Source organism: Kineosporia sp. NBRC 101677 (assembly GCF_030269265.1).
GTDB classification, from domain to species: domain Bacteria; phylum Actinomycetota; class Actinomycetes; order Actinomycetales; family Kineosporiaceae; genus Kineosporia; species Kineosporia rhizophila.
Genome location: NZ_BSTA01000004.1, coordinates 560635 through 618305 on the forward strand (window position 1 = coordinate 560635; position 57671 = coordinate 618305).

Annotated in this window: 45 protein-coding genes (2 of these 45 only partly in view); 34 read left to right on the forward strand and 11 right to left on the reverse strand. The window is 71.3% G+C overall.

Translation table 11 applies throughout. The features are described from left to right. The 3 genes in view from QSK18_RS15290 to QSK18_RS15300 are tightly spaced (at most 34 nt apart) and all read right to left on the reverse strand, a layout consistent with a single transcriptional unit that may run on beyond the window. Positions 1–785: the 5' portion of a transporter substrate-binding domain-containing protein gene (locus QSK18_RS15290; RefSeq protein WP_285619765.1), read on the reverse strand. Its footprint begins 211 nt before the window's first position; 785 of the gene's 996 nt are visible here — the first part of the coding sequence; its start codon is at positions 783–785; its stop codon lies off the left edge, out of view. A gap of 34 nt (positions 786–819) precedes the next feature. Next, positions 820–1578: an amino acid ABC transporter ATP-binding protein gene (locus QSK18_RS15295; RefSeq protein ID WP_285619767.1), complete on the reverse strand. Its 759-nt coding sequence runs from the start codon at positions 1576–1578 to the stop codon at positions 820–822. Continuing rightward, a complete protein-coding gene (locus QSK18_RS15300; protein ID WP_502894197.1) occupies positions 1575–2516 on the reverse strand; it encodes an amino acid ABC transporter permease in 942 nt (313 codons plus the stop codon). Before QSK18_RS15300 ends, QSK18_RS15295 begins: the two co-directional genes overlap by 4 nt. 332 nt (positions 2517–2848) lie before the next feature. On the opposite strand from QSK18_RS15300, the gene QSK18_RS15305 reads away from it, so the two are divergent. Next, positions 2849–3589, forward strand: coding sequence for a GNAT family N-acetyltransferase (locus tag QSK18_RS15305; protein ID WP_285619771.1), 741 nt, complete (start codon positions 2849–2851; stop codon positions 3587–3589). Between the two features lie 69 nt (positions 3590–3658). On the opposite strand, the gene glgX is transcribed toward QSK18_RS15305, so the two are convergent. Next, entirely contained in the window at positions 3659–5803 is a 2145-nt protein-coding gene (glgX, locus tag QSK18_RS15310) for a glycogen debranching protein GlgX (RefSeq protein ID WP_285619773.1), read from the reverse strand. Positions 5804–5923: 120 nt separating this feature from the next. On the opposite strand from glgX, the gene QSK18_RS15315 reads away from it, so the two are divergent. From QSK18_RS15315 to QSK18_RS15355, 9 genes are all read left to right on the forward strand, one after another. Then, entirely contained in the window at positions 5924–6379 is a 456-nt protein-coding gene (locus QSK18_RS15315) for a T3SS (YopN, CesT) and YbjN peptide-binding chaperone 1 (RefSeq protein ID WP_232811679.1), read from the forward strand. A gap of 135 nt (positions 6380–6514) precedes the next feature. After that, on the forward strand, positions 6515–7294 hold the full coding sequence (locus QSK18_RS15320) for an enoyl-CoA hydratase/isomerase family protein (protein ID WP_285619776.1): 780 nt from the start codon (positions 6515–6517) through the stop codon (positions 7292–7294). A gap of 605 nt (positions 7295–7899) precedes the next feature. Next, positions 7900–9303 carry a methyltransferase domain-containing protein gene (locus tag QSK18_RS15325; RefSeq protein ID WP_285619778.1) on the forward strand — a complete coding sequence of 468 codons (1404 nt, stop codon included), beginning with the start codon at positions 7900–7902 and terminating at the stop codon, positions 9301–9303. Between the two features lie 71 nt (positions 9304–9374). Beyond that, on the forward strand, positions 9375–10574 hold the full coding sequence (locus QSK18_RS15330; protein ID WP_285619780.1) for a hypothetical protein: 1200 nt from the start codon (positions 9375–9377) through the stop codon (positions 10572–10574). Positions 10575–10771: 197 nt separating this feature from the next. Then, positions 10772–11551: an electron transfer flavoprotein subunit beta/FixA family protein gene (locus tag QSK18_RS15335; protein ID WP_232811675.1), complete on the forward strand. Its 780-nt coding sequence runs from the start codon at positions 10772–10774 to the stop codon at positions 11549–11551. Between the two features lie 29 nt (positions 11552–11580). Beyond that, positions 11581–12555 (forward strand): electron transfer flavoprotein subunit alpha/FixB family protein, encoded by a 975-nt coding sequence (locus tag QSK18_RS15340; protein ID WP_285619785.1) that lies wholly within the window; start codon positions 11581–11583, stop codon positions 12553–12555. A 77-nt stretch (positions 12556–12632) separates the two neighbouring features. Continuing rightward, entirely contained in the window at positions 12633–13904 is a 1272-nt protein-coding gene (locus QSK18_RS15345) for a cysteine desulfurase family protein (RefSeq protein ID WP_232811673.1), read from the forward strand. Then, on the forward strand, positions 13901–15004 hold the full coding sequence (gene mnmA / locus QSK18_RS15350) for a tRNA 2-thiouridine(34) synthase MnmA (protein WP_285619788.1): 1104 nt from the start codon (positions 13901–13903) through the stop codon (positions 15002–15004). Before QSK18_RS15345 ends, mnmA begins: the two co-directional genes overlap by 4 nt. 26 nt (positions 15005–15030) lie before the next feature. Then, a complete protein-coding gene (locus QSK18_RS15355) occupies positions 15031–16176 on the forward strand; it encodes a sensor histidine kinase (RefSeq protein ID WP_232811671.1) in 1146 nt (381 codons plus the stop codon). A gap of 21 nt (positions 16177–16197) precedes the next feature. Here QSK18_RS15355 and QSK18_RS15360 read toward each other — a convergent pair whose 3' ends face one another. Next, complete coding sequence (locus QSK18_RS15360) at positions 16198–17004, reverse strand: VOC family protein (RefSeq protein WP_232811670.1); 807 nt, start codon at positions 17002–17004, stop codon at positions 16198–16200. A 325-nt stretch (positions 17005–17329) separates the two neighbouring features. On the opposite strand from QSK18_RS15360, the gene QSK18_RS15365 reads away from it, so the two are divergent. The 7 genes from QSK18_RS15365 to nhaA all read left to right on the forward strand — a co-directional run bounded on the left by QSK18_RS15365 (position 17330) and on the right by nhaA (position 25963). Beyond that, positions 17330–17944, forward strand: a complete 615-nt coding sequence (locus tag QSK18_RS15365; protein ID WP_285619790.1) for a hypothetical protein — start codon at positions 17330–17332, stop codon at positions 17942–17944. Positions 17945–18188: 244 nt separating this feature from the next. Then, complete coding sequence (locus tag QSK18_RS15370; RefSeq protein ID WP_502894198.1) at positions 18189–19133, forward strand: uroporphyrinogen decarboxylase/cobalamine-independent methonine synthase family protein; 945 nt, start codon at positions 18189–18191, stop codon at positions 19131–19133. Positions 19134–19148: 15 nt separating this feature from the next. Further along, complete coding sequence (locus QSK18_RS15375; RefSeq protein ID WP_285619794.1) at positions 19149–19802, forward strand: class I SAM-dependent methyltransferase; 654 nt, start codon at positions 19149–19151, stop codon at positions 19800–19802. 74 nt (positions 19803–19876) lie between these two features. Next, positions 19877–22012 carry an NAD-dependent DNA ligase LigA gene (gene ligA / locus QSK18_RS15380; RefSeq protein WP_269810313.1) on the forward strand — a complete coding sequence of 712 codons (2136 nt, stop codon included), beginning with the start codon at positions 19877–19879 and terminating at the stop codon, positions 22010–22012. 44 nt (positions 22013–22056) lie between these two features. Beyond that, on the forward strand, positions 22057–22710 hold the full coding sequence (locus tag QSK18_RS15385; RefSeq protein WP_285619796.1) for a hypothetical protein: 654 nt from the start codon (positions 22057–22059) through the stop codon (positions 22708–22710). A 138-nt stretch (positions 22711–22848) separates the two neighbouring features. Further along, on the forward strand, positions 22849–24495 hold the full coding sequence (locus QSK18_RS15390; RefSeq protein ID WP_285619799.1) for an FAD-binding dehydrogenase: 1647 nt from the start codon (positions 22849–22851) through the stop codon (positions 24493–24495). 64 nt (positions 24496–24559) lie between these two features. After that, positions 24560–25963 carry a Na+/H+ antiporter NhaA gene (nhaA, locus tag QSK18_RS15395; RefSeq protein WP_285619800.1) on the forward strand — a complete coding sequence of 468 codons (1404 nt, stop codon included), beginning with the start codon at positions 24560–24562 and terminating at the stop codon, positions 25961–25963. 79 nt (positions 25964–26042) lie between these two features. On the opposite strand, the gene QSK18_RS15400 is transcribed toward nhaA, so the two are convergent. Beyond that, complete coding sequence (locus QSK18_RS15400; protein WP_232811662.1) at positions 26043–26714, reverse strand: DsbA family protein; 672 nt, start codon at positions 26712–26714, stop codon at positions 26043–26045. A gap of 167 nt (positions 26715–26881) precedes the next feature. Between QSK18_RS15400 and gatC the strand changes: the two genes are divergently transcribed. Genes gatC through QSK18_RS15420 form a run of 4 tightly spaced genes read left to right on the forward strand, consistent with a single transcriptional unit; the run spans position 26882 to position 32563 of the window. Next, positions 26882–27178, forward strand: coding sequence for an Asp-tRNA(Asn)/Glu-tRNA(Gln) amidotransferase subunit GatC (gatC, locus tag QSK18_RS15405; RefSeq protein WP_232811661.1), 297 nt, complete (start codon positions 26882–26884; stop codon positions 27176–27178). After that, a complete protein-coding gene (gene gatA, locus QSK18_RS15410; protein WP_232811660.1) occupies positions 27178–28695 on the forward strand; it encodes an Asp-tRNA(Asn)/Glu-tRNA(Gln) amidotransferase subunit GatA in 1518 nt (505 codons plus the stop codon). Before gatC ends, gatA begins: the two co-directional genes overlap by 1 nt. After that, a complete protein-coding gene (gene gatB / locus QSK18_RS15415; RefSeq protein ID WP_232811659.1) occupies positions 28692–30239 on the forward strand; it encodes an Asp-tRNA(Asn)/Glu-tRNA(Gln) amidotransferase subunit GatB in 1548 nt (515 codons plus the stop codon). Before gatA ends, gatB begins: the two co-directional genes overlap by 4 nt. Before the next feature lie 26 nt (positions 30240–30265). Beyond that, on the forward strand, positions 30266–32563 hold the full coding sequence (locus QSK18_RS15420; protein ID WP_232811658.1) for a putative bifunctional diguanylate cyclase/phosphodiesterase: 2298 nt from the start codon (positions 30266–30268) through the stop codon (positions 32561–32563). A gap of 3 nt (positions 32564–32566) precedes the next feature. On the opposite strand, the gene QSK18_RS15425 is transcribed toward QSK18_RS15420, so the two are convergent. Then, complete coding sequence (locus tag QSK18_RS15425; protein WP_232811657.1) at positions 32567–33661, reverse strand: PQQ-dependent sugar dehydrogenase; 1095 nt, start codon at positions 33659–33661, stop codon at positions 32567–32569. A gap of 41 nt (positions 33662–33702) precedes the next feature. Continuing rightward, positions 33703–34395, reverse strand: coding sequence for a sirohydrochlorin chelatase (locus QSK18_RS15430; protein ID WP_232811656.1), 693 nt, complete (start codon positions 34393–34395; stop codon positions 33703–33705). Positions 34396–34505: 110 nt separating this feature from the next. On the opposite strand from QSK18_RS15430, the gene QSK18_RS15435 reads away from it, so the two are divergent. The 8 genes from QSK18_RS15435 to ilvC all read left to right on the forward strand — a co-directional run bounded on the left by QSK18_RS15435 (position 34506) and on the right by ilvC (position 47569). After that, the gene (locus tag QSK18_RS15435; protein ID WP_232811655.1) at positions 34506–35174 is read left to right on the forward strand and encodes a SigE family RNA polymerase sigma factor; all 669 of its coding nucleotides are present in this window, start codon (positions 34506–34508) and stop codon (positions 35172–35174) included. Beyond that, positions 35171–36685: a hypothetical protein gene (locus QSK18_RS15440; protein WP_232811654.1), complete on the forward strand. Its 1515-nt coding sequence runs from the start codon at positions 35171–35173 to the stop codon at positions 36683–36685. The genes QSK18_RS15435 and QSK18_RS15440 overlap by 4 nt, the downstream gene beginning before the upstream one ends. Before the next feature lie 83 nt (positions 36686–36768). Beyond that, complete coding sequence (gene ilvD, locus QSK18_RS15445) at positions 36769–38448, forward strand: dihydroxy-acid dehydratase (RefSeq protein WP_269810309.1); 1680 nt, start codon at positions 36769–36771, stop codon at positions 38446–38448. A 92-nt stretch (positions 38449–38540) separates the two neighbouring features. Further along, positions 38541–41111: a putative bifunctional diguanylate cyclase/phosphodiesterase gene (locus QSK18_RS15450; protein WP_232811652.1), complete on the forward strand. Its 2571-nt coding sequence runs from the start codon at positions 38541–38543 to the stop codon at positions 41109–41111. Positions 41112–41143: 32 nt separating this feature from the next. Further along, positions 41144–43885: a putative bifunctional diguanylate cyclase/phosphodiesterase gene (locus tag QSK18_RS15455; protein WP_285619808.1), complete on the forward strand. Its 2742-nt coding sequence runs from the start codon at positions 41144–41146 to the stop codon at positions 43883–43885. Between the two features lie 338 nt (positions 43886–44223). Beyond that, a complete protein-coding gene (locus QSK18_RS15460) occupies positions 44224–45966 on the forward strand; it encodes an acetolactate synthase large subunit (protein WP_408624680.1) in 1743 nt (580 codons plus the stop codon). An 11-nt stretch (positions 45967–45977) separates the two neighbouring features. Continuing rightward, positions 45978–46493: an acetolactate synthase small subunit gene (gene ilvN / locus QSK18_RS15465; RefSeq protein ID WP_232815368.1), complete on the forward strand. Its 516-nt coding sequence runs from the start codon at positions 45978–45980 to the stop codon at positions 46491–46493. A gap of 23 nt (positions 46494–46516) precedes the next feature. After that, positions 46517–47569 carry a ketol-acid reductoisomerase gene (gene ilvC, locus QSK18_RS15470; RefSeq protein ID WP_352396562.1) on the forward strand — a complete coding sequence of 351 codons (1053 nt, stop codon included), beginning with the start codon at positions 46517–46519 and terminating at the stop codon, positions 47567–47569. A gap of 105 nt (positions 47570–47674) precedes the next feature. Here ilvC and QSK18_RS15475 read toward each other — a convergent pair whose 3' ends face one another. Next, positions 47675–48058, reverse strand: a complete 384-nt coding sequence (locus tag QSK18_RS15475; protein WP_232815366.1) for a VOC family protein — start codon at positions 48056–48058, stop codon at positions 47675–47677. Positions 48059–48560: 502 nt separating this feature from the next. On the opposite strand from QSK18_RS15475, the gene QSK18_RS15480 reads away from it, so the two are divergent. The 4 genes from QSK18_RS15480 to cimA all read left to right on the forward strand — a co-directional run bounded on the left by QSK18_RS15480 (position 48561) and on the right by cimA (position 54357). Further along, complete coding sequence (locus QSK18_RS15480; protein WP_232815365.1) at positions 48561–49622, forward strand: 3-isopropylmalate dehydrogenase; 1062 nt, start codon at positions 48561–48563, stop codon at positions 49620–49622. 416 nt (positions 49623–50038) lie between these two features. Continuing rightward, on the forward strand, positions 50039–51205 hold the full coding sequence (locus QSK18_RS15485) for a branched-chain amino acid aminotransferase (RefSeq protein ID WP_232815364.1): 1167 nt from the start codon (positions 50039–50041) through the stop codon (positions 51203–51205). A gap of 203 nt (positions 51206–51408) precedes the next feature. Continuing rightward, positions 51409–52470, forward strand: coding sequence for an NHL repeat-containing protein (locus tag QSK18_RS15490; RefSeq protein WP_285619816.1), 1062 nt, complete (start codon positions 51409–51411; stop codon positions 52468–52470). 282 nt (positions 52471–52752) lie between these two features. Further along, entirely contained in the window at positions 52753–54357 is a 1605-nt protein-coding gene (gene cimA, locus QSK18_RS15495) for a citramalate synthase (protein WP_232815362.1), read from the forward strand. 86 nt (positions 54358–54443) lie between these two features. Here cimA and QSK18_RS15500 read toward each other — a convergent pair whose 3' ends face one another. Further along, positions 54444–55295 (reverse strand): 3-methyladenine DNA glycosylase, encoded by an 852-nt coding sequence (locus QSK18_RS15500; RefSeq protein ID WP_269811380.1) that lies wholly within the window; start codon positions 55293–55295, stop codon positions 54444–54446. 49 nt (positions 55296–55344) lie between these two features. Between QSK18_RS15500 and QSK18_RS15505 the strand changes: the two genes are divergently transcribed. Next, entirely contained in the window at positions 55345–56139 is a 795-nt protein-coding gene (locus tag QSK18_RS15505; protein WP_285619821.1) for a fumarylacetoacetate hydrolase family protein, read from the forward strand. Positions 56140–56282: 143 nt separating this feature from the next. Here QSK18_RS15505 and QSK18_RS15510 read toward each other — a convergent pair whose 3' ends face one another. Then, on the reverse strand, positions 56283–57671 hold the 3' portion of the coding sequence (locus tag QSK18_RS15510) for a putative bifunctional diguanylate cyclase/phosphodiesterase (protein ID WP_285619822.1). The gene runs 1221 nt beyond the window's last position; 1389 of the gene's 2610 nt are visible here — the last part of the coding sequence; the start codon falls outside the window, past its right edge; it ends in the stop codon at positions 56283–56285.

Consider the following 57671-nt stretch of genomic DNA (forward strand, 5'->3'; position numbering starts at 1 on the left):
CCCGCGCCGCGGGTGGGCGAGCTGCCCGAGGCGCCCCGGGCGACCTCGTACTGGATCCCCGGGTTGGGGCCGAAGTAGGCGTCGATCTTGCCCGAGGTCAGGGCCAGCTTGATGCTGTTGTTGTCGGGGAAGTACTTGATCTCGAAGTCCTTGCCCTCGCCCTGCAGCTTCTTCTGCCACTCCAGCAGGATCTTCTCCTGGTTGGTGCCCCGGCCGACGCTGACCACCAGCCCCTCGAGGTTGCGGTAGTCGCCGTCGAAGTTCCAGGTGCTCTCCTTCTTCACCTGGAAGGCCAGGTCGTCCTTGCGGTACGCGGCGAAGTCGTACTTCTGCTTGCGTTCCTCGGTGTCGGTGATGTTGGAGAAACCGACGTCGTTGCGGCCGCTGTCGATCCCGACGAACAGGTTCTCCCAGGTCACGTTCGACACCTCGGCCTCCAGCCCGAGGGTGGCGGCGACCAGCCGGCCCAGGTCGGGCTCGGCCCCGGTGACCGTCTTCTGGTCGGTACCGACGAACGCCAGCGGCGGGAAACCGGCGGGCAGGGCGCCGACCCCGATCACCAGCTTGCCGCTGTCCCGGATCTCGGCCGGCAGCTTGGCCCGCAGGTCCTCCTGCACGTCGATGTCGATCGTGGTCTCGGTGTACGGGTCGCCGGCGGCCACCGCGATCTTCACCTGGTTGCTGCCGGTCGTGCCGGCCGGCGCGGAGGTCGCGTCGGCCTCGCCACCGCAGGCCGCCAGGGTGACGAGCAGGACGGTGGCCAGGGCGATGGTGGATCTGGACATGGTTCTCCTTGGGAACGTGCTGCGGGGGAGGTGGTTACAGGACCTTGGCGAGGAACTCGCGGGTGCGGGGGTGCTCGGGCCGGTCGATCACCTGACGGGCCGGGCCGTGCTCGACCAGCCGGCCCTCGTCGAGGAAGAAGACCAGGTCGGCGACCTCACGGGCGAAGGCGATCTCGTGCGTGACGATGATCAGGGTGGTGCCGGTGCCGGCCAGGTCGCGGATCACCGTGAGCACCTCGCCGACCAGTTCCGGGTCGAGCGCCGAGGTCGGCTCGTCGAACAGGATCAGCTCCGGCTCGAGGGCCAGGGCCCGGGCGATGGCCGCGCGCTGCTGCTGCCCGCCGGAGAGCTGACGCGGGTAGGCGTGCGCCTTCTCGGCGATCCCGACCCGCTCCAGCAGGGCCAGCCCCTTCTGCCGGATCTCGGCCGGTGGGTGGCGGCGGTGCGCCAGCGGCGCCTCGATCACGTTCTCGAGGATGGTCAGGTGCGGGAACAGGTTGAAGTTCTGGAACACGAAACCGATCCGGGAGCGCTGGGCCCGGATCGCCCGGTCGCTCAGTTCGTGCAGCCGGCCGCGGTGTTCGCGCACGCCGACCAGTTCGCCGAACAGCTTCACGTAGCCCAGGTCGAGCCGGTCGAGGTGGTTGATCGTGCGCAGCAGGGTGGACTTGCCGGCGCCGGACGGGCCGATCAGCGCCGCCACCTGCCCGGCCGGGATGCTCAGGCCGACCCCGTCGAGCACCTTGTGGGTGCCGAACGACTTGGTCGCCTCACGGATCTCCACTGCGGTCACGAGAACCTCCGGTTGACGACCAGATTCGTCACGCCCCGGCGCAGTTTCTGCCAGGGGGTGGGGGGAACGGTGCGCAGGGCGCCGCGGGCGTAGTAGCGCTCGACGTAGTACTGGACCACCGAGAGGATGCTGGTCAGGATCACGTACCAGACGGTGGCCACGAGCAGCAGTGGCACGATGTCCCCGGGGAAGGTGGAGCTCATGCTCTGCACCACGCCGAACAGGTCGAGCAGCGACACGTAGAACACCAGGGAACTGGCCTTGATCAGGCCGATCAGCTGGTTCACGTAGGCCGGCACGATGGTGCGCAGCGCCTGCGGGAGCACGATCCGGCGGAACTGCCGGGTGCGGCTCAGCCCCAGGGCGGTGGCCGCCTCGTGCTGGCCCTGGTCGACCGAGGCGATCCCGGCCCGCACCACCTCGGCCGCGTAGGCCGCCTCGTTCAGGCTCAGCCCGATCACCGCGATCACCGTGTAGCCGAGCAGGTCGGTGGTGGCGAACGAGGTGAACACCGGGCCGAACGGGATGCCCAGGCCGAGCTCGGGGTAGAGCGCGGAGAAGTTGAACAGGAAGATCAGCAGCACGATCAGGGGGATCGACCGGAACAGCCAGATGTAGGTCCAGCTGACCGCCTGCAGCAGCGGGTTGGGCGACAGGCGCATCAGGGCCAGGACGATGCCGCCGGCCAGCCCGAGCACCGCGCTGTAGGCCGTGACCTGCAGAGTCAGCAGCAGGCCGTCGAGGATGGAGGCCTGGGCGAACCAGTGGGCGAACCGGTCCCACTGAAAGAACGGGTTGGTGACCAGGCCGTTCACGACCTGGGCGGTCAGTACCGCGACCACCACGGTGGCGACCCAGCGCCAGGGGTGGCGCAGCTGGACCACCGGCTGGGTGACGAGCGGGTCAGGTTCGGGCGGAGCCACGACGGGCTGGGCCACGGAGGAATCGGCGCTCACGCAGAACGTCTCCTAGAGGGCAGGACCGACAGCCCTGCCCGGGTGGGCAGGGTCAGTGAGAAGAGGCGTGCCTGGTCAGATTCGACAGAGTGCGCTGCCGACCAGGACCAGGTCGACGTGCAGGCGCCTGCACAGGGGGACGCGGGCAGCAGGAAGCATCGCTCGTCCCTCCTCAGGATGACGATTCCGGTCGCCTTGAATGGCGTTGACAAGCAAGCTAAATCGCCCATTTTCTTTTGTCAACCAAATTGGTCATGATTACCGGTGTCCGACCGGCCCGGGTTCCCCTGGCGCCGGACGATCCAGGAGGTTCGATGACCACCGTTGAGCGCCCGTTCGACCCCGCCGACCAGCTGGGGCATCCGCTCGATCACGCCCCGTGGGCCTCGCTCACCGGGGCCCACGCCTACCTGGCCGAGGGCACGCAGCACGCGCTGCGCTACCCGCCCGACGTCTCTCCGTTCGTGGCGGTCGAGCCCTCGCCGGGGCCACAGGCCTGGCGTGACCTGGCCGAGCTGGCCGGGCCCGGTGCCACGGTCGCCCTCTCAGGGGATGCCGACCTGTTCGCCTCGGTGCCGGCCGACTGGGAGTTCGAGATGCGCGGAGAGGGGGTGCAACTGGTTGCTACCCCGGCTCTGCAGACGGCGCCCGACTCGGAGGCGGTGCGACTAGGAGAGGCTGACGTGCCGGAGATGCTCGACCTCGTCGCGCGTACCCAGCCCGGTCCTTTTCTGCCGCGCACCTACCTGCTCGGTACCTACCTCGGAATCCGTCGCGGGGGTGCACTGGTGGCGATGGCCGGCGAGCGACTGCACCCGCCGGGCTGGACCGAGATCAGCGCGGTGTGCACCGATCCGGCGTTCCGCCGGCAGGGGCTGGCCGGGCGATTGGTGAGTGCGGTCGCGCACGGTATCCGGGAACGTGGCGAAACCCCGTTGCTGCACGCGGCGGCCAGTAACGTCGGGGCGATCCGGCTTTACCAGGCAATGGGTTTCGAACTGCGGCGGCGTACGGAGTTCGCCGCTCTTCGGGTTCCCGGCCCGGCACCCGAGTGAGGGTTCGCGCTCCGAGGCCCACAAACGTCTTTAGTTTGTGGGTTGTTTGAGGACGATTGGCGCGGCGGCTCAGCGAGCCACGTACAGTCGCACGGAGTCGGGAGAGGGAGTGATCTCGGTCGCCGGGGGCAGGACGGGGGCACTGCCGGGCGCGGGCGGGCGCGGCTCGGCGCTGTCCCAGAGCAGTTGGTACGAACTGAGCGGGGGTACGTCCGGCAGGATCACGGTGGGCGGTTGCACTGCCCCCGCGATCACCATCAGCAGCGAGCCCGTGGTCTCTGCGGGGCTGATCGGTGCCGGGGGTTCGGCGAACAGCACCTGCAGCATCCGGCGCTGCCCGTCGCCCCAGTGCGCCATCGTCATCTCGGTGCCGTCCTCGGCGAACCAGGCCACGTCGCGCAGACCGCTCGGGCCGTGCTCGCCGGTGAAGAAGCGGGAGGGATGCACGGCGCCGAAGCGCTGCCGCAGCGAGATCAGGTGACGGGTGGTGGCGAGCAGGTCCTCCTGCCAGTTCTCCAGCTCCCAGTCCAGCCAGGAGACCGGGCCGTCCTGGGAGTAGGGGTTGTTGTTGCCGTTCTGGGTACGGCCGAACTCGTCGCCCGCCACCAGCATCGGCACGCCGGCCGAGAACAGCAGGGTGCCCAGGATGTTGCGGATGTTGCGGCGCCGGGCGGCCAGGATCACCGGGTCGTCGGTCGGGCCCTCGACGCCGTGGTTCCAGCTGCGGTTGTTGTCGGTGCCGTCGCGGTTGTCCTCGCCGTTGTCGTGGTTGTGCTTGACGTTGTAGGCGGTCAGGTCGGCCAGGGTCAGACCGTCGTGCGCGGTGACGAAGTTGACCGAGGCCAGCGGGCCGCGGGCGGCCGCGAAGGTGTCGGCCGAGCCGGCGATGCGGGTGCCGAGATCACGCAACCCGCCGGGTATCTCGCCGTTGGCCACCCGGGCGCCCGAGGTCAGCCAGAAGTCGCGCACGTCGTCGCGGTAGCGGTCGTTCCACTCGGCGAACGGGGGCGGGAACTGGCCGGTGCGCCAGCCGTCGGGACCCACGTCCCACGGCTCGGCGATCAGCTTGGCCCCGGCCAGCACCGGGTCGACCCGCATGGCCACCAGCATCGGGTGGTCGGCGTGGAACTCGTTGCGGCCCCGGGCGAGGGTGGGGGCCAGGTCGAAACGGAAGCCGTCCACGTCCATCTCCTGCACCCAGTAGCGCAGTGAGTCAAGCACCAGCTGCACCACCCGGGTCTGGGTGGCGTCGAGCGAGTTGCCACAGCCGGTGAAGTCGACGTCGCGGCCGTCACCGTCGAGCCGGTAGTAGGTGGCCGCGTCCAGCCCGCGCCAGGACAGCGTGGGGCCGGTGACGCCGGCCTCGCAGGTGTGGTTGTAGACGACGTCGAGCAGCACCTCGAGCCCGGCCTGGTGCAGGTCCTGCACCATCTGCCGGAACTCGGCGACCACCAGGGCCGGGTCGTCGGTGGCGGCGTACAGCGGGTTCGGGGCGAAGAAGCCCAGGGTGTTGTAGCCCCAGTAGTTGACCAGGCCGCGGGCTTCCAGGTGGGCCTCGGACTGGCTGGCGTGCACCGGCAGGAGTTCGAGGGCGGTGATGCCGAGCTTGTGCAGGTAGTCGATCGTGGCGGGGTGGGCGAGCCCGGCGTAGGTGCCGCGCAGGGCCTCGGGCACCCCTGGCAGGTTTTTCGTGAGGCCCCGTACGTGCGCCTCGTAGACCACTGTGCGCCCCCAGGGGATGCGCGGTTTGGTCGACGTGAGCTGCGTGGGTGCGGCGGTGACGAGGCCGTGCGCCGCGAAGGGGGCGGAGTCGCGATGGTCGGGGTTGCGATGGCTGCCGGTCAGGTCGGCGTTGACGTGGTGCCCGAAAAGCTCTGGACGCAGGCGCTCCGGGGGCACGATCGCCCGTGCGTACGGATCGAGCAGCAGCTTGGCGGGGTTGTGCCGGTGCCCGCGCCGCGGATCCCACTCGCCGTGCACCCGGAAGCCGTAGCGCTGCCCGGTGGGTACGTCCGGGACGAAGCCGTGCCAGATGCCGTAGGTGCAGTTCGGCAGATCGATCCGCCGTTCGCTCCAGCGGCCCTCGGTGTTGACGTCCGGATCCAGCAGGCACAACTGCACACGATCGGCGTGCGAGGCCATCACGGCCACGTCGATGCCGCCCTCGCGCGGATGCACACCGAGGGGATAGGGAAGAGACCTGCCGGAAGCCACCGGACCAGTCTGCCGGAACGGCGTGTGAGCGCACGGCTACGGCGCCCGCCGGTCTGCTCAGCAGCGCCGTCGAGCGGTGTCGCCGTCGCACGTACGGGTGAAAGGACTAGGGTCTGGGACATGACCGATCCCACGTCGCTGCCCTCCTTCCCGCCCCCGCCGGACGAGCACCCGCTGCGTGGCAAGGTGCTGGACGCCATGATCGACGAGGGGCACCAGCCCCGGATCGACGAGGACGGTGACGTCGCCGTCTCGATCCAGGAGCAGATGCTGTTCGTGCGCTGCCTGGACACCCAGCCGCCGATGATGCGGGTGTTCGGCCAGTGGCTGCTGGACGACTCCCTGGCCGGTGACGAGATCACCCGGCTGCGCGCGGCGAACGCCGTCACCAGTGCGCTGAACCTGGTCAAGGTCACGGTGAACGCCGACCGGCTGGCGGTCGCGGTCGACCTGATCGTGGCCGACGGGATGGACCTGGGCCCGCTGCTCACCGCCACGCTCGAGGCGGTGCTGGGCTCGGTGCGCACCTGGCACCAGACCGTCCAGCAGCTCCTCGAGCCCGGCGACGGCGCCTGAGACCAGCGCCTTTCGATCGCTGCCGGGATCCGGGCGAGGCGTCCTGCGGTGCTGCCTCGCCCGGGCCGGGCGGATAGAGTCGGTGTTTTCCGGGCATTCCGGGTCGGCCGGCGGTGGGTGAGGGGGAGTGGCGACGTGACGGAGTTCGTGCGCCTGGAGGTCGAGGAGTCGATCGCGACCATCCGCCTGGACCGGCCGAAGATGAACGCGCTGAACGGGCAGATGCTCGAGGGCATCCGCGTGGCGGCGGAGGAGGCGTCCCGGCGGGCCGATGTGGCCGCAGTCGTGGTGTACGGCGGGGAGAAGGTTTTCGCCGCAGGTGCCGACATCAAAGAGATGCAGCAGATGACCTACGCCGAGGCCCTGGTGCACGCGGGGCGTCTGCAGCACGCCTTCGACCAGGTCGCGGCGATCCCGAAGCCCACGGTCGCCGCGGTCACCGGCTACGCGCTCGGGGGCGGCTGTGAACTCGCCCTGGCCTGCGACTTCCGGGTGGCGGCGGAGGACGTGCAGCTCGGCATGCCCGAGGTGCTGCTGGGCCTGGTCCCGGGGGCGGGCGGAACTCAGCGCCTGCCCCGGCTGATCGGCCCCTCCCGGGCGAAGGACCTGATCTTCACCGGGCGTTTCGTGGACGCGGCCGAGGCCCTGGCCCTCGGGCTGGTGGACGAGGTGGTCCCGGCCGGGCAGGTGTACCAGGCCGCCCGCAGCCGGATGTCGAAGTACGTGGGCGCCGCGGGCCTTGCCCTGCGCGCCGCCAAAGAAGCCGTCGACCGGGGGCTGGAGACCGACCTGGCCACCGGTCAGAAGATCGAACAGGCGCTCTTCGCAGGCCTGTTCGCGACCGAGGACCGCACACTGGGCATCACCTCGTTCCTGGAGAACGGCCCGGGCAAGGCAGAATTCGAAGGACGTTGATGAGCAACGAGAAGGCGACCGGCAGCAGCTCCGACGGCGCGGGGGTGAACCGCCCCACCGGCTCGGAGGGTCCTGGTGCTGCCGGAACCCCTGGCGCCGGCAGCGCTGGTGGCACGGGTGGCACTGGTAGCAGGAACGGTGGATCGGCGGGCCGTCCGGGCAAGGCTCCGGTGCGTAAGGCGCAGGCCGGCCGGGGAGCTGCCCGGAAGGCGGCCGGTGAGGCCACCCCGCAGTCGTCGCCCCGCAAGCCCACGTCCAAGCGGGCGCCGGCCCGCAAGACCACCCCGCGTAAGTCGGCCAGTGCGTCGGTGACCCCGGCCGATGTTGCGGGTCTGAGCTCCTCGGCGGGGGCGGCTGCTGCTGGGAAGGTTCCGGATGCTGCTCCGGCGGGTGCTGCGGAACCTGCTCCGACCGGTGCTTCCAAGTCTGCTCCGACGGGTGCTTCTGAGTCTGCTCCTACGGGTGCTTCTGAGTCTGTCCCGCTCACGGCTTCCGGATCTGTTGCGGCAGAACCGGTGACCACACCCGCTGCGGCCGATGTCGCCGACCTGCTCGCCGAGACTCCTGCCGCTCCGGTCGCGCCTGCCCCTGAGGTGCCGGACCAGGTGCTGGCGCAGGTCGACGAGGTGCAGGCCCGGGAAGATGCGGCGACGAAAGAGGCTGCTGGCGAAGCTGATGCGGCGGGTGCAGGCCGACCGCAGGCCGGAAAGTTCGAGGCGGAAGAGCCCACAGCGCCGAATCCGACAGCGCCGAAGCCTGGTCGGCCCGTCGAGGTGAACGAGGTATCAGAAGAGTCCGCCTCTCCCACAACCGTTTCTGGGCCGGCCGACACGCCTTCTGCGGCCGGTGATGCTGAGCCGGCTCCCGCCGCCGAGGTGGTGGCGGAGGAGGAGCCGGCCAGCGACTCGGCGGCGCGCCCCAAGAGCGGCGCGGGCACTGAAGGAGCGGAAACGGCCGTCTCGGAGAGCGTGAGTGGTTCGGCTGCGCTGGGCGACAAGTCCACGGTGACTGGGTCGAGCGACGCCGGGAGTTCGGCCGGGACCAGCAACGCGGTCGGGGCGAGCGGCGCGGTGGGGGTCGGCGAGGCGCCCGCGACGAGCGGTGCGGCGAAGTCGGCCGGGGTTGCTGAGGTGACCGAAACGCCCGTGGTGACTGACACATCCACGGAGGCCACCGACGTCCCCAAAAAGAAGACACCCCCGGCGGTTTCCGCGGCGGCCACCCTCCCCGGAGCGAAAGGCTCGCAGGGGGCGGGGTACGCGAGGGACAGGTTCGCGATGATGGTGGGGGCGCGGGTGCTCCGTAAGGAGAAGCTGCCCTACGCCAACGCGCTGGAAATCGGTGCGGGGGCTACTTTCGGCTTCTCGTTGGGGCTTCTGCAGTCCGGTGTGGTGGGGCGGCTGTGGATCAGCGACCTCGCCACGTCGGCCCTGGTTGCTGCCCGGCGTCGTTCCGAGCAGTACGGGCTGCGGATCCAGGGGGACGAGCTGGCCGACCCGGAGCTGCTTCCCTTCCCCGACGGCAAGTTCGATCTGGTGGTGGCGCATGCGCTGCTACACCGGCGGATGGATCCGGCGAGCACGCTGACCGAGATGCTGCGGGTGCTGAAGCCCGGCGGGCGGTTCGTGATCACGGGGGAGTCGACTCGCGCGAAGGACTGGGCGTCGCCGGGGTTCGCCCGGGCGCAGGGGAGCGTCGGGCGTGTGGGCATGTCTCGGGCGGGGAAGGCGCGCACCCGGCTGCCGGAGCGGCTTCGTGCCCTGACCGGTGCGCCAGATGCCCCGGTGCCCGTACCTGACCAGCTGCAGGCGCTCGCCGCGGAGGCGGGGGCCCGCGAGGTGAAGGTGAAGCCCGAGGAGCTGCTGGCCACGGTTCTGCCCTACCCCGGCGCGGAGCCTGCTCCGGTGGTCGTGCGCTCCCGGCAGCGCCTGTCCATGGTCGACCGGAAGCTGTCGCAGGTGCTTCCTCCGTCGGCGTTCCCGACCGTGGGGATTACCGGTATTCGCTGACAAGCGGTACGTCCTGGGTCAAAGGCGCAGGGTGGCTCAACTGGGTGGGGTGGCCTGCCGACAGAACAGCCGTGAGCCAGCACCCTGCCGAGGAACCCAGGACGGACCAGCAGCCCGCCGAACTACCCAGGGAGCACGGACGCACCCTGGTGATGCCGGTGCGGCCAGGGGTGATCCCGCCCAGTGTGCTCCGGGCGGACGGCCCTCCGCCGGAGGTGTTGCGGCAGTGGAGTGATGCCTTGGCGGCGGCGGGGCTGTACGCGGAGGCGCTGGACGTCCACCCGACGCTGGAGCGGGTGGACATCGTGCGTCAGGCAGAACTGGCAGTGCTGGCCGGGATTCACCCGAAGGCGCTGGAACTGCTGCAGGAGCTGCGCGAGGCCAAGTCCGAGCGCGCACGTCGGACGGTGACCCCCCTGAAGAAGGAGGGCAGCCCCTGGCTGGAACTGCTCTCCCGGGTAGCCGAACTTCTGGCCGGCACGGGCGATCTGGCTGCAGTGCAGGAGGCTGCCCAGAGGGCGCAGCCTTCCGCGGGGCTGGACTGGATCGTCGCGCTGGCCGCGGTGTCGGTGGGGGATCTCCTGACCGCCGCGCCGCTGGCCCGTTCCGCCCGGGAGGGTGGCTGCCGGGACCTGCGCATGCTGACCATTGCCGCGGCCGACGACGCGCGTCAGGGGAACTACCGCCAGGCCCTGGATCTCACGGGGCAGGCACAGCGGATCGCCCTGCCGGACGAGGATCCGGCCGCGCTCACCGTGCATGTGCTGCAACGCTGCGGATTCGCAGCGGCAGCGCGCTCGCTGGCGATGGCCGGAGTGGGGGAGGCCACGCTGGCCCCGGCTTACCGGGCCGACTGGAAGGCTGCAGCGGCCGGCGCTGGTGGGGGTGGCATCGCCATGCTCGGGCAGCGGGTCAAAGCGCACGCCCGGCGCTCGGACCGCCGGATGGAGAAGCGGGCCCGTGAGGCCGAGGCCATGGCGACCTACGACCTGACCTGCCGGTGCTACGGCTCGGGGGGCTGGATCGGCGAAGGGCGGCACTTCTACCTGCAGCACCACCTGCACGAGTTGCTGCCCGCGCCGGTGGCCGGCCTGAACGCTCGGCTGATGATCTGCCGGGCCACCAGCCTGACCTTCCTGGACCTCCTCGCCCGGGCGATCACGCTGCCGGTGCCCTCCAGCCCGCCGAGCACGGTCGTGGCCCCGGACGGGAACGAGGAACGGCCCACTCCGGGCATGGGCGTGAGCCTCGGACTGGCCCTTCCGGCCTGAATAAAGACATGTCCTTGTGAGTTAATTCACGGGCCGGTGGTCAAAGAGCCCGTCGGTCGTGAGTAGCGTGTGCACCCAGCGGCCCAGGAGTGGCTCCGCCGAACCCGGATGAGAAACTGGAACCCTGGTAAGCGGATGGTCAGTAAGCCACCTTCTGGCAGATTCCCCGCAAGCACGCGAAGACTCGAGAGGCGCTCATGAACATCGTGGTCTGTGTGAAGTACGTACCGGACGCCCAGGCCGACCGGACCTTCTCGCCGGACGACAACACGACCGACCGCACCGGCGTCGACGGTCTGCTCTCCGAGCTCGACGAGTACCCGGTGGAGGAGGCCCTGAAGCTGGCCGAGGCCACCGACGGCAAGGTGATCGCGCTCACCGTCGGTCCCGACGACGCCAGTGACGCCGTGCGCAAGGCCCTGCAGATGGGCGCGCACGAGGGCGTGCACGTGCTGGACGACGCGATCCACGGCTCCGACGCCCTGGCCACGTCCAAGATCCTCGCCGCGGCCCTCGGCAAGCTCGAGTTCGACCTGGTCCTGACCGGCCTGGCCTCCACCGACGGCTCGATGGGCGTGGTCCCGGCGATGCTCGCCGAGCGGCTCGGCCTGCCCCAGGTCACGCTGGCCAGCGAGCTCACCGTGGCCGACGGCAAGGCCACGATCCGCCGCGACAACGACGCGAACACCGAGATCGTCGAGGCCTCGCTGCCCGCCGTGGTCAGCGTCACCGACCAGATCAACGACCCGCGTTTCCCGTCGTTCAAGGGGATCATGGCGGCCAAGAAGAAGCCGGTGCAGACCTGGTCGCTGGCCGACCTGGGGCTGTCCGCCGACGAGGTGGGCCTGTCCGCGGCCTGGACGTCGGTCGCCGACGTCACCGCGCGCCCGCCCCGCACCGCCGGCCAGGTCGTCACCGACGAGGGCGACGGCGGCACCAAGCTCGTCGAGTTCCTCGCCGGCGCCAAGCTGGTCTGACCCCCCTCGCCGCAGAAAGGAAACCGCAGATGTCGCAGGTACTCGTGCTCGTCGACCACGTCGACGGCGCCGTCCGCAAGACCACCACCGAACTGCTCACCATCGCCGCCCGCCTGGGCGAGCCCGCCGCCGTCTTCATCGGCCAGGGGTACGACAACGCCGCCGCCACGCTCGCCGAGTACGGCGCGCAGACCGTCTACCAGGTCGAGGGCGAGGGCATCGAGGACTACCTGGTCGCGCCCAAGGCCGAGGCCCTGGCTGCGGTCACGCATCAGGCAGTGCAGGTCTCAGGCAAGGTGGCCGCGGTGCTGCTGGCCAGCTCGGGCGAGAACAAGGAGATCGCCGGCCGGCTGGCCGTCAAGCTCGACTCCGGCCTGATCACCGACGCGGTCGACGTGCAGGCCGGTGAGGCCGGGCCGGTCACCACCCAGTCGGTGTTCGCGGCCGCCTTCGCGGTCACCGCCACCATCACCAAGGGTGTGCCGGTGATCACGGTCAAGCCGAACTCGGCCGAGCCGCAGACCGTCGCCGGGGTCACCCCCGCCGTGGTCAGCGTGCCCGTCACCGTCTCCGACGGGGCCAGGACCGCCCGGGTCGTCGAGCGCCGGACGAAGGAGAAGGGCGGCCGTCCCGAGCTCACCGAGGCCGCGATCGTGGTCTCCGGCGGGCGCGGCACCGACGGTGACTTCACCCCGGTCGAGAGCTTCGCCGACGCGCTCGGCGGGGCCGTCGGCGCCTCCCGGGCCGCGGTCGACGCGGGCTGGTACCCGCACAGCAGCCAGGTCGGCCAGACCGGCAAGCAGGTCTCGCCCACGCTCTACGTGGCCAGCGGGATCTCCGGCGCGATCCAGCACCGGGCCGGTATGCAGACCTCCAAGACGATCGTCGCGGTGAACAAGGACCCGGAGGCGCCGATCTTCGAGCTGGTCGACTTCGGCGTGGTCGGCGACCTGTTCAAGGTGCTGCCGCAGGCCACCGAAGAGGTGCTCAAGCGCAAGGGCTGAGACCCGGCGCACAGTGGCGGGGGTGGCTGCGGCCGCCCCCGCCTCAGGGTGTCCGCACCATGCCTACACTCGAACCCGTGACTTCCTACCTCGACCACGCGGCGACCACGCCGATGCTGCCCGAAGCGGTGGCCGCGATGGCCGAGGAGATGACCCACACCGGCAACGCCTCTTCCCTGCACTCCTCCGGCCGCCGCGCGCGTCGCGTGGTGGAGGAGGCGCGTGAGCAGCTCGGCGTCGCGCTCGGGGCCGGCCCCAGCGAGGTGGTCTTCACCGCCGGGGGCACCGAGTCCGACAATCTGGCGGTCAAGGGGCTGTACTGGGCCCGCCGGGCCGCCGACCCGCGGCGCCGCACCGTCGTGGCCTCCCCGATCGAGCACCACGCGGTGCTCGATCCGGTCGAGTGGCTGCACACCCACGAGCAGGCGGACGTGCGCTGGATGCCGGTCGACCGCGCCGGCCGCGTCGACCTGGACGGCCTGAAAGAGCTTTTGGACGATTGTCACGACTCGGTCGCGCTGGTCACCGTGATGTGGGCGAACAACGAGGTCGGCACGGTGCAGCCGATCGCCGAGATCGCGGAACTGGCCCACCGTCACGGCATTCCGGTGCACACCGACGCGATCCAGGCGGTGGGCCACCTGCCGGTCGACTTCACCGCCAGCGGGGTCGACTGCCTGAGCGTCAGCGGGCACAAGCTGGGCGGGCCGGTCTCCTCCGGCGCGCTGCTGGCCCGCCGGGGGCTGGACGTGGTGCCCGGTCTGCACGGCGGCGGGCAGGAGAGGGGCATTCGCTCCGGCACTCTCGACGTGGCTGCCCTGCGTGCCTTCGCCGTGGCCACCAGCCTGGCGGTGCAGGGACAGGAGGCCGAGGGGGAGCGGATCGCGGCGTTGCGCAACGATCTGGTCCGGGCCGTCTGGGAAGCCGTCCCGGATGCCGTCCTCAGTGGAGCCGTCCCGCGCGAACTGGCCGGTCTGGGACCGACGCTCGCACCCCCGTCCTCAGTTCCGGGTCTTTCGAGGCTGCCGGGCAACGCGCACTTCACGTTCCCCGGCTGCGAGGGCGACTCGCTGCTCTACCTGCTGGACGCCCGCGGGGTGGAATGTTCCACCGGTTCGGCCTGTCAGGCGGGAGTACCGCAGCCCAGTCACGTGTTGCTGGCCATGGGCGTACCCGAGACCACGGCCCGGGGCGCGCTCCGGTTCACCCTGGGGCACACCTCCACGGCGTCCGACGTCACCGCGCTGGCCCAGGCCATCGGCCCGGTGGTCGAGCGGGCCCGGGGCGCGGGGCTCAGTTCCGCGCCCGGAGTTTCCAAGCGTAAGCAGGCCGAAGAGGTAGGGCGATGAGAGTTCTGGCGGCGATGAGCGGTGGGGTCGACTCGGCCGTGGCCGCGGCCCGCGCGGTCGACGCCGGGCACGAGGTGGTCGGCGTGCACCTGGCGCTGGCCCGTAACCCCGAGACGCTGCGCGCCGGGGCCCGCGGCTGCTGCACCATCGAGGACTCGGGGGACGCCCGCCGGGTCGCCGACGTGCTCGGGATCCCGTTCTACATCTGGGATCTGGCCGAGCGGTTCCAGCAGGACGTGATCGAGGACTTCGTCACCGAGTACCGGGCCGGCCGAACGCCGAACCCGTGCGTGCGCTGCAACCAGAAGATCAAGTTCGCCGCGCTGCTCGACAAGGCCGTCGCCCTCGGGTTCGACGCGGTCAGCACCGGGCACTACGCCCAGCTCGTCGACGGCCCGGACGGGCGCGAGCTGCACCGCGCGGTCGACGCCGGCAAGGACCAGTCGTACGTGCTCGCCGTGCTGGAGCCCGATCAGCTGGCCCGCTCGATGTTCCCGCTGGGCGACACCCTGAAGGAAGACGTGCGCCGCGAGGCGGCCGAGCGTGGGCTGCGGGTGGCCAAGAAGCCCGACAGCCACGACATCTGCTTCATCTCCGACGGCGACACCCAGGGGTTCCTGGCCAAGCACCTCGGTGAGCAGCCGGGCCGGATCGTGGACAGCAACGGCGAAACGCTCGGCGAGCACTCCGGCGCCTACGGTTTCACCGTCGGCCAGCGCAAGGGCCTGGCCCTCGGGCGGCCCGCGGCCGACGGCCGGCCGCGTTACGTGCTCTCGATCGAGCCGGTGTCCAACACCGTGGTCGTGGGGTCGGTCGAAGAGCTGAAGGTCAGCACGATCACCGGCGCCGAGGCCACCTGGTGCGCCCCAGTGCCCGAGCCCGGGGCCGAGCTGATCGTGCAGGTGCGGGCTCACGGCCGGGCCGTGCCCGCCCGTCTGGTGAAGGCCGGAGGGCCGGAGGCCGGGCCGGTGCAGACGCTGCCCGCAACCGTCGACGTGGAGCTCATCGAGCCGATCGCGGGGGTGGCCACCGGGCAGACGCTGGTGCTGTACCGGGGCACTCAGGTGATCGGATCGTCCACCATCAGCGCCACCAGCTGAACCGACTGCTCCGAACCTTGACCCGGGTGCGCCGCTCGCGGGACGTGCTGCTGGCCGTGGTCCTGACCGTGGCCTCGCTGGTGCCCGGCAACGGCACGTTCGGGGTGGCGCTGGGCAACCAGGACCTGCGTGACCAGGACGCCGACCCGCTCTCGTTCTTCCTGATCCTGGCCCAGTGCCTGCCGCTCGCGCTGCGGCACCGCCGGCCCGGCCTGTGCCTGGCCCTGGTCGGTCCGGCGGTCGGCATCTACCAGTTGCTCGGCTATCAGCCCACGTCGGCCGGGCTCAGTCTGTACGTGGCGCTCTACAGTGCCGGTGCCCACCTGGCCCGACGCCGGGCCCTGGTGGCGGCTGCGGCCGTCGCGGGCTACGTGGTCGTCGCCGTGGCCATGCAGCACACCCCCTACGCCGAGCGCCCGGTCGACTCGCTCACCTTCTTCGTGGCCCTGTCACTGTTCTGGGTGGTCGGCGAGGGCCTGCGGGCGCGCGCCCGGGCCGAGGCCGAGCGCCGCGTCGCGCTGGAGAGAGAAGCGGTGGCGGCCGAACGGGCCCGGATCGCCCGCGAACTGCACGACGTGGTGACCCATCACGTCACGGCCATGGTGGTGCAGTCCGAGGCCCTGCCCTTCCTCCTGCCCGACCGGCCTGACGGCGTGCGCGACGGCCTGGCCACGATCAGCCGCACCGGCCGCTCGGCGATGACCGACCTGCGTGAACTGCTCGACGTCCTGCACGATCCGGGCACACCGCCGGGAGAGGAGGCCGACCGCACCCCGGCCCACGAACCCCTGGAAACCCTGATCGAGCGAGCCCGTTCCGCCGGCCAGACCATCGAGTTCACCCACCAGGGCGACACCGACCCCTTGCCGACCGGCCTGACCCTCGCCCTGCACCGCGTAGTTCAGGAAGCTCTGACCAACGCGCTGAAACACGCCCCCGGCTGCCCGATTTCCGTCACCCTCGCCCAGACCTCCGACGCCGTGCAGGTCGACATCGTCACTGCTGCTTCTTCGGCCAAGGCCGCCCCACGCCGTCCCTGGGCCCGATCCGGCAGGGGTATCAACGGGATGCGTGACCGGGTGACGGCCTTCGGGGGTGAGCTGACGGCTGGACCGGAACCGGACGGAAGCTTCGTGGTCCGAGCCCGGTTGCCACGCAAGCTGACTGTCTGAGCCTCCAACACCCGCCCTGACTCACTCAGCCGGTGGCTGCATGAGCCAGAACCGGCTGCCCTGGGTGTCGCGGATCGAGGCCATCCGGCCGAAGGGGCTCTCGAAGTCGCGCTGGGTGATCTGCCCGCCCGTGGACTCGACGAAGTCCAGCGCCGCGGTGATGTCGCGGATCTGAAAGTAGTTGAGCCAGTAGGGGGCGGATTCGGTGTCGCCCATCATCGGGCCCATGCCGCCCAGCGGCCATTCCTCGTCTGGGTGCGAGAAGGTCTGGTAGCTGTCGTCCGGTTCCATCTCCGGGGGGAGCGCTTCGTTGCGGAAGCCGAAAAGCTTGACGTAGAACTCCCGGGCTACGGTCGGATCCGGTGTGCGTAGGTCGTCCCAGACGAACGAGCCCGAGTCCTGGACGTGGGCCGCGCCGATCGAGTCCCCGGCCTGCCAGAGGCCGAAGGGGGCGCCGGTCGGGTCGCAGACCACGGCCCGGTGCCCGCGCGTGCCCGAGGCTCGGGGCGGCAGGAGAACCTGTCCATCGTTCGCCTGCACGGCCTCGACGGTGGCGTTCAGGTTGTCGGTGGCGAAGTAGGTCAGCCAGCCGGTCGGCCGTCCGGTCTCCTCGCTGGGGCTGCGCAGGATGTCCTCGTGGATCTCGGTGATCCCGGCCGCCTCCACCCCGTCCACCGTGGCCAGCACGAGCGAGTGGTCGGACGGGGAACGCTCGAACGACCACCCCAGCAGCGGTCCGTAGAAGGCCTTCGCCTCCTCCACGTCCTCCACCGTGAGCTCGGTCCAGCACGGTGTGCCCGCGCGCCAGCGTTCGGTACGAATTCCCACGTGCGCCTCCAGAATGCCTGGCGCCACTGCGGACGCCCCCGTGAAGCCCGCCGCGTTCCTGCCGGCGTCCGGCCGAAGCATGCGGATAGTAATCGCTGGCTCACGGTACTGCGGACCTCCGTAAGGCTCCAGGCTCGCGGGGGAGCCTGTCGTACGGTGGGAGCCGGATCGGAGGTATGCCATGGATGATCAGGACACCGACGATGAGCGTGTACGAGCCCGTCGGCGGGCCAAACGCTCCGGGGTGAGCCAGGTGGGGGAGACGCCGGCCTCCGAAGGACGCACGGTGTATCCGCGTGGCGCTGACCCCGGGCGTCAGGCCTTCGTGGAGCAACGCGAGCGGCGCCGGTTCGCCGAACGGCTGAGCGACACCGAGTTGGCTTCCCAATTGCCGGACGGCCGGGCGGAGCATCTGGTGAGGCGATTCCCTCCGCTCCAGGCTGCCGCCGGGTTGCAGCTGTACGCCGGGGATGGCCGGCAGGCGCTTCTGAGTGCGCTCTATCAAGCAGTCATGCAGCGCGCACCGGAACTCGTGCCTACCCCGCAAGATCTGGCGGAGGCGGCTGAGCTGGGCGAGGAGTCGGTGATCGATCTGCTGCTGGCCGAGGTCGACCGCGACATCAGGCTGCTGCTCGATGAACCGCCGGAACGACTTTGGGCCTTACTGGGGCTGGGGCTGGAAGGGGCGCCAGTAGCGGGGGTAAGGCAGATTCTCGACGCTTTGCTCACGATTGCCGACGACGGCCACGCACCCGGCACACGGGTCCGGATGCTCACTGGGCCAGTGGCCGGGCGCATTGCCACGGTCGTCAGCGTGGTGTGGGGTTCGTCCGGCCCACCGGTCGCCTATCGAACCAAGGACGAGGTGGCCGGCGGGGAGTTCGGTGCGGCTACGGGGGACCTGGCTGTGTTGGCCGGGCAGGAGTGCCTCGGGCGCTAAGAGCATTTCCAACAATGGACGGGTGCCGCGCCTCCGGGGGCAGCGGCGGCTCGGGTGCCGGTGGAGCTCGGTGACGCTGTGCTCGGGCGCACCGTAGGCTCGGGGCGTGTCGTCGTCCTCTTTCCTGCATCTGCCCGGTGACCTCCCCCTTGACGGGCCCGCCGCGCCGGAGAACGAGCTGAAGATCGGGCCGGCCGCGGCCACCGGAATCGGCTCCTGGCCCGGCACCGACGTCGTCGACACCATGCGCATCACCTTCGGCGAGCTCGGCGAACCGCCCGCGGTGCCCTATCTGCCGGAGCTGCCGGCCCGCGGGCCCGGGGCGGACATGATCGGCCGTGGGGCCGGGCTTCTCGTCGACCTGCCCGTCGACCTGCAGCCCTCCGGCTGGCGCCTGGTCGACCACCCCGGCCGCGACCACAACCGCATCCGGGCCTGGCTGCGTCAGGACCTGGACGTGCTCGCCGAGATCGCCGACGGCTACCAGGGGCCGCTCAAGCTGCAGGTCACCGGCCCGTGGACGCTGGCCGCGAGCCTCTGGCTGGCCCGTCTGGAGCGGGTGGTGGTCGATCCCGGCGCCTGCCGGGACCTGGTCGCCTCCCTGGCCGAGGGGGTCCGCCAGCACCTCGGAGAGGTGGCCCGGCTGGTGCCCGGCGCCCAGCTGATCCTGCAGGTCGACGAGCCGGGCGTGCAGGCGGTGCTGGCCGGCACCCTGCCCACCGCCAGCGGCTTCGGCCGGCTGCGGGCGATCGATGAGCCGATCGTCGTCGAAGGTCTGCAGACCGTGCTGGAAGCCGCGCGTTCCGCAGGGGCGGTGCGCACCGTCGTCCACAGTTGTGCGTCCAAGCCACCGGTCGACGTGCTCCTGCGCACCGGTGCCGATGCGCTGTCCCTGGACATCTCGCAGCTCGGAACGCAGCGCTGGGAGCAGATGGCCGAGGCCACCGAGAACGGCACCGCCCTGTGGGCCGGGGCCGTTCCGACCGCTGCCGACACCCGTCCCCAGGCGGTTGCCGACGCGATCTGGACGCCCTGGCGCAAGCTCGGCCTGGCTCCGAAGAGCGCAGCCGACGTGGTCGTCACCCCGACCTGTGGCCTCGCCGGGGCTTCGCCGGTGCAGGCCCGTGCTGCCCTGAAGATCGCCCGGGAGGCGGCGCGGATCCTGGCCGACCGGGCCTACGACGCATGAGGGGCAGGAACGGACATGAGTGAACCGGTCCGGTGGCAGGGCGAGGCCGATCGGCTGGCCGCGGCGGCCAATGCCGACGGCACCCCGACCCGTTGGTTCGAGGAGCTCTACCGGGCCGCCGCCGACGGCGAGGTGACCAGACCCTGGCCCCGTGAGGAGCCGCATCCGGCGCTGACCGGGTGGTTCGGGGAACATTCGGTGGACGGGTCGGCCCAGGCGGTCGTGGTCGGCTGCGGGATGGGGGCGGACGCCGAGTACCTGGCCGCGCTGGGCCTGGCCACCACGGGTTTCGACATCTCGGAGACGGCGCTGCGGCTGTGCCGGGAGCGCTACCCCGCCTCCGCCGTGACCTACCGTCAGGCCGATCTGCTGCAGCTCGCACCCGATCTGGTCGGCGCGTTCGACCTGGTGGTGGAGATCTACACCGTGCAGGCCATGTCCCGGTCGGTGCGTGAGCGCGCGGTCTCGGGGGTCTCGTCGCTGGTGGCGCCGGGCGGCACGTTGCTGGTGATCACGTTCGTGCTCGGTCACGGCGCTGACCCGCAAGAGGGACCGCCGTGGCCCCTCACCGAGGCTGAGCTGCGCTCGTTCGCGGGCGGGGATCTGCGGTTGTCGAACCTCACCGGCCACGGGCCGGAGCAGCTGGCCGAGTTCCACCGGCCGGCCTGAGCGTCCGCCGCGGCTCCTTCGTCGCGAAGAATGTCGGTGGGGCGCGGTTCAATGGGCTCGTGGCTGAAGCAGAGATGAGCGCGGCGGAGGGCCTGCCCGAGGGCGGCGTGGTCGAGGGCCAGGCCCCGGTGCCGGAAGAGGCGCGTCACCGCTGGGCCGATCTGGCCGAGCAGATCCGGGGTCACCGTTTCGCCTACTACGTGCGCGATGCGCCGACCGTCTCCGACGGCGAGTTCGACGCTCTGCTGAAGCGGCTCGAGGGGCTGGAGGCCGAGCATCCCGGCCTGCGCACGCCCGACTCGCCCACCCAGCAGGTGGGTGGCACCTGGTCCACCGACTTCGAGCCGGTCGACCACCTCGAGCGCATGCTCAGCCTCGACAACGCCTTCAGCTTCGACGAGCTGCGCGAATGGGCCGCCCGGGTCGAGCGCGACGCCGGCCCGGTCAAGTACCTGTGCGAGCTGAAGATCGACGGGCTGGCCGTGAACCTGCTCTACGAAGAGGGCCGGCTGGTGCGCGGGGCCACCCGCGGCGACGGCCGCACCGGAGAAGACGTCACCCTCAACGTGCGCACCATCCAGGGCGTCCCGCACGTGCTCACCGAGGTCGAGGGGGTGCCCTTCCCGCAGCGGGTCGAGGTGCGCGGTGAGGTGTTCTTCCCGATCGAGGCGTTCGCCGACCTGAACACCCGGCTGGTCGAGTCGGGCAAGGCGCCGTTCGCCAATCCGCGCAATGCCGCGGCCGGTTCGCTGCGCATGAAGGATCCGCGGGTCACCGCCACCCGTCCGCTGCACATGCTGGTGCACGGGCTGGGCGCCCGCACCGGGTTCGACATCACCTCGCAGTCGGGCAGTTACGAGCTGCTGAAGGCCTGGGGCCTGCCCACCTCGGGCACCTACCGGGTGGTGGGCAGCATCGACGAGGTGGTGCAGTTCGTCGAGCACTTCGGCGAGCACCGGCACGACCAGCTGCACGAGATCGACGGGGTGGTGGTGAAGGTCGACGAGGTGGCGCAGCAGCGCCGGCTCGGGGCCACCAGCCGGGCGCCGCGCTGGGCCATCGCCTTCAAGTACCCGCCGGAAGAGGTGAACACCAAGCTCCTCGACATCCGGGTCAACGTCGGGCGCACCGGCCGGGTCACCCCCTACGGCGTGATGGAACCGGTGCTGGTGGCCGGTTCCACCGTCGGGATGGCCACCCTGCACAACGCTTTCGAGGTGAAGCGCAAGGGTGTGCTCATCGGCGACACGGTGGTGCTGCGCAAGGCCGGCGACGTGATCCCCGAGATCGTCGGGCCGGTGGCGGAGGCGCGGGACGGCAGCGAGCGCGAGTTCGAGATGCCCACCCACTGCCCCGAGTGCGGCACCGAGCTGCGCTACGAGAAGGAGGGCGAGAAGGACATCCGCTGTCCCAACGCCCGCACCTGCCCGGCCCAGCTGCGCGAGCGGCTCTTCCACGTGGCCGGCCGCGGCGCCTTCGACATCGAGGCCCTGGGCTGGGAGGGCGCCATCGGCCTGCTCCAGGCCGGCGCGGTGAAGGACGAGGGCGACCTGTTCGACCTCACCCCCGAGGTCGTGCGCACGGTGCCGATCTACACCCGCAAGGACGGCGAGCTCTCGGCCAACGGCCAGAAGCTGCTCGACAACCTGAGCAAGGCCAGGAACCAGCCGCTGTGGCGGGTTCTCGTGGCCCTGTCCATCCGCCACGTCGGGCCCACCGCGGCCCGCGCCCTGGCCCAGTCGCTCGGCTCGATGGAGAAGATCCGCGACGCCACCCAGGAAGAACTGGCCGCCGTCGACGGCTGCGGCCCGGTCATCGCGGTCGCCGTCAAGGAGTGGTTCGACGTCGACTGGCACGCCGAGGTGGTGCGCCGCTGGGCCGAGGCCGGGGTACGCATGGCCGACGAGGTCGACGAGTCGGTGCCCCGCACCCTCGAGGGCGTCACCGTGGTCGTCACCGGCTCGCTCGAAGGCTTCAGCCGCGACGAGGCCAAGGAGGCCATCCTGACCCGCGGCGGCAAGGCCTCGGGCAGCGTCTCGAAGAAGACCAGCTTCGTGGTCGCCGGCGAGGCCGCGGGCAGCAAGTACGACAAGGCCATCCAGCTCGGCGTCCCCGTCCTCGACGAGGCCGGCTTCCGCCTCCTCCTCGACCAGGGCCCCGGCGCGGTGACCCCCGCAGCCGACGAGGAGGCCGCTGCAGAAGAGAAATAGCTGAAGCTCTGCAACGGGTCAGGGGAGAAGCACGTCCCTTGCCCGTGAGCATGTCGCCGCAGGTGGGTAGCCCGTCCGAAGCGCAGGTCCCGTGGCTCGTCCGGGTCGTCGCCGTGGTGTTCGTCCTGCCCTTCCGCCTGGCCTGGGAACTGCTGAAGGTGCTGGGGCGGGCGGTCGTGGCCTACGTGTTCCGTCCGCTGGGGTGGCTCCTGCACCGGCTGGTCGTGGTTCCGCTGGAGTACCTCTGGCGCAACCTCGTGGCCCGGCCCTTCGGCTACCTCTGGCGGCACCTGCTCCGGCCGGCCCTTGAGTTCCTCGGGTACTACCTGGTCGTGGTGCCCCTGCGCTTCGCCTGGCACCACGTGCTCCGCCCGCTCTGGCACTACCTGGTCGAGATCCCGCTCGTCTTCCTCTGGCGGCGCTGCCTGGTGCCGCTGGCCGAGCTGCTCTGGCGTCCGGTGCTCTGGGTGCTGACCCAGCTCTACCGCTACCTGCTGCGCCCGGGCTGGCTAGGCGCCGGATGGCTGCTCCACCAGGTCTACCGCTTCACGCTGCGGCCGATCGGCCTGGCCCTGGGCTGGGTCTGGCGGCACACGGTGGTCCCGGTCGGGCGCGCTGTGCAGGGCTGCTGGCGCTGGCTGCGGCAGGCGGTGCTCACCCCTGCCGCTGATCTGGTGCGGGCCATGTTCCGCGGCTGAACGAGGTGTACACCGGGTACCACGTGTACACCTCGTCGCCGGGCTGAGCGCCGGCCGCCATCGGGGATGCGGGGCCAAAGCGTCATCAGTGCGCCCAAAGGTCTTCTGCCGGTCCGCCGATCATGATGGGATTCGGCGATGGACGCTGACGTCATCGTGGTCGGGGCCGGTCTGTCCGGGCTGGTCGCCACCGCCGAGCTCGCGGATGCCGGAAAACGGGTGCTCCTGCTGGACCAGGAGGGTGAGCAGAACCTCGGTGGGCAGGCGTTCTGGTCGTTCGGCGGGCTGTTCCTGGTCGACTCGCCCGAGCAGCGCCGGATGCGGATCCGCGACTCGCACGAGCTGGCCTGGCAGGACTGGCAGGACACGGCCGGTTTCGACCGCGACGAGGACCTCTGGCCGCGGCGCTGGGCCGAGGCCTACGTCGACTTCGCGGCGGGCGAGAAGCGGTCCTGGCTCTCCGGGCTCGGGCTGAAGTGGTTCCCGCTGGTCGGCTGGGCCGAGCGGGGCGAGGGGCGGGTCGGCGGGATCGGGAACACCGTGCCCCGCTTCCACATCACCTGGGGCACCGGGCCCGGGGTGGTCGAGCCGTTCGAGCGCCGGGTCCGCGAAGCGGTGGCCAAGGGCCTGGTCACGCTGGCCTTCGGGCACCGGGTGGATGCCCTCGTCACCGAGGGCGCAGCCGTCACCGGGGTGCGGGGCTCGCTGCTGTCGCCCGATCAGCGCCCGCGCGGGGTGGGCGGTAACCGCCGCGAGGTAGGCGAGTTCAGCTACACGGCGCAGGCCGTGATCGTCACGTCCGGCGGTATCGGCGGCAACCACGAGCTGGTCCGCGCGGCCTGGCCGCAGAGCCTCGGCACCGCGCCCGAGCACCTGGTCACCGGGGTCCCGGCCTACGTCGACGGCCGCATGCTGCAGATCACCCAGAAGGCCGGCGGCACGGTGATCAACCCCGACCGGATGTGGCACTACACCGAGGGCCTGCACAACTGGGACGCGATCTGGCCCGACCACGGCATCCGCATCCTGCCCGGGCCGTCCTCGCTCTGGGTGGACGCCCGGGGCCGGCGGCTGCCCGCCCGTCTCTACCCCGGCGCCGACACCCTGGGCACGCTCCAGTACCTGCGCACCACCGGCCACGACCACAGCTGGTTCGTCCTCTCGCACAAGATCGTCGAGAAGGAGTTCACCCTCAGCGGGTCCGAGCAGAACCCCGACCTGACCGAGAAGTCGCTGCCGAAGCTGCTCGGCCGGGTCAGGCCCGGCCCGGCCCGGCCGGTGCGTGCCTTCCTCGACAACGGGGTCGACTTCGTCACCGGTGACGACCTGCCCGCGCTGGTCCAGGCGATGAACGCGACCACCGCCGAACCTCTGCTCGACCTGGCCACGCTCGAGGCGTCGGTGCTGGAACGGGACCGGCAGATCGTCGACCCCTCCTCGGTGGACGAGCAGATCCTGGCCATCCGTGACCTGCGCAGCTACCGGGGTTACCGCCTGCTGCGCACCGCCGGGGAGCAGCGCCTGCTCGACCCCCGCTCAGGCCCGCTGATCGCCGTGCGGCTGAACGTGCTCACCCGCAAGACCCTGGGCGGGCTGCAGACCGACCTGGACTCCCGGGTGCTCGGGGCGGACGGGGAACCGGTGCCCGGGCTCTACGCCGCGGGGGAGGTCGCCGGGTTCGGCGGGGGAGGGGTGCACGGCTACCGGGCGCTCGAGGGCACCTTCCTGGGCGGTTGCCTGTTCAGCGGGAGGACGGCCGGCCGGGCGGCCGCCCAGGCGGTGTGAGCCTGCTGACCTTGGTACCTGCTGTGTAACCAGGGCGTTCCCTGGGTGAGGCAGGATGTGGCGCATGGCCGTCAGTCTGCGTCCAGGGCCTCCCCTGCGTTTCGTCACCCCGTCGATGACCCCCTCGCTCCGTCGCTTCATCCACAACGAGGCCAGCAGCGCCGCCGTGCTGCTGGCGGCCAGTGTGGTGGCGCTGATCTGGGTGAACTCCCCCTGGGGAGAGAGCTACCACCACCTGTGGGAGCTCCCGGTGCGGATCGCCTTCGGCGACGCCGTGTTCGAGATGGACCTGCACCACTTCGTCAACGACGCCGCGATGGCCGTGTTCTTCATGGTGATCGGGCTGGAGGTGGCCCGCGAGACCACCGCCGGGGAGCTCAGCGACCGGCGGATCATGAGCGTCCCGGCGATCGGGGCGATCGGTGGTCTGGGCATCCCGATCGCGATCTACCTGATCATCAACGTGCTGTTCGGCGACGGCGGCGAGGCGATGAACGGCTGGGGCATCGTGATGTCCACCGACACCGCGTTCGTGCTCGGCGTGCTGGCCCTGTTCGGCCCGCACTGCCCCGACCGGCTGCGGATGTTCCTGCTGGCCCTGGCCGTGGTGGACGACATCGGCGCGATCGCGGTGATGGCGATCTTCTACTCCGACGACATCCAGATCGTGCCGCTGTTCGTGATGGCCGGCATCGTGGTGCTGTTCGGCGTGCTGCGCTGGGTCGGCTACTGGAAGCTCACGCCCTACGTGATCCTCACCCTCGCCCTGTGGTTCGCCGCCTATGCCTGCGGGGTGCACCCCACACTGGCCGGGGTCGTGGCCGGTCTGCTGATCCCCGCCTCCACCCCGGAGAACCGCAGCCGCGAGCTGGTGATCTTCGGCCGGGCGCTGATCGAGAACCCCTCGGCCGACGGCGTGCGGCTGGCGAACCTGGCCGCCAACAGCACGGTCTCGGCGAACGAGCGGCTGCAGACCTGGCTGCACCCGTGGTCGGCGTTCGCCGTCATCCCCGCCTTCGGACTGGCCAACGCCGGGGTCGAGCTCAGCTCGGAGACCCTCGAGACCGCGCTGACCTCACCGGTCACGATCGGCGTGATGGTGTCGCTCATTCTCGGCAACGGCCTCGGCATCACCATGTTCGCGGTCGGTGCGCTGCGCTCGGGGGTGGGCATGCTGCCGGGCGGGGTGCGCTACGGCCACCTGGTCGGTGCCGCCCTGCTGGCCGGGATCGGGTTCACCATCTCGCTGTTCATCACCGACCTGGCCTTCGACGACGAGTCGCTGCAGGACCAGGCCAAGATCGGGATCCTGGCCGGCTCGATGCTGGCGGCGGTGATCGGGGTCTGGGTGCTGCGGGTGATGGGCGAGCGGATGCCGCTCTGCTCACCCTCCGGTGACACGGCGCCGCCGGAGCTACCCCCGCTGCCCTGGACGGCGCCGGCCTACCCCCGCACGTTCGGGCGGTAGAAAGCACCGCACCCGACCCGACCACAACCAAATGGTGGACGTCCGACAGCAGTCGCGTCGGACGTCCACCATTGGGTTTTCAGCTGAGTCCGAAGAACCGGCGACGAGGCTGGGCCGCGGGACTGCCGTTGGTGGCCCGGCGGATCGATGGGACGTCGACCACACCGGAGTACGGCGTTCCGTTGATGAACAGCGTGGGGGTGCCGGAGACACCGCTGGCCACGCCCGCCGCGTAGTCGGCCTGCACCAGGGGTGCGAACTCCTGCGCCTTCTCGCCGGCCGCCCGTTCCGGATCCGCGCCGACGTACTCCGCGTACAGCCGTAGGTCGCGGTCGGTCAGCCGGGTCTGGTTCTTGAACAGCTTGTGGTGCATCTTCCAGAACACCTCCGACCCGGCGCTGGCCTCGGCCGACTCGGCGGCCAGGGCGGCGGTCAGGGCGAAGGGGTGCATCTCGAAGAGCGGGAAGTTCTGGAAGACCAGGCGCACCCGGCCCTCGGAGGAATCGACGACCTCGTGCAGCACCGGAGCGGCCCCGGCGCAGTAGGGGCACTCGTAGTCACCGAACTCGACGATGCAGATCTCGGCCTCGGGGTTGCCGAACACGTGCCGGGCGGCGGCCAGGACGGTGTCCCCGTCGGGCAGGCCGGGGTCGGCGTCGGCCGGGTCGACCTCCCGTACGGCGACCGCGTTGAACGGGGGCAGGGCGGGCGTGCCCTCGTCGGTGTTCGTGGGCTCGACGTCCTGGGACAAGGGTGGGACCTCCGGATCGGGCGGTTCAGGTTACGGACATGAAACGGCTGGGGCCGCTCAGGGGCAGGTCCGGGAGTCATGCGCGTGGGGCGGGTGATCGTGACCGTAGACTGCCATCGCATTTAGCAGAGCAAGCACCACCACCGAACGCAAGGGAGCCCCTCCTCATGCCCGCGATCTCTCGCGATGAGGTGGCCCACCTCGCCGGACTCGCCCGGATCGAGATGAACGACGAGGAGCTGGACCGGATGGCCGGCCAGCTCGACGTGATTCTCGGCGCCGTGGCCCAGGTCCGCGAGGTGGCCGGGGACGACGTGCCCGCCACGTCGCACCCGATGCCACTCGTCAACGTGACCCGCCCGGACGAGCCGCGCCCCGGCCTGTCCGCGGAGCAGGCACTCGCGGGAGCCCCGGCCCAGCAGGAGCAGCGTTTCCGCGTTCCCCGCATCCTTGAGGAGGACTGATGAGCGAGCTGATCCGCCGCACCGCGGCCGAGCTCTCGGGCCTGCTCTCGTCCGGCGAGGTCTCCGCCGTCGAGGTCACCCAGGCCCACCTGGACCGGATCGCCGCCGTCGACGGGGACGTGCACGCGTTCCTGCACGTGGCCGGTGAGCAGGCGCTGGCCGACGCGGCCGCCGTCGACGCCGCCCGGGCCGCCGGCGAGCAGCTCGGCGCCCTGGCCGGGGTGCCGATCGCGGTCAAGGACGTGATGGCCACGAAGGGCCTGCCCACCACGGCCGGCTCGAAGATGCTCGAGGGCTGGGTCCCGCCCTACGACGCCACGGTGGTCCGCCGGCTCCGCGAGGCCCGGCTGGTCACCCTGGGCAAGACCAACATGGACGAGTTCGCGATGGGCTCCTCCACCGAGCACTCGGCCTACGGCCCGACCCGCAACCCGTGGGACCTGGACCGCATCCCGGGTGGTTCCGGCGGTGGCTCCTCGGCCGCGCTGGCCGCCTTCGAGGCGCCCCTGGCCACCGGCACCGACACCGGTGGCTCGATCCGCCAGCCGGCCAGTGTCACCGGCACGGTCGGCGTGAAGCCGACCTACGGCGCGGTCTCCCGCTACGGCCTGATCGCCCTGGCCAGCAGCCTCGACCAGGCCGGCCCGTGCGCCCGCACGGTGCTCGACACGGCCCTGCTGCACGAGGTGATGGCCGGGCACGACCCGCTCGACTCGACCAGCCTGACCGGGCCCTACCCGGACGTCGTGGCGGCTGCTCGCGAGGGCGCGCAGAACGGCATCGCCGGGATGAAGATCGGCGTGATCCGCGAGCTGCACGGCGGTGAGGGCGGCTACCAGGCCGGCGTGATGGCCCGCTTCGACGAGTCGCTGGCCCTGCTGACCAAGGCCGGCGCCGAGATCGTGGAGGTGTCCTGCCCGAGCTTCACCGCCGCGCTGGCCGCCTACTACCTGATCCTGCCGAGCGAGGCCAGCAGCAACCTGGCCAAGTTCGACGCCATGCGGTACGGCCTGCGGGTCGCCCCCGCCGGCGTGGACGCGCCCAGCGCCGAGCAGGTGATGGCCGCCACCCGCGCCGCCGGCTTCGGCGACGAGGTCAAGCGCCGGATCATCCTGGGCACCTACGCCCTCTCGTCCGGCTACTACGACGCCTACTACGGCTCGGCCCAGAAGGTGCGCACGCTGATCCAGCGCGACTTCGCCGCCGCCTTCGGCCAGGCCGACGTGCTGGTCAGCCCGACCAGCCCGACCACCGCGTTCAAGCTGGGCGCCAAGCTCGACGACCCGCTGTCGATGTACCTGCAGGACGTGGCCACCATCCCGGCCAACCTGGCCGGGGTCCCCGGCATGTCGCTGCCCTCCGGCCTGGCCGACGAGGACGGGCTGCCGGCCGGTATCCAGCTGCTGGCCCCGGCCCAGGCCGACGACCGGCTCTACCGGGTCGGCGCCGCGCTGGAAGCCCTGCTGGTGGAGAGCTGGGGCGGCCCGATCCTCGCCAAGAAGGAGGCGACGAAGTGACCTCGCTCAGCCAGTTCGCCGAGGTGCTCGACTACGACGAGGCCCTCGAGAGGTTCGACCCGGTGCTCGGCCTCGAGGTGCACGTCGAGCTGAACACCGCCACCAAGATGTTCTGCGGCTGCCGCACCGAGTTCGGCGCCGAGCCGAACACCCAGGTGTGCCCGGTCTGCCTGGGCCTGCCCGGCGCGCTGCCGGTGCTGAACCAGACCGGCCTGGAGTCGGCGATCCGGATCGGCCTGGCGCTGAACTGCTCGATCGCCGAGTGGTGCCGGTTCGCCCGGAAGAACTACTTCTACCCGGACATGCCGAAGAACTTCCAGACCTCGCAGTACGACGAGCCGATCGCCTTCAACGGCTACCTGGACGTCGAGCTGGAGGACGGCGAGACCTTCCGGGTCGAGATCGAGCGCGCCCACATGGAGGAGGACACCGGTAAGTCGCTGCACGTCGGCGGCGCCACCGGCCGCATCCAGGGCGCGGAGTACTCGCTGGTCGACTACAACCGGGCCGGCATCCCGCTGATCGAGATCGTCACCAAGCCGATCACCGGGGCCGGCTCCCGGGCCCCCGAGGTGGCCAAGGCCTACGTGTCCGCGCTGCGCGAGCTGCTGCGGGCGCTGAAGGTCAGCGACGTGAAGATGGAGCAGGGCTCGATGCGCTGCGACGTCAACGCCTCGCTGCGGCCACGCTCGGAGAAGCCGCAGGACCAGGACGCGGTGAAGTTCGGTACCCGGACCGAGACCAAGAACGTCAACTCGCTGCGCAGCGTGGAGCGCTCGGTCAAGTACGAGATCTCCCGTCAGGCGGCCGTGCTGGTCGACGGCGGCAGCATCCTGCAGGAGACCCGGCACTGGCACGAGGACACCGGGATCACCACCTCCGGCCGGCCCAAGTCCGACGCCGACGACTACCGCTACTTCCCCGAGCCCGACCTGGTGCCGATCGCGCCCTCGGCCGAGTGGGTCGAGGAACTGCGCGGCACCCTGCCCGAGCCGCCGGCCGAGCGCCGGCGCCGGCTGCAGGGCGAGTGGGGCTTCTCCGACAAGGAGATGCGCGACCTCTACAACGCCGGCGCGGTCGAGCTGGTCGAGGCCACGGTCGCGGCCGGCGCCTCGTCGGCGGCGGCCCGCAAGTGGTGGACGGGTGAGCTGGCCCGGCTGGCCAACCAGCAGGAGAAGCCGCTGGCCGAGATGCCGGTGACGCCGGCCCAGATCGCCCAGCTGCAGTCGCTGGTCGACGCGGGCAAGCTCACCGACACCCTGGCCCGGCAGGCGCTCGAGGGCGTGCTGGCCGGCGAGGGCGACCCGGAGCAGGTCGTGCAGGCCCGCGGTCTGGTCGTGGTGTCCGACGACGGCGCGCTCGGCGAGGCCGTCGACCGGGCGATCGAGGCCAACCCGGGGATCGCCGACAAGATCCGGGCCGGCAAGGTCCAGGCGGCCGGGGCCCTGATCGGTGCCGTGATGAAGGAGATGCGGGGGAAGGCCGACGCGGCCCGGGTCCGCGAGCTCGTGATCGAGCGGCTCGCCCCGGCCGAGGACGCCTGAGTGCCCGAACCGTGTTACGCGACGCGGTGACGCCCGCTTCCGGGCGGGCGTCCGGGGACATCGCCCTGCGGGCGGCGGCGGTCTTCGCCGTCGCCTGCGTGGTGGCCCTGACGCTGGCCGGGCCGGGCCACGGGCCGCAGGCCCGGGAGCTGGCCACCGGGCTGACCGGTGCGGTGGCCCTGGCCTGCGGTGCCGTCCTGGCCTGGCGGGGCACCACCGACGGCCCGGCGCGCTACCGCCAGGTCCTCGGTGCCTCGCTGGTGTTCTGGGGGATCGGTCAGGTCGTGAACGGCCTGACCGACCAGGTGTTCCCGGCGGCCGGCGACGGCATCGCGCTCGTTGCCGCGCCGCTGGCCGTGTGGGGCCTGCTGCTGGTGCCGCGCCGCACCCCGGGCCGCCGGGCGGCCTGGCGTCTGGGGCTGGACTCCGTCCTGCTCGGTGTCACCGTGGCCCTGCCGGTCTGGCACTTCGCCTTCGCCCGGGCCCTGAGCGACCGGCCGCTCGAGGCCGACGTGGTGATGGCCGTGCTGGTGCTGATCGCCGACCTGACCGTGATCTGCTTCGCCGTGCTGGCCTACGTCCGCGACCTCGACCGCAACCTGCTCCTCGCCGCGGTCGGCGCCGGCCTGTACGTGGTCGGCGACCTGGTCTCCCTGCGGGCGGCGCTGACCATCGGCGAGACCTGGCCCTGGTGGGCCGCCCTGCTCTGGTGCCTGGCCTGGCCGGTGATCGCCTACGGTCTGCTGAACCACCAGGCGGGCCCGGCCGACGACCGGTCCGCGCCGGTCGACCCGGAGGCCCGCGGCGTGGTGGTCACCACCACCGCCAGCCTGGTGCTGCTGATGGTCTCGCTGGCCGCGCTGCTGGTCGCCGACGACACCGACAAGGTGGCGCTGGTCCTGGTGATGATCGCGGTGATCGTGTTCGGCGGCCGCGAGCTGCTGAACACCCGCATCCGCGCGGCCCTGCTGCAGCGGCTGAACGAGGAGGCCACCGCCGACCCGCTGACCGGCCTGGCCAACCGCCGCGTCCTGCAGGCGCAGATGGCCCGGCTGCAGCACGGCGAGCCGTGGTGCCTGCTCACCGTCGACCTCGACGGCTTCAAGGACGTGAACGACCTGCTCGGCCACGCCACCGGCGACAAGCTGCTGGCCGCGGTGGCCCACCGCCTGGCCGCCGCGGTGCCCCCGGGCGCCCTGGTCAGCCGGATCGGGGGCGACGAGTTCGCCGTGCTCCTGCCGGGCAGCCTGGAGATCGGCACCCAGGTCGGCCAGACCGTGGTCACCGCCGTGCGGCAGTCCGCCGCCGACGTGGACGGGGTCAACCGGGTGGAGGTCTCGGCCAGCATCGGCGTGGCCGCCGTCGACGCCCGGGCCACCCTGGCCGACCTGGACAGCCGGTCCGCCCCCGAGGACGACTTCGCCAGGCCCACCGTGGTGGACCCGCTGGGCGCCCTGTCCGCCTCCGGCGCAGCGCTCCGCGTGGCCAAGGCCACCGGCCGGAACCGGGTCGAGGTCTACGACGCCACGGTCGCGCAGATCCGCCAGCGCCGGCTGCGGGTGGAGGAGAGGCTGCGCACCGCGGTCGAGGACGGCGCGATCACCGTGCAGTTCCAGCCGATCGTCGACCTGCGCCGGGGCGTGGTGACCGGCGCCGAGGCCCTGGCCCGGTGGACCGACCCGCAGCTGGGCCGGGTCGGCCCGGACGAGTTCATCACCGTGGCGGAGCAGACCGGCCTGGTGGTCGACATCGGTGAGCAGATCCTCGAGGCCACGCTGAGCAGCGCCGTGAAGGAGGGGCTGTTCGACCGCGGCCTGCGGATCAACTGCAACGTCAGCCCGGTCCAGCTGCGGGTGCCCGGGTTCCACCAGGTGGTGCAGGAGGCGCTGACCGCCCACGGCGCCCCCCGCGAGCAGTTCGTCATCGAGGTGACCGAGCAGGTGCTGGTCGAGGAGGGACAGGCCGCCCAGACCCTGCACCGCCTCGCCGCCCTGGGCCTGACCATCGCGATCGACGACTTCGGCACCGGCTACTCGGCCCTCGGCTACCTGCAGCGCCTGCCCGCCGACATCCTGAAGATCGACCGCGCCCTGACCAGCAGCCTGGTCTCCGAGCCACGCTCGCGGGCGATCACCCGGGCGGTGCTCGACCTGAGCCGCACGGTCGGGGTGAGCGTGGTGGTCGAGGGCGTGGAGACCAGCCAGGTGGACGACCTGGTGCGCCGGATGGGCGTGGGGTTCGGCCAGGGCCTGCACTACGGGCACGCGATGAGTGCAGGCGACCTGGCCGCGATGGCCGACCGGCTGGGCCGCTCCGGCCCCTGAGACTCAGCCCAGGTCGAGCCGCACCACGCGGTCGTCCGACTTACCCGGCTCCCCGCGTCCGTCGGTGTTCGACGTGGTTACCCACAAACTCTTGCCGCCGGGAGCGGCCACCACGTTCCGGAGCCGGCCGAATCGTCCTTTGATCAGGCTCTTCGGGGTACCCACGCTCTTGCCCTTCAGCGGAACCGCCCAGAGCCGCTCGCCGCGCAGCGCACCCAGGTAGGCCACCCCGTTCACGATCGCCAGGCCGCTGGGGGAGGCGACGTCGGTACGCCACTGCACCTTCGGCGAGACAAAGCCCTTGCGCTTCTTCTTGCCCTCGACCAGCGGCCAGCCGTAGTTGCGGCCGGGCAGGATGCGGTTGAACTCGTCCCAGGTGTCCTGGCCGAACTCGGTGGCCCAGGCCCGGCCGGCCGGGTCGAAGGCCAGGCCCTGCACGTTGCGGTGGCCCAGCGAGTACACCGCCGAGCCCTTGAACGGGTTGTCGGCGGGCACCGTGCCGTTCGGGTTGATCCGCAGGATCTTGCCGCCGAGACTCTTCTTGTCCTGGGCGTTCTCGGTCTCGGCGGCGTCGCCGGTGCCGATCCAGAGCTTGCCGTCGGGGCCGAACGTGATCGCGCCGCCGTTGTGGTTCCAGGCGCTGGGGATACCGGTGAGCACGGTTTTCGGCTTACCCAGCTTCGCCCCGTCGAAGCTCATCCGGACGATGCGGTTGTCGGTCCTGGTGGTCAGGTAGGCGTAGAGCTGGACGGGCTTGCTTTTGGACGCTTTCGAGCCGGGTTTGAGAGCGAGGCCGAGCAGGCCGCCCTCACCGTCGTCGAAGACCCCGGGCACCGTGCCCACCTTCACCCGCTTGCCCTTGGGGCTGACCTTGACCACCACCCCGCTGGGGCGTTGTGCCACCAGGGCCGAGCCGCCGGAGAGAAAGGTGACTCCCCAGGGCACGTCCAGCCCGGTGGCCAGGGTCTTGCCCAGGCTGACCTTCGGCACGGCGGCCGAGGTTCCGGGCGCGGCCTGCGCGGGCGAGGCCGGGCCGGAGGAGACGGCCAGGGCGGCCACGAGCACTGAACCGGCTGCGATCGTGCGTGATTTCTTCACCCGCCCGATCCTTCCGGTCCGCCGGTCCGGTCGGCGACCCCCTAAAGGACCATAACCAGGGCCTCGTCGAAACGCCGCAGCGCCAGTTCGACCAGGGCCGGGTGCGGGGCCATCGGAGCGCTGACCCGGTCGGCCCCGGCCTCGTTGAGCCGGGTGACGAACTGCCCCGGGGCGAGCAGGTAGCTGGCGACCGTGACCCGGGCCCCCGGATGCGCCGCCCGGGCCGCAGAAACCGCATCGGCCACCGTGGGTGTGCCCGCGGCCGCGTAGCCGGTGGTGACCACGGCGCCACCCCGGGCCGCGGACAGCGCAGCCGCGGTCTCCTCCACCGCGGCGGAGGCCGCCGGATCGCTGGAACCCGCTGCGGCCAGCACGATCACGTCGTCCTCGGCTGCCCCGGCCTCGGCCAGCCGGTCCTGCAGCACCTTGACCAGCAGAGCGTCCGGGCCGAGCGGTTCGGCCGCCCGGGCCCGGCCCGGGGCGGAGGCGACCGCCCGGCCGATGTCGGTCTTGACGTGGAAACCGGTGGAGAGCAGCAGCGGCACCACGACCACCGGCGCGTCCAGCCCGGCGACCACGTCGCCGACGAACGGCTCCTCCACGTCGACGTGGGCAGCCTCCACCCGCAGTCCGGGGCGGGCGGCGGCCAGGGCCGACCGGAACTCGGCGATCACGGCGCGCCCGGCCTCGGACCGGGTGCCGTGCGAGCAGGCGACGAGAACAGGAGTGCTCATGGCCGGGGAGTCTGGCACGGCCGGGTACCGGTGCGGGGCGGTGGCCCGGGCAGAAAGTTCCGATTCGGCGGAAACCTGTGGGTGGGCTGTCCGCGTCTGGAATATCGTCCTTGTCCGGCGAGCTCTCGGAGAACCCCTTGATGGCCCTGCTGCCGGCGCTGAGTGCGCTGCGCCTGCTCAGCAAACCCGCCGATCCGCCGCGGCCGCGCTACGACCTGGTCACCGAGAACGGTGCCGAGGCCCGGGAACTGGACCAGGAGTCGGCCGAGACGAACTTCCGGCGGTTCGTCGCCGCCCGGTGGGGCGCGCTGCAGCGTTACGCATTCCTGCTGACGGGCGATCACCAGCTGGCCGAGGACGTGGTGCAGGTGGCCCTGGAGAAGTGCTGGCGGCGGTGGGACCGGATCCGGTCGGATTCTCCGGAGAGCTATGTGCGGGCCGCGGTCGCGAACACCGCGGCCTCCCGCCACCGGCGCCGCCGGCATCCCGAGACGTCGCTGGACGCGATCGTGCAGCAGCCGGCGCAGGCGTACGACCACGCCGAGACCTACGCCCTGCGTTCCGGTCTCTGGGCCGCGCTGAGCGACCTGCCGCCCCGGCAACGCACCGTCGTGGTGCTGCGGCTGTGGGAGGACCGTTCGGTCGAGGAGACCGCGCGGATGCTCGGGATCAGTACCGGTGCCGTGAAGTCCCAGCTGTCCAAGGCGATCGCCCAGTTGCGCCGGCACCCGCAGGTGCTCGGAGCGGTCCTGGGGCTGGACCGGATGGAGACCCCGTGACGAACGACCGGCTGTCCGGAGAGATCCGCGCTCTGCTCGACGACGTCGACGTCGCGCTGGCCGAGCGGCCCGCTCCCACCCCGCCGTGGGAGGAGATCCAGAAATTCCTGGTCCGCTCCCGGACCCGGCGCCGTCGGCGGGCCGCGCTCGCCCTGGCGGCCGCGGCCGCCGCGGTGGTGGGCCTGCTCGTGGTGCAGCAGGCAGTGCTGGGCCCCGAGCAGGACAAGTCCGCCCCGGCCGACCGGCGCACCCCGAAGTACCTGGTCGAGACCAGAGGCAACCTGGCCGACGACACGCAGTGGGTGAACGCCCTCGGCGACTGGGCCGCTCGGCACGACCTGCTGGACCTCGACCACATCGACGTGGGACCGATGCCGGAACTCAAGCAGCCGGTCCGGGACGCCAAGGTGGTCTACGCCTCGGACATCGGGAACTACCGGATCGCGGCGGTGGTCGGGACCTGGCCGGGAGGCGAGTCCGGGGGACCGACGCTGATCCAGTTCTACGGGCGGGCCGGCACGGCCGCCGACGCGATGTCGGTGGGGGAGTGGACCGAGCCGGACTCGATGTTCCTCGGGATGGTCTCGCCCGATCAGTTCGGCGACCGCTGGAACCCGGACGACTACCCGGACCTGGGCGCGGCCGCCTACGTGGTCGCGCAGCGGCCTCAGCGCGCCCGCCTGCAGCAGCCGCCCACCATCGACGCCGACGGCAAGGTCACCGGGAACAGCCGCGACCTTCCTCTCACGGCCGGGGTCCAGGAGATCTCGGTGGAGCGGCCCGGCCATTACGCCCTGCTGGCCGAACAGGAGGGGAAAGAGCCCTACTACTGGGACCTCTTCACCGAGCGCCCGGGGGTGCGCCCGGAGGCCCTGGTGCTGGCTCCCGAGCGCGGGGGGGCCGACGAGAAGTTCTCCCGGGTCGAGGATCTGGCCTACCGCACCTGGATGGCGTCCCGGCAGCCGTTCGCCGAAGGCGAATGGAAGCTGCTCGCCGCGGATCCGGATCCGGCTACCAAAGCCGGCCCCAATCGTCCTCTGGTTGGTGTGCTCACCCTTCCGAGCGGGGCCAGAGTGCTGGCTGCCGGGCACGTCTCGGCACCGTACGGCGAGCGCGAGGGCGGGGAGGGATCCTGGCTGGACACGGCGGAACTGCTTCCCGCGGGAAGCAACTCCGAACTGGCGCTGGCCTGGTCTAGCTACCGGGACACGACGCAGGGAACCAGTGACAAGACGGTCCAGACGGCGGCGCTGGGGCCGGTGGGCACCGTGACGGTGGAATGGACCGGTCCGGACGGGGTCACCACCTCTCCCGCCCGAAACACCCTGGCCAGTACGTCTCGTACGGATGTCCGGTCGGTGCGGTTCCTCGACGCAGCCGGCGCCGAGGTCGGGACGACGGCGGTGCGGCGGCCGGAAGCGATGAAGTTCTCAGACGATCCCCAGTTCCTGATGGAGAGCAAGCCCAGCTGGCTCCTGCCCGAGGTCCGCAAGGCCCTCATCGCCCCCTGAGAGGTTGCGCCGCCGGGTTGCCTGATTCCGGGGTACCCGGCGGCGTAGAGTCACCGACCGTGAGCCAGACGAGCGAACACGACATGAAGCCGCGCAGCCGGCAGGTCACCGACGGGATCGAGGCCACTGCCTCGCGGGGCATGCTGCGCGCGGTCGGCATGGGCGACGAGGACTGGGTCAAGCCGCAGATCGGGGTGGCCAGTTCGTGGAACGAGATCACCCCCTGCAACCTCAGTCTCGACCGGCTGGCCAAGGCCGTGAAGGACGGGGTGCACGCCGGGGGCGGCTACCCGCTGGAGTTCGGCACGATCAGCGTCAGCGACGGCATCTCGATGGGCCACGAGGGCATGCACTTCTCGCTGGTCTCCCGCGAGGTGATCGCCGACAGCGTGGAGACCGTGATGCAGGCCGAGCGGCTGGACGGCAGCGTGCTGCTGGCCGGCTGTGACAAGTCGCTGCCCGGGATGCTGATGGCCGCCGCCCGGCTCGACCTGGCCAGCGTGTTCCTCTACGCCGGCTCGATCCTGCCGGGCAAGGCCACGTTCACCGACGGCACCGAGAAGGACGTCACCCTGATCGACGCCTTCGAGGGGGTCGGCGCCTGCGCCCGCGGCCTGATGAGCCGCGAGGACCTGGACATCCTGGAACGCGCGATCTGCCCGGGGGAGGGCGCCTGCGGCGGGATGTACACGGCCAACACGATGGCCAGCGCGGCCGAGGCGCTGGGCATGTCGCTGCCCGGCTCGGCCGCCCCGCCGGCCACCGACCGCCGCCGCGACGGCTTCGCCCGCCGCTCCGGCGAGGCCGTGATCAACCTGCTGCGCCACGGCATCACCGCCCGCGACATCCTGACCAAGGAGGCCTTCGAGAACGCGATCGCGGTGGTGATGGCGTTCGGCGGGAGCACCAACGCGGTGCTGCACCTGCTCGCCATCGCGCACGAGGCCGAGGTGGAGCTGACGCTGGACGACTTCGCCCGGGTCGGTGCGCGGGTGCCGCACCTGGCCGACGTCAAGCCCTTCGGCCGCTACGTGATGTTCGACGTGGACCGGGTCGGCGGGGTCCCGGTGGTGATGAAGGCCCTGCTCGACGCGGGCCTGATGCACGGTGACGTGATGACCGTGACCGGCCGGACGATGGCCGAGAACCTGGCCGGGATCAACCCGCCCGACCTGGACGGCAAGGTGGTCCGCGCGCTGTCCGAGCCGATCCACCGCACCGGCGGGATCACTGTGCTGCACGGCTCGCTGGCGCCTGAGGGGGCGGTGGTGAAGAGCGCCGGGTTCGACTCCGACGTGTTCGAGGGCACCGCCCGGGTGTTCGAGCGCGAGCGCGCCGCCCTGGACGCGCTGGAAGACGGGACGATCACGGCCGGGGACGTCGTGGTGATCCGGTTCGAGGGGCCCAAGGGAGGTCCCGGGATGCGCGAGATGCTGGCCATCACCGGTGCGATCAAGGGCGCCGGGCTGGGCAAGGACGTGCTGCTGCTGACCGACGGCCGGTTCTCCGGCGGCACCACCGGGCTGTGCGTGGGCCACGTGACCCCGGAGGCGGTGGACCGCGGGCCGATCGCGGCGGTGCGCGACGGCGACCGGATCCGGCTGAACGTCGCCGAGGGCACGCTCGACCTGCTGGTGGAGCCGGCCGAGATCGAGAACCGGATGCGGGACTTCGCACCCCTGCCGCACCGCTACTCCCGCGGCGTCCTGGCGAAGTACACCAAGCTGGTGGGTTCCGCCTCCAACGGGGCCGTTCTGGGCTGACCCGTTAACCGGTCCCCGTCACCCGCCGATGAAGGGGCGGGGCCGATCAGGGGACGACCGGCCCGTGGGGAGTCGGGTTCACGGGTGGACACATGCTGATCGCGATCATCGCGACTGCCGTTACGGCGGTCGCGGCCGCCGGCGTCGCTTTCGCCGCCGCGCTGCGTGAGCCAGCCTTCCGGCGGGGCACGGTGCTGTCCGGGGTGGGTTTCCTGGTCTGGGGCGGCGTCGCGATCGCAGCCCTGGCCGACGTGCCCGACGGCTGGCTCTGGGGGCTGTTGCGCCCGCTGCCGCTGATCATGTTCATGCTGGCCACGAGCAATCCGGCCTCCGACCTGAACGGGCGGGAGGTCCTGGCGGCCTGGGCCGACGGCTGGCTGCTCCTGGCCAACCTGGTCGGGGTCGCCTGGCTCGCGTCGTACCACCAGGGGCTGATCGAGGTCCGCCCGGAGATCGCCCCGGCCCTGGGCTGGCTGGTCCCGGTCCTGCTGATCAGCAGCATGGGCGTGGGCCTGGCCTTCCGCACCATGCCCGCCTACCGGCTGCCGTCGTTGCTGGCCATCGTCTCCAGCGGGTTCGCCCTGGTCGGCGACGTGGTCGGGCTGGCGATCAGGACCGAGCTGGCGGTGCCCTTCTGGGCCGCCACCTGGCTGGTCATGGCCTGGACCACCAAGCTCGACAACGGTGGCGTGTACGGCCGGCCCACCCTCGACCCCCGGCCGCGCACGATGCAGCTGTGGCAGTTGCCGGTGCCGCTGGCCCTCGGGCTGATCATCGTGCCCGACGGCACCGACGCGGTGGTCGCCATGCTGCTGGCCGGCACCTCGGTCGCCGCCTGCGTGGCGCTGACCGCCCAGTCCCGGCGTACCGAGCAGCTCTGGGACGACCTGACCGCGCGCAGCCGGCTGTACGAGGAACTGCTGGAGAACACCCAGGACGTGATCCTGCAGGTGGACGACTTCGGTGTGATCGAGTTCGCCAACCCGGCCTCGGCCCGGGTGCTCGGGATGAGCTCCAAGCAGCTGGTCGGCAGCACGCTGCTGGACTACCTGCACCCGGACGACCAGAAGATGACCGCGAACGTCAGCACCACCCCGCAGTGGCGCCAGGGCGAGCAACGCGTCGAGACCCGCTTCCTGCCGCTCAGCCAGACCCCGGCGGTGAAGCCGCGCAACAGCCCTCCGCCCGGCACGGTCGGGCTGGTCGGCAACATGTGGGCGGCCGAGGAGTCGCGCTGGCGGGTGATCGAGTGGGGGATCACCCCGCGCGACGACGGTGGTGCGGTGCTGGTCGGGCGGGACGTCTCCGAGCGTGTCCGGATGCAGAACGAACTGGTCGACGCGGCCCAGACCGACTCGCTCACCGGCCTGCTCAACCGCACCGCGTTCCTCGAGGCGGTGAACACCCGGCTGGCCGCCGGGCAGACCGCCGCGGTGATGTTCATCGACCTCGACAACTTCAAAGAGGTCAACGACACGATGGGGCACGCCGAGGGCGACCGGCTGCTGCACCGGGCGGCCGAGTGCCTGCGGCAGGCCGCGGGCCCGGGGGACGCGGTGGCCCGGCTGGGCGGGGACGAGTTCGCGGTGATGCCCGCCGCCACCGACCCGGAGGCCGCCCACGCGGCCGCCAACGCGGTGGTCACCGCCTTCAACGGGTTCGACGAGGCGGCTCACGGACGTCCGTCGGTCTCGGCCAGTCTCGGGCTGGTGATCGCCGATCCCGCGGTCACCCGCACCGCCCGGGAGGTGCTGCGGGACGCCGACCTGGCGATGTACCGGGCCAAGCAGCGCGGCGGGGCCGGGGTGGTGGACTTCGAGCCGTGGATGTCCGAGCGGGTGATGGAGCACCACCGGCTGCGCGGCGACCTGGAGAACGCGGTGCGCAACGAGGGCCTGACCATCTACCTGCAGCCCGTGGTCGACCTGCACACCCGGCAGTGGGAGGGGTTCGAGGCCCTGGTGCGCTGGCCGGTCGGGGCCGAGACCTGGTCACCGGCCCAGTTCCTGCCGGTGGCCGAGGAGAGCGGGCTGATCGTGCCGATGGGCGCCTGGGTGCTGCGCGAGTCGCTGCGGCAGCTGGCCGGCTGGCGCGACGAACGGCTCGGGATGGCGGTCAACGTCTCGGCCCAGCAGCTGGTCGGCACCGACTTCTTCGACATCACCATGGAGGCGCTGCAGGAGAGCGGCATCGCCCCCGGCCGGCTCACCCTGGAGATCACCGAGCAGGCCGCGATCCAGGACCTCGGCCGCACCGCCTCACGCCTGGAGCTGCTGCGCTCCGAGGGGGTGCACGTGGCGATCGACGACTTCGGCACCGGGTTCTCCTCGTTGCAGTACCTGTCCCGGCTGCCGGTCGACATCCTCAAGATCGACCGCAAGTTCGTCTGGGGTCTGGGCCAGCAGGCCGAGGACGACGTGCTGGTGCGCTCGATGCTCGGGCTGGCCGCGGAGCTCGGCCTGGAGGTGATCGCCGAGGGGGTGGAGACCCGCAGGCAGGCCGAGCTGCTGCTGGAGTACGGCTGCCGGCTGGCCCAGGGGTTCCTGTTCTCACCCCCGCGCCCGATCGAGGAACTGCGGGCCAGCGACCCGTTCGTCAGCCCGGCCCCCGGCGTGCAGATCCCGCAGCCGCGCCGGGCCGGGGATCTGCACGTCACCCGGTAACCCTCACTGCTGACAGCGGTTAGTGTCGTTCCGTGCTGAGCGCCTCCGCGATGGGCGCCGCGGCCGTCCTGGCCGGGGTGGCCTGGCTGTACGCCGCGTTGCGTTCGCTCAGCCGGGTCCCGATCACCGCCACGGTCACCGCCGGCGGCGTGTGCTGGGCGGTCGCCGGGGCCTCGGCCCGCCTGGTCGAGCCGTCCGGGACGCTGCTGTCCGGCCAGCTCGCCGACTTCCTGATGGTGCTGGCGGCCGGTGGCCTGCTCACCGCGATCGCCGGTTCGGGCGACCGGATCGTGCCCGGGCGCCGGCCCGGGATCGGGGTCAGCGAGGCCGCCGTGCTGGCCCTGAGCGCGGCCACCATCGTCTGGGTGGTCGTCGACGCCCCGGTCCGGCTGCCCGCCAGCGCCGCGTTCGCCCTGCTGCCGGCCGTGCTCGACCTGATCGCCCTGCTGGTGGTGCTGCGCCTGCCCACCCGCACGTCCGGCGCCCCGGCGGGCTACCTCGGGCCGGAAGGCAACGCCTCACCCGGGCGCTCCTGGGCCGTCCTGGTCACCGCCCTGACCGCAGTGCTGGCCGCCGACCTGCTGCGCGGCACCCGGATCGCCGGGGCCGACGTCCCGCAGTGGCCGGACGTCTCCGACGTCGTGCTGGTGCCGGTCGTCCTGGCCTCGTGCCTCCTCCTGACCACCTACAGCCTCCGGCTCGCGCGGGTGCCGGGCCCGCCGCCGCCCCGGCCCGAGGAACCGGCCGACGCCGTGCGCCACCTGCCCCGCCGCCGGGGCCGGCTGGTGCCCTACGCCGTGGCCCTGGTTGCGCCGTCGGCCGTCGGGCTGCAGGCGATGGTCCTGGGCACCGGCCCGATCCCGCTCTTCGGCCTGGGCTGCCTGGCCGCCGCCTTCGTGGTCTGGCTGACCCTGCTGCTGCTGGAGCAGGACGAGCTGCTGCGGGCCCAGGTGCAGGCCCGCCGGCGGCTCACCGCCCTGGTCGAGAACACCAGCGACCTGCTGCTGCGGCTGGACACCAACGGCCGGGTGCTGGCCGTGAACGCCGCGGCCCCGCGCCTGCTGCACCGCCCGCCCGGCTCGATCGTCCAGCGCCCGTTCGAGGAGCTGGCCCGCCCGGAGGACCAGCGCCAGGTGCGCGAGGCGGTGCTCGAGGTGACCCGCGGACACCGCGACGAGGCCGAGATCGAGGTCCGGCTGGCCCCGCCCGCGGCCGGCACCGCTCAGCTGCGGCTGCGCGGGGTGGAGGGCGGGGCGGTGGCCAACCTCAGCGACGTGACCGACTCCGTCGAGCTGCGCCAGCGGCTGGAGCGGCTGGCCCGCTTCGACCAGATGACCGGCCTGGCCAACCGCAGCCACCTGCTCGACGAGGTGGGCACCTGGACCACCGGCGGCCGTCCGGCGGCCCCGGGCATCGCCGTGCTCTACGCCGACCTGGACGGGTTCAAGGCGGTGAACGACCGCTTCGGGCACGCGGCCGGCGACCGGGTCCTGGTCGAGGTCGCCGCCCGGCTGGAGGCGGTGGCCGGCGGGGTGGACGCCCGCCGCCGGATCATCTCCCGGGTCGGCGGTGACGAGTTCATCCTGGCCCTCGACGGCATCGGCCCGGACGCCGCCGCCGACGCCGCGCAGCACCTGGTCGAGGCGATCGCCCCGCCGTTCCGGGTCGGTGGGCGCACCGTGCAGCTGGGGCTCAGCGTCGGCGTGGCCCACAGCGACGATCCGGTCGGGCCCGACGACCAGGCCGCCGCCACCCTGGTGCACCGGGCCGACCTGGCCATGTACGGCGCCAAGTCCGACGGCCGCGCCCGCCACGAGCGCTGGCGGCCCGAGCTGGAGCAGCGGGTGCGGCGCCGGGTGGACCTGGCGATCGGCCTGCGCGACGCCCTCGAGCGGGGCCGGCTCTCGGTGGCCTACCAGCCCATCGTGCGGCTGTCCGACGGGCACGTGCAGGGGGTCGAGGCGCTGCTGCGGCTGCCCGAGCACGACCCGGACCAGGGGGCGCTGCCGGACGGCCTGGACGACGTGGTCAGCCCGGCCGAGCTGGTCGAGGTGGCCGAGGACACCGGCGCGATCACCGAGCTGGGGGAGTGGGTGCTGCGCCAGGCCGTGACCCAGGCGGCGGGCTGGGCCCGGCGCGGCCTGGAGGTGTCGGTGAGCGTCAACATGTCGGTCGCCCAGCTGGTCTCGCCCGCCTTCGTCGACCTGGTCACCGGCATGCTCGAGGCCACCGGCCTGCCGCCCTCACGGCTGGTGCTCGAGCTGACCGAGAGTCAGCTGGTGGGCCACTCCGGCCCGGCCCCGGCCGCCCTGCAGGCCCTGCGGGACGCCGGGATCCGGCTGGCCATCGACGACTTCGGCACCGGCTACTCCTCGCTGTCGTACCTGCGCCGGATCCCGGTCAACTCGGTCAAGATCGACCGCTCGCTGCTGGCCGGCCTGGGCACCGACCCACGGGCGGCCCGGCTGCTGGAGGCGGTGGTGGCGATGGCCCGCGGGCTCGACCTCACGGTGGTCGCCGAGGGCATGGAGGACAAGGCCACCGCCCGCGCGCTGCGCGACCTGGGGGTGCAGGCCGGGCAGGGGTACGGCCTGTCCCGGGCGCTGCCCGCGGCCGGGGTACGGCAACTCCTGCAGCGCGGCCCGATCGACCTGGACGAGCCGGCCACCCCCGAAAATCCGGGCGAAGCAGGCACAAACGATCATCCGGGGACGGCCGGGGACACCCCGGTTCTCGTGGTGCCCGAGGAGCGGTCGTCACGTCTCAGCTCGTGAGACATCCGGCGTCGCGATTGACATCCCCGTCATCCGGAGGCAACGTGTGAGCGTGCGTAAGACTCTCGTACTTGGACGGCGCGCCCGCTGAGGTCATGAAGACCCGCGAGCGCGCGACCCCTTGTGCCCATCGGGCCGAGGGGTCTTTTCGTCCCTGCCGAAGGTCGCACGCTGTTCACCGGCCGGCACGGACGAGCCTGTCTCCAGCCGAGACGCCGCATGCACAGCACTGATCCGACGAGCGAAGGAACCCCCTGATGCCCGGCCAGTCCCACACCGAGTCCAACGGCAACCGCACCGCCGTCACCCCGGCGGCCCCGCAGGTCGTCAACGAGCCGATGACCGGGGCCCAGAGCCTCGTCCGGGCGCTCGAGTCGGTCGGTGTAGAAACGGTTTTCGGGATCCCGGGCGGGGCCATCCTCCCGCTCTACGACCCGCTGATGGACTCCGAGAAGATCCGGCACATCCTGGTCCGCCACGAGCAGGGCGCCGGGCACGCGGCCGAGGGCTACGCCCAGGCCACCGGCCGGGTCGGGGTCTGCATGGCCACCTCCGGCCCGGGCGCCACCAACCTGGTCACCGCGATCGCCGACGCCTACATGGACTCGGTGCCGATCGTGGCCATCACCGGCCAGGTCAACAGCAAGCTGATCGGGACCGACGGGTTCCAGGAGGCGGACATCGTCGGCATCACCATGCCGATCACCAAGCACAACATGCTGGTCACCGACGCGGCGGAGATCCCGCGCGCGGTGGCCGAGGCGTTCCACATCGCCTCCACCGGCCGGCCCGGCCCGGTGCTGGTCGACGTGAGCAAGGACGCGCTGCAGGCCCAGACCACCTTCTCCTGGCCGCCGAAGCTCGACCTGCCCGGCTACCGGGCCGTCACCCGGCCCCACAACAAGCAGATCCGCGAGGCCGCCCGGCTGCTCACCACCTCCGAGCGCCCGGTGCTGTACGTGGGCGGCGGCGTGCTCAAGGCGCACGCCAGCCCGGAACTGCTGCGGCTGGCCGAGGAGACCGGGGCCCCGGTGGTCACCACCCTGATGGCCCTGGGCGCCCTGCCCGACTCGCACCCCCAGAACCTGGGGATGCCGGGCATGCACGGCACCGTCGCGGCGGTCACCGCGCTGCAGAAGGCCGACCTGATCGTCAGCCTGGCCGCGCGTTTCGACGACCGGGTCACCGGCAACCTCGACTCCTTCGCCCCGCACGCCAAGGTCGTGCACGCCGACATCGACCCGGCCGAGATCGGCAAGAACCGGATCGCCGACGTGCCGATCGTGGGCGACGCCAAGGAGGTCCTGGCCGAGCTGGTGCTGGCCGTCGAGGCCGAGCACAAGGCCGGTCACCGGGCCGACCTGAGCACCTGGTGGACCCAGCTCGACGGCTGGCGCGAGACCTACCCGCTGGGCCACACCCCGGCGCCCGAGGGCGAGGTCTCCCCGCAGGACGTGATCTCCCGGATCGGCGCGATCTCCGGCCCGGAGTCGATCTACGTGGCCGGGGTCGGTCAGCACCAGATGTGGGCCGCCCAGTTCATCCAGTACGAGAACCCGCACACCTGGATCAACTCCGGCGGCCTGGGCACGATGGGCTTCGCCGTGCCGGCCGCGATGGGCGCCAAGGCCGGCGCCCCGGACACCGTGGTCTGGGCGATCGACGGCGACGGCTGCTTCCAGATGACCAACCAGGAGCTGGCCACCTGCGTGATCAACCAGATCCCGATCAAGGTGGCGGTGATCAACAACTCCAGCCTGGGCATGGTCCGGCAGTGGCAGAACCTGTTCTACAACGGCCGGTTCTCCAACACCGACCTGCACACCTCGGTCGGCAGCCGGATCCCCGACTTCGTCAAGCTGGCCGAGGCCTACGGCTGCGTGGGCCTGCGCTGCGAGAGCCCGGAGGACGTGGACGCCACGATCAAGAAAGCGATGGAGATCAACGACGTCCCGGTCGTGATCGACTTCGTGGTGCACCGCGACGCCATGGTCTGGCCGATGGTCCCGGCCGGGGTCAGCAACGACGCCATCCAGATCGCCCGTGACACCGCCCCGGACTTCGAAGAGCGCGAGAACTGAGGACTGAGACCGTGACGCACAAGCACACCCTGTCCGTGCTGGTCGAGGACCGGCCGGGCGTCCTGACCCGGGTCGCCGGCCTGTTCGCCCGCCGCGGCTTCAACATCCACTCGCTGGCCGTCGGCCCCACCGAGCACGCGGGCGTGTCCCGGATGACGGTGGTGGTGGACGTCGACGAGCTCCCGCTGGAGCAGGTCACCAAGCAGCTCAACAAGCTGATCAACGTGATCAAGATCGTCGAGCTCGAGCCCGGCGCCTCCGTGCAGCGCGAGATGCTGCTGGTCAAGGTCCGCGCCGACGCCACCACCCGCAGTCACGTGCTGGAGACCGTCGAGCTGTTCCGCGGGCACGTCGTGGACGTGGCCCCGGACGCGGTCACCGTCGAGGCCACCGGCAGCCCGGACAAACTCGCGGCGCTGCTGAAGGTGCTCGAGCCGTTCGGGATCCGCGAACTCGCCCAGTCCGGCCTGATCGGCATCGGCCGCGGCAACCGCTCGATCACCGACCGGGCCCTGCGCTCGGCCTGAGTAGCCTCATACCCCCACACCGAATTCCAAGGAGAACCCGCACCGTGGCAGCAAAGATGTACTACGACGCCGACGCCGACCTCTCGCTGATCGCCGGCCGCTCGGTCGCCGTGATCGGCTACGGCAGCCAGGGCCACGCCCACGCGCTGAGCCTGCGCGACTCCGGCGTCGACGTCCGCGTCGGCCTGGCCGAGGGCAGCAAGAGCCGGGCCAAGGCGGAGGCCGAGGGCCTGCGCGTGGTCAGCGTCGCCGAGGCGGTGCAGGAGGCCAACGTGGTCATGCTGCTCACCCCTGACCACGTCCAGCGTCACGTGTACACCGAGTCCATCGAGCCGCACCTGGCCGAGGGCGACGCGCTGTTCTTCGGCCACGGCTTCAACATCCGCTTCGGCTACATCAAGCCCCCGGCCGGCGTGGACGTCTGCATGGTTGCCCCGAAGGGCCCGGGCCACCTGGTGCGCCGCGAGTACGTCGACGGCCGGGGCGTCCCGGTGATCGTGGCGGTCGAGACCGACGCCACCGGCAAGGCCTGGGACCTGGCCCTGTCGTACGCCAAGGCGATCGGCGGCCTGCGCGCGGGTGGCATCCAGACCACCTTCACCGAGGAGACCGAGACCGACCTGTTCGGTGAGCAGGCGGTGCTCTGCGGCGGCATGTCGCAGCTGGTCCAGTACGGCTTCGAGACCCTGACCGAGGCCGGCTACCAGCCCGAGGTCGCCTACTTCGAGTGCCTGCACGAGCTGAAGCTGATCGTCGACCTGATGTACGAGGGCGGCATCGCCAAGCAGCGCTGGAGCGTCTCCGACACCGCCGAGTACGGCGACTACGTCTCCGGCCCGCGGGTGATCGACGAGCGGGTCAAGGAGAACATGCAGGCCGTGCTCGCCGACATCAAGTCCGGGGCGTTCGCCGAGCGCTTCATCAACGACCAGGACGCCGGTGCGCCGGAGTTCAAGGCCCTGCGCGCCAAGGGCGAGGCGCACCCGATCGAGGCCACCGGCCGCGAGCTGCGCAAGCTGATGAGCTGGGTCAAGTCCACCGACTCGGACTACGTCGAGGGCTCCGCCGGCCGCTGACCCGGTCGCCTGGTCGGTTCGCGACCAACGCCGAAGCCCCCGAGGACACTCGTCCTCGGGGGCTTCGCCCGTTCAGCCCAGAGCCCCGTTCAGCCCAGAGCCTGTTCAGCCCAGGGGGGCGTAGAGGTCGATGTGCGTCCCGTCCGGGTCCTGCACGGTGGCGTGCCGCCGGTTCCAGGGGGCGTCGAGCGGCTCGCGGAAACCGAACCCGTCCTCGTCCAGCCAGCCGTACAGCTCGTCCAGCTCGGCGGCGGTGTCGCAGCGCACCCCCAGGGTGACCCCGGTGCGCGGTGCGTCCTGGTCGATGTCCCAGCTCAGCTCGCGCAGCAGGTCCTCGGTGTAGAGCAGGAGCCGCAGGCCGCCGAGGTCGGCGGTGCGCACTCCCGGGTGGCCGCCGGGCTCGAAGGTGCACCCGAGGCGCTGGTAGAACGCCATCGACTTCTGCAGGTCGGCCACCACCACGCCGACGGCTTCCATCCGGAATCCCATGGGCGTCACCCTATTCAGCCCGCGATCACCGGCCAGGTGAAACGCGCCAGCAGTGGGGAGAACCCCCAACGTAGGAATGCGCGGCGCCATAGCAACAACAAATTCGCACGCTGCCCCTGTCGTGCGATAACAGGCCGTGCAATTGGAGGGCGGATGGGCGGGAGAAGTGCTGGGGTCGATAGATAGGGCCCGGTCTGGGTGGGTTGTCCGCCGCCGGGAGTAGGGCCGGGCCTGAGTGGGTTGCCTGCCGCCGGGAGTAGGGCTGGGCCTGGGCGGGTTGTCCGCCGCGGGGGTAGGGCAGGGCCGGGGCGGGTTGCCTGCCGCCGGGAGAAGGGCCGGGCCTGGGTGAGTTGTCCGCAGCCGGGAGAAGGGCCGGACTGGGTGGGTTGCCTGCCGCGGGGAGTAGGCCAGGCCTGGGCGGGTTGTCCGCCGACGGGAGTCCTTGTTCATATGCTGAGATTCGAGTACCAGGATCCGGACCTGACCCGATAGCATCGGCGACATGAGCACCCCGACCGTCCCCTCGTCCGTCCGTCTGGCCGTCATCCCCGGCGACGGCATCGGTCCCGAGGTCGTCGCGGAGGGCCTGAAGGTCCTGAACGCGGCGGTCGGTTCCGAGGTGTCCTTCGAGACCACCGAGTACGACCTCGGTGCTCGCCGCTGGCACGCCAGCGGCGAGACGCTGCCCGACTCCGTGCTGGCCGAGATCCGGCAGCACGACGTCATCCTGCTCGGCGCGATCGGCGACCCCGCCGTGCCCAGCGGTGTTCTGGAGCGGGGCCTCCTGCTGCGCCTGCGGTTCGAGCTGGACCACTACGTGAACCTGCGGCCGGCGCGGTTGTACCCGGGCGTCACCTCGCCCCTGGCCCCGGCCGTCCTCGAGAACGGGCTCGACTTCGTCGTGGTCCGTGAGGGCACCGAGGGCCCGTACGTCGGCAACGGCGGCGCGGTGCGCACGGGTACCCCGCACGAGATCGCCACCGAGGTCAGCATCAACACGGCCTTCGGCATCGAGCGGGTGGTGCGCGACGCCTTCCGGCGCGCCGCGGCCCGCCCGCGCAAGCACCTCACCCTGGTGCACAAGCACAACGTCCTGGTCCACGCCGGGCACCTGTGGCGGCGCACGGTCGAGCGGGTCAACGCCGAGTTCCCCGACGTCACCACCGACTACCTGCACGTCGACGCGGCCACCATCTTCATGGTGCAGAACCCGGGCCGCTTCGACGTGATCGTCACCGACAACCTGTTCGGCGACATCATCACCGACATCGCCGGCGCGATCGCCGGGGGCATCGGCCTGGCCGCCTCCGGCAACGTCAACCCCGACCGCACCGCGCCGAGCATGTTCGAGCCGGTCCACGGCTCCGCGCCGGACATCGCCGGTCAGCAGAAGGCCGACCCGACCGCCACCATCCTGTCGGTCGGCATGCTGCTCGAGCACCTCGGGCTGGACAAGGCCGCCCAGAAGGTCGAGCAGGCCGTCGCCGAGGACCTGACCGCGCGCGAGAACCGAGTACGGACCACGGCCGAGATCGGCGAGGCGATCGCCTCGCGGCTCGCCTGACCGCGGAGTCCGCCAGCACACACGCAGACGGCGGCCGGTCGGGTGAACCCCGACCGGCCGCCGCGCGTTTTGCCACCCGTCGGCAGCCGGTCCCGGCGACCGCCACAAGCGTCGGCAGCGGCCAGGCCCGTCGACCGCCCCCATCCGGCAAGTGCCCACAACCGACGGCCGCCCACAACTGGACGGCAGGGCCCACGGCCGCCCACACCATGCGACGGTCCAGCCGCACCTGGCCCCACGAACCGGCGCATCCCCACCGTCCACCCCGTAACAGACCGGCGCAGACCGGCCGGGGTGCCCTTGGCCGAGAGCGGCCTACCGGCACCCGTTCGCGCGCGATCTGCGCTGCTACCGTCGTCCGTAGATTTCTTACCGGTTCCGCCACGTCCGGGCCGGGTTTGCGAGGGAGTACCGCGATGAACGCCAAGATTGTCGGCACCACCGAGACGCTCGACACCACCGACGTCGTCGACCCGCAGGACGCGCCGGCCGCGCCGCACACGCCGCTGGAGTTCAGCACCACGCTGAACCCCACCCCGGTCACCCCCGAGCGCCGCGCCGAGATCCACGCCCAGCCCGGCTTCGGCAAGTTCTTCACCGACCACATGGTCTCGATCGACTGGAACGAGGCCGAGGGCTGGCACGACGCCGGGGTGGTGCCCTACGGCCCGATCCAGATGGATCCGGCGTCGGCCGTCCTGCACTACGCCCAGGAGATCTTCGAGGGGCTCAAGGCCTACCGGCACGCCGACGGCTCGGTCTGGACGTTCCGCCCCGAGGCCAACGCCGAGCGGCTGGCCCGGTCGGCCCGCCGTCTGGCCCTGCCCGAGCTGTCCACCCCCGACTTCCTGAAGTCCCTCGAGCTCCTGGTCAGCACCGACCAGGAGTGGGTGCCCAGCCACGCCAGCGGTGAGAGCAGCCTGTACCTGCGGCCGTTCATGTACGCCTCCGAGGTCTTCCTCGGCGTCCGCCCGGCCAAGGAGGTGCGCTACCTGCTGATCGCCTCGCCGGTCGGCCCGTACTTCTCCGGCGGCATCAAGCCGGTCTCGATCTGGCTGTCCTCCACCTACACCCGGGCCGCGGCCGGCGGCACCGGCGCGGCCAAGTGCGGCGGCAACTACGCGGCCAGCCTGGCCGCCCAGCTGGAGGCCCAGGCCCACGGCTGCGAGCAGGTCTGCTTCCTCGACGCCTCCGAGCACAAGTGGGTGGAGGAGCTCGGCGGGATGAACATCTACTTCGTCGGGAAGGACGGCACGCTGATCACCCCGCCGGTCTCCGGCACCATCCTCGAGGGCATCACCCGCGCCTCGATCCTCACCCTGGCCACCGAGCTGGGCCTGAAGGTCTCCGAGCGCCCGATCAGCATCGACGAGTGGCGCGAGGGGGTGGCCTCGGGCGAGATCAGCGAGGTCTTCGCCTGCGGCACCGCAGCCGTGATCACCCCGCTGGGCCGGCTCAGCTGGGAGGGCGGCGAGCTGGAGATCCCCACCGGCGAGGTCAGCATGAAGATCCGCCAGAAGCTGCTCGACGTGCAGTACGGCCGCGCCGAAGACACCCACGGCTGGATGCACCGCCTGGTCTGAACCACCTTTTCGACGAACGGCGCCCGTGGCCCCCGGTGGTGGCCACGGGCGTCTTCAGTTTCGCAAGTGACTACTGGGACAGGGGTTTCCGCAGTCTCAGCCATTCCCCGGGAACGCCCCAGCTGTGGGTGACCTACCGGTAGGCCGAACGTGCGGTGTGTCCCTGAGTCGCCGCTATGGCCGAATCGCTGAGGCTTTGCGGTATGATAACGAGAAGGTTCACGTATCTCGGGCGCGTCCGCTCCACCGCCGGCGCGGCGGTGATCGGACTGGCCCTGCTCGCTTCCCCCGCACTCGCCGGGGAGTCCTCCGCCGCGACCCAGGCGGTCTCCCCGGCGGGCTCGACGCCGATCGCGGCCTCGGGTCACAAGAACGTCGGTCCGATCAGCCTCCCCGACGGGTTCCGGCCCGAGGGCGTGGCTTCCGGACCGGAACGCACCTTCTACGCGGGCTCCCTGGCGGACGGCCGGATCTGGACCGGGAGCCTGAAGACCGGTGAGAGCCGTCAGCTCACCGCCGGAGTTCCCGGTCGCTCGGTGCGCGGGCTGGAGTGGGACCCGCGTTCCGGCCTGTTGTGGGCCGCCGCCCAGGACGGCACCACCGGCATCGTGCTGGCGGTCGACACCGCCAGTGGTGCGATCAAGCACCGCATCGAGATCCCCGGGGCGGTGTTCCTGAACGACCTCACGGTCGAGCCGAACGCGGTCTGGGTCACCGACTCCCGGGTGGACCGGCTCACCCGGATCGCCCTGCGCGACGCCACCGGCGCCCGCACCGGCCAGATCAACTACATCCCCCTGAAGGGGCAGTGGCCGACCACTCCGGCCGACCGCAACGGCGCCAACGGCATCGAGACCCTCTGGGACGGTTCGCTGTTGCTGAACAACAGCACCGCCGGGGGCCTCTGGCGGGTCAACTACGACACCGGCGTGGCCCAGCAGCTGACCGTCCGGCGGGGGCCGGGGATCACCGGCGGGGACGGTCTGGTGCGAAAGGGGCACACCCTTTTCGTGGTCCGGGGCAACAGCCAGAACGCCGTCGAGCAGCTCAAGCTGCACCACAGCCGTAAGCAGGGCTGGCGTGCCACCTGGCGCAAGACGCTGACCTCGCCGCAGCTCGACGTGCCCTCGACCGCGATGTACGTGCACCACACCCTGTGGGCCGTGAACGCCCGCTTCGGCGTGCAGAACCCGCAGACCGCGAGCTACCACATCGTGCCGCTGGGCAAGAAGGTGAAGAACACGGTGGTCACCTCACTGCGATAGCAGGCCGATTCGAACTTGAGGACGTCGGTGGGCCTGCGAGGTGCCCACCGGCGTCTTCAGTTTTTGGTTGGCTTTCCGGATCAGCCGCCCATCGGTGTGGCAGAATCGCCAGCAGCATGCATCACACCGGCCTGATTATTCGCAGGCGCGTCGGCACCGCCCAGGGCTAGGGCACCGTCGACGCGCAGACCTTCCGCACCCACGCGGGGGGTCTTTTTTCATGCGCGGACACCGGTCAGCAGGCGAATCCAGCACCCCACGAGCTAAGGCGAGCGAGCAACGATGGAGAACACCGGCCTACCCAGCACCTTCCAGGTGTACGACACCACCCTGCGCGACGGCGCCCAGCAGGAGGGGCTCAGCCTCTCGGTGCAGGACAAGCTGGCGATCGCTGGGCATCTGGACGATCTGGGGGTCGGCTTCATCGAGGGTGGCTGGCCGGGCGCGATTCCCAAGGACACCGAGTTCTTCCGGCGGGCGGCCACCGAGCTGAACCTGAAGCAGGCGGTGCTCACTGCGTTCGGCGCCACCCGTAAGGCCGGGCTCGCCGTGCACGCCGACCCGCAGGTGCAGGCCCTGGTCGACTCCCTGGCACCGGCCGTGACGCTGGTGGCCAAGAGCGACATCCGGCACGTGGAGCGGGCTCTGCGCACCACCGCCGAGGAGAACCTGGCGATGGTCACCGAGACCGTGCGCTACCTGCGCGATCAGGGCCGCCGGGTGTTCCTCGACGCCGAGCACTTCTTCGACGGTTACCACTTCGACCGCGCCTACGCCCTGGAAGTGGTGCGGGCGGCGGCCGAGGCGGGCGCCGAGGCAGTGGTGTTGTGCGACACCAACGGCGGGATGCTGCCCAACCAGGTGGCCGACGTCGTGCACCACGTCACCACGACCACCGGTGCGCCGCTGGGGATCCACTGCCACAACGACACCGGCTGCGCGGTGGCCAACTCCCTGGCCGCGGTGGACGCCGGAGCAATGCAGGTGCAGGGCACGCTGAACGGCTACGGGGAGCGCACCGGCAACGCCGATCTGATCACGGTGGTTGCCGACCTGGAACTGAAGCTGGGCCGCAACGTGCTGCCGGACGGGCGGATCCGCGACGTCACGCGGATCGCCCACGCGGTCAACGAGATCGCGAACGTGCTGCCGTACCACCGCCAGCCCTACGTCGGCGCCTCGGCCTTCGCTCACAAGGCCGGCCTGCACGCCAGCGCGATCAAGGTGGATCCCGACCTGTACCAGCACATCGACCCGGCGCAGGTGGGCAACGACATGCGGATGCTGGTGTCGGACATGGCCGGCCGGGCCTCGATCGAGCTGAAGGGCCGGGAACTCGGGTTCGACCTGTCCAGCGATCGCGAGCTAGCCGGGCGGGTGACCGCCCGGGTGAAGGAGCTGGAGGCCCGGGGGTACACGTTCGAGGCGGCCGACGCCTCGTTCTCGCTGCTGCTGCAGGAAGAGGTGCACGGCGCCCGCCCGGCGTTCTGCGAGGTCGAGAGCTGGCGGGTCATCACCGAGTTCCGCGGCGGGTCGGGCGAGGCGGTGTGTGAGGCCACGGTGAAGCTGACCGCCGGCGGGAAACGCTCGGTGGCCACGGCCGAGGGCAATGGGCCGGTCAGTGCTCTGGACCACGCGCTGCGTCAGGCCCTGCTGCCGGTCTACCCCGAGCTCGACCGGATGAAGCTGACCGACTTCAAGGTCCGCATCCTGGACGGGGAATCAGCCAGCGACGCGATCACCCGCGTGCTGGTCGAGACCACCGGCTCGGGCGCGGTCTGGCAGACCGTGGGGGTCGGGCCGAACATGGTCGAGGCCAGTTGGCACGCCCTGCTGGAGAGTTTCGTCTACGGGTTGCAGTCGATGGGTGCCCAGCCACGGCTTTAGAGCTTGCGGTCCCCCAGCCCTAGAGGGCCGGGAGGTGCCCCCAGTAGGTGGGCACCCAAGGTGCCCACCTACGTCGTCAGTTGGAATCAGTTCTCGAGCAACCGTTCCAGCACCCCGATCAGCCGGCCCCGCAGCATCTGCGAGCGCTCGGCGAACTGCCGCTGCCGGGTCACGTACTCGGCCTTACCCTCGGGAGTCTCGATCGCGACGGCGGGCTCCCCGTACGACGAGAAGTCGTACGGGGAGGCCTGCATGTCGAGCAGGCGGATCTCGCGGGCCAGCTCGAAGCAGTCGAGCGCCAGCTCGCCGGGCACCGCGGGGCCGAGCTTGATGGCCCACTTGTGACTGTCCATCCCCGCGTGCAGACAGCCCGGTTGGTCCAGCTCGACCTGACTCTCGCGGGTGGGCTGTAACCGGTTGCGCCCCACCGCCGCCGGGGTGAAGAACCGGAACGCGTCGAAGTGGCTGCAGCGGATCGGGTGCGCCTCGACCACCGCGTCGGTGCCGGCCTGCCCCAGCCGCAGGGGGAGCGGATGCCGGTGCTCGTCCTGCCGGTAGACCATGGCCCACTCGTGCAGGCCGAAGCAGCCGGTGAAGGCGGGGCGGGCGGCCACGGCGGTGAGCAGCCGGTGGATGAACCGGACCGAGTCGCCGCGGTCGGCCATGAACTGCGCGGCATCGAAACCCACGGTGCCGTCGGCCTCGGTGCGGTACCAGCGCCAGCCGGTGTGCGGGGTTTCTCCGGCGATCTCCAGGCGCACGCCCACCCCCGGATGCCAGCGACGCATCACCGAGGGGCGGGTGTTGTAGTACTCGAACAGGAAGTCGTCGATGGCGTGGCGCTCGCGGGTGGCCTTGCGCGCGCGGTGACCAGCGGTGAGCCCGTCGGCCCGCTGTTCGTGTTCCCGGGCCCGGGGCTGCCATTCGCCCGCCTGCATCACCTCACTCACCCGTCCAGTATCTCCCGGCCTGGAATAGGGTCTGACCATGCTCATCGCGAGATTCACCACCGGCGACGACCCCCGGTACGCGGTCGTGGAGGGCGAGCCGGGCTCCGGTTCGCTGCACGTCATCAGCGGCGACCCGCTGTACCAGACCGTCCAGATGACCGGTGAGAAGGTCCGGTTCGACGACGCGGTCCGCCTGCTGGCGCCGGTCATCCCCCGCAGCAAGGTGATCGGGGTCGGCAAGAACTACGCCGACCACGTGGCCGAGATGGCCACCACGCCGGGGGAGGCCCCGCCCGAGGAGCCGCTGCTGTTCCTCAAGCCGAACACCTCGGTGATCGGCCCGGGCGACCCGATCGTGCTGCCCCGCCAGTCCACGAACGTGCACTACGAGGGCGAGCTGGCGATCGTGATCGGCAAGCTCTGCAAGGACGTGCCGCCTCAGCGGGTGAACGAGGTCGTGCTCGGCTACACCGTGGCCAACGACGTCACCGCGCGCGACCTGCAGAAGTCCGACCGGCAGTGGGCCCGGGCCAAGGGGTTCGACACCTTCTGCCCGCTCGGGCCCTACCTGGTGCTGGACGCCGACGCCACCGACGTGCGGATCACCACCCGGGTGAACGGCGAGACCAAGCAGGACGGGCGCACGTCCTCGCTGATCCACAAGATCCCCGAGATCGTGGCCTACGTCTCGGCCGCGTTCACGCTGCTGCCCGGCGACGTGATCCTCACCGGTACGCCGGCCGGCGTGGGCCCGCTGAACGCGGGTGACCGGGTCGAGGTGGAGATCGAGGGCATGGGTGTGCTGAGCAACCCGGTCGTCTCGCGCGACTGATCGACTGGATTACAGACTAAGGACGCGGGTGGGCCCCTTGGGTGCCCACCCGCGTCCTTGGTTGTGGTGTGGTCTCACTGATCTCTGGCTCTGGGGACGTTCACCGCTTCGGTGCCCACCGGCGTCCTCAAGGTTTCCGGCTCTCAGCGAGCTTCGGCCAGGTGCCCCTCCCGGGCTGCCAGCCAGTCGATGAAACCGGCCAGGGGCATCGGCGGGGCCAGGTAGAAGCCCTGCATGTTGGTGCAGCCCATGCGTTCCAGCTCGGCCCAGGTGGCCGCATCCTCCACCCCTTCGGCCACCACCGCCAGGTCGAGGTTGGTGCCCAGGTCGACGATCGAGCGCACGATCGCCAGGTCGCCCGGCTCGGTCAGCATGCCCATCACGAAGCTCTTGTCGATCTTCACCTCCTGCACCGGGAGCTGGCGCAGGTACGACAGGGACGAGTAGCCGGTACCGAAGTCGTCGATCGACAGGCCCACCCCGAGCTCGTGCAGCCGGTCCAGCACCACCCGGGTGCGGGCCGGGTCGCGGATCACCGAGCTCTCGGTGATCTCCAGGGTCAGCGAGTCGGCCGGCACCGCGTGCCGGGCCAGCAGGGTCTGCACCTGGGTGATCAGGCTGTCGTTGAGATTGCTGCGGGCCGAGAGGTTCACGCTGATCGTGAGCCGGTGCCCCGAGCGCCGCCAGCGCCCGCAGGCCGCCACCGCCTGCTCCAGCACCGCGTCGGTGAGCTGGGGTATCAGGCCGTTGCGTTCGGCCAGAGGGATGAACGTGTCGGGGAACAGCAGCCCGTGCCGGGGGTGGCGCCAGCGCACCAGCGCCTCCACCCCGAGCACCATGCCGGTGCGCAGGTCGGCCTGGGGCTGCACGTAGACCTCGAGCTGCCCGGCCGAGATGCCCTGCCGCAGCTCGGCGGTCAGCGCCAGCCGCTCCGGCGTCTCGTTCGCGTCCAGGCCCTTCTCGTACACGTGCAGGCCCGAGCCGGAGTTCTTGGCGTAGTACATCGCCCCCTCGGCCCGTTTCAGCAGGGTGTGGCCGTCGGAGCCGTGCAGCGGGGCCACCGCGATCCCGATCGAGACGCCCACCTCCACGTCGACCCCCTGGATGCTGACCGGCCGTTCCAGCCCGAAGCGCATCTGGCCGGCGATCTCCAGGGCCATGGCCACCGTGTCCACCCCGGGCAGCAGCACGGTGAACTCGTCGCCGCCGGTGCGGGCCAGCACCCCCCGGTTCTTCAGCGCGGCGTGCAGCCGCTGGCCCACCTCCTGCAGCAGCCGGTCGCCCAGGGGGAGCCCGAACGTGTCGTTGACCTGCTTGAAGTTGACCAGGTCGAGGTTCATCACGGTCAGGCCGGGGGAGCGGTCGGTGCGCAGGTCGCCCAGCGCCACCACCATCTCCTGCTGCAGCAGATTGCGGTTGGGCAGGCCGGTGAGCTTGTCGTGCAGGGCGTCGTGCCGCAGCCGGTCGACCAGCTGGCCGTTCTGCAGGGCCATGCTGGCGTGGTTGGCCACCGTCATCAGCAGCTGCACGTC

Bases quoted from the DNA above. Each gene is read 5' to 3' on its own strand.
- QSK18_RS15305 (WP_285619771.1), top strand. From the start codon at position 2,849: ATGACCACCGTTGAGCGCCCGTTCGACCCCGCCGACCAGCTGGGGCAT.
- QSK18_RS15315 (WP_232811679.1), top strand. From the start codon at position 5,924: ATGACCGATCCCACGTCGCTGCCCTCCTTCCCGCCCCCGCCGGACGAG.
- QSK18_RS15335 (WP_232811675.1), top strand. From the start codon at position 10,772: ATGAACATCGTGGTCTGTGTGAAGTACGTACCGGACGCCCAGGCCGAC.
- QSK18_RS15340 (WP_285619785.1), top strand. From the start codon at position 11,581: ATGTCGCAGGTACTCGTGCTCGTCGACCACGTCGACGGCGCCGTCCGC.
- mnmA (WP_285619788.1), top strand. From the start codon at position 13,901: ATGAGAGTTCTGGCGGCGATGAGCGGTGGGGTCGACTCGGCCGTGGCC.
- QSK18_RS15370 (WP_502894198.1), top strand. From the start codon at position 18,189: ATGCGCATCACCTTCGGCGAGCTCGGCGAACCGCCCGCGGTGCCCTAT.
- QSK18_RS15375 (WP_285619794.1), top strand. From the start codon at position 19,149: ATGAGTGAACCGGTCCGGTGGCAGGGCGAGGCCGATCGGCTGGCCGCG.
- ligA (WP_269810313.1), top strand. From the start codon at position 19,877: ATGAGCGCGGCGGAGGGCCTGCCCGAGGGCGGCGTGGTCGAGGGCCAG.
- QSK18_RS15390 (WP_285619799.1), top strand. From the start codon at position 22,849: ATGGACGCTGACGTCATCGTGGTCGGGGCCGGTCTGTCCGGGCTGGTC.
- nhaA (WP_285619800.1), top strand. From the start codon at position 24,560: ATGGCCGTCAGTCTGCGTCCAGGGCCTCCCCTGCGTTTCGTCACCCCG.
- gatC (WP_232811661.1), top strand. From the start codon at position 26,882: ATGCCCGCGATCTCTCGCGATGAGGTGGCCCACCTCGCCGGACTCGCC.
- gatA (WP_232811660.1), top strand. From the start codon at position 27,178: ATGAGCGAGCTGATCCGCCGCACCGCGGCCGAGCTCTCGGGCCTGCTC.
- QSK18_RS15430 (WP_232811656.1), bottom strand. From the start codon at position 34,395: ATGAGCACTCCTGTTCTCGTCGCCTGCTCGCACGGCACCCGGTCCGAG.
- ilvD (WP_269810309.1), top strand. From the start codon at position 36,769: ATGAAGCCGCGCAGCCGGCAGGTCACCGACGGGATCGAGGCCACTGCC.
- QSK18_RS15450 (WP_232811652.1), top strand. From the start codon at position 38,541: ATGCTGATCGCGATCATCGCGACTGCCGTTACGGCGGTCGCGGCCGCC.
- QSK18_RS15460 (WP_408624680.1), top strand. From the start codon at position 44,224: ATGACCGGGGCCCAGAGCCTCGTCCGGGCGCTCGAGTCGGTCGGTGTA.
- QSK18_RS15475 (WP_232815366.1), bottom strand. From the start codon at position 48,058: ATGGGATTCCGGATGGAAGCCGTCGGCGTGGTGGTGGCCGACCTGCAG.
- QSK18_RS15480 (WP_232815365.1), top strand. From the start codon at position 48,561: ATGAGCACCCCGACCGTCCCCTCGTCCGTCCGTCTGGCCGTCATCCCC.
- QSK18_RS15485 (WP_232815364.1), top strand. From the start codon at position 50,039: ATGAACGCCAAGATTGTCGGCACCACCGAGACGCTCGACACCACCGAC.
- QSK18_RS15490 (WP_285619816.1), top strand. From the start codon at position 51,409: ATGATAACGAGAAGGTTCACGTATCTCGGGCGCGTCCGCTCCACCGCC.
- cimA (WP_232815362.1), top strand. From the start codon at position 52,753: ATGGAGAACACCGGCCTACCCAGCACCTTCCAGGTGTACGACACCACC.
- QSK18_RS15500 (WP_269811380.1), bottom strand. From the start codon at position 55,295: ATGCAGGCGGGCGAATGGCAGCCCCGGGCCCGGGAACACGAACAGCGG.
- QSK18_RS15505 (WP_285619821.1), top strand. From the start codon at position 55,345: ATGCTCATCGCGAGATTCACCACCGGCGACGACCCCCGGTACGCGGTC.